The organism is Marivita sp. S0852, assembly GCF_046591575.1.
Taxonomy (GTDB): Bacteria; Pseudomonadota; Alphaproteobacteria; order Rhodobacterales; family Rhodobacteraceae; genus Marivita.
In genome coordinates, this window is record NZ_JBIQWA010000001.1 from 171,235 (window position 1) to 228,431 (window position 57,197).

The window sequence follows — 57,197 nt, forward strand, 5'->3', positions numbered from 1 at the left end:
TTAGACCGGAACGGTTTGAGCAGAAAATCACTGGCACCGGCACGGATCGCCTGAATGGCCGTGTCAAGGTCGGCATGCGCCGTGATCAGGATTGCATCGCTGTAAAGCCCGATCTTGCGTTGTTCAGCCAACCAGTCAAGGCCCGTCTGATCGGGCATTATGTTGTCCAGAACGATGACATCGTAAGCGTGAACATCCAGAAATCCCGACGCTTGCGAGGTGTGCTCGGCCACATGAACAAGCGCGCAATGTGCTTCAAGCACTTTGAACAAGAAATTGCGCATACCCGGTTCATCGTCGACCACAAGCACCCGCGCGTTCGCCAGCGCCCCGCCAAACTGCGCCGGCGCGTCCGGATCATGCGCGTCGGGCGCATCAAGGCTGGGCGAGTTGGTTTCAGTGTGGATCGACATGGTCACGACGAACAGTGGAAATAGCTGGCCGACCCCACAATCGCCTTGGTCCGGCACATGGCCGACCAAGCGCTGCCGCATTGTTCAAGTGCATAGGTTTTCCTGCGCATTCGACACATCCCATCGTGGCATTGCGATATGCTAGGGGAAGGATAATGGATCTGGCAATGCCAAACGCGGCTTTAGCAGATGGGCCTACATCTCTCAGGATTGCAAAACGACAGCATATTACTTACTTTATGTATTCAAAATATAAAGGTTAAGAACCATGGCAGAGAACGCTGAACCCAAACGACGCATCGTTTCGTCACGACATCTTGCCGAAGGTGACGGTTGGGAATCTTCCGAATTCGAATACGGCCTGATCATTGCCTATAATGCGTTTTCGCGCTGGATGACCCGTTGCATGTCGGCCGCCGGGAACACCGACTTGACCCCGCTTGAAATCCTTGTGCTGCACAACGCCAATCATCGCGGCCGCGACAAGCGCCTTACTGACATCTGTTTTTTGTTAAACATCGAAGACACGCACACTGTGAATTACGCCCTGCGCAAATTGATGAAGATGGAGCTTCTGAATTCGGAGAAGCGTGGCAAAGAGGTGTTTTACAGCACATCCGAAACAGGTGAGGCATTGTGCGAGGCGTACCGCATTGTCCGCGAAAGGTGCTTTCTTGATGGTCTGTCGCGCCTTGATATCAGCAGCGAGGAAATGCGGGAAATCGCGGCCAGCCTGCGGGCCTTTTCCGGGCAGTACGATCAGGCCAGCCGCGCTGCTGCATCTCTTTAGCCGCTCATATAGGCGGGAAGAAACGTCACGATTTGCGGGAACACACAGATCAATACAACGCCCAAGAGCAAAAGCAAAAAGAATGGAAACGCTGCTTTGGCAACCCTGAGGATGTCGATGCCTGTCAGCCCTTGAATGACAAACAGGTTAAATCCGACCGGCGGGGTGATCTGGCTCATTTCAACAACGATCACCAGATAGATCCCGAACCAAAGCGGATCGATCCCGACGGCGGTGATCATCGGCATAATGATCGACGTCGTCAGCACGATGACTGAAATCCCGTCCAGAAAGCAGCCCAGAACGATAAAGAAGATCGTCAGCGCAAATAGCAGTACCGGCACCGACAGGTTCATCTCGGAGATCCAGGCACCCAAATTTCGCGGAAGCCCGGTAAAACCCATGGACACTGAGAGAAATGCAGCCCCCAAAAGGATCAGCGCAATCATGCAGGACGTGCGCGTCGCAGACATCACTGCCTGCCTGAACAGTTTCCAGCTGAAGGACCCAGACACCCACGCAAGCAGGGTGGCCAGAACCACGCCAAGCGCCGCAGCGTCGGTCGGTGAAGCAAGACCGCCATAGATCGACCCGATTACGCCACCAATCAACAATGCAACCGGGATCAGCCGACGCGATGCGATAATCTTTTCTTTGAACGAGAATTTTTCATCAATGGCGGGGATCAGCGCCGGGTTCGCCCAGGCGCGTACCGCCACATAGCAGGCGAACAAGGTTAAGATCATCATGCCGGGAATGATCGCGGCAATGAACAGGCGGGCGATAGATTGCTCTGTCGCGACCCCATAAACGATCAAGATAATCGACGGCGGGATCAACAACCCCAACGTGGCGGACCCCGCCAATGTGCCCAGGATCAGGCTTTCGGGATATCCGCGTTTGGTCAATTCCGGAACAGACATACGCCCGATCGTGGCGGCGGTGGCCGCCGACGACCCTGACACGGCGGCAAAAATTGCACAGCCGAACACGTTGACATGCAACAGACGTCCCGGTGCACGGCTGAGCCATGGAACAAGCCCGGTGAACATGTCGTCACTGATACGGGAGCGCAGCAGGATTTCTCCCATCAGGATGAAAAGAGGCAACGCCGTCAGCGCCCAGCTGTGCGAATGGCCCCAAAAGGTTGTAGCCAGGATCAATCCTGACGGGGCGTTGGAAAACAACACAAGCCCTGCAAGCCCGACCAAAGACAGCGAAATCGCCACCCAGACACCTGACGCAAGCAACGCAATCAACAGGGTCAGCAAGGTGACCGCGATCATCGGATCCGACATGGCTAAACCTCGTCCGGTGTGGACAGGACGGGTTTGCCGGACTGTATAAGATCAACCAGTGTATGAACCAAAGCGACCAGCAACAGCCCGGTTCCAAACGCGGCAACGCTTTGCGGTATCCAAAGCGCGACCGGAACAATCCCTGTCGACACATCGCCGTAGTGGAGGCTTTCAAGAACCAAACCCACCATGAACCATGTCGCATATCCGACAAGCAAGATGGCGATGACAAGCACACCGGCTTCGACAAAAAACTGAAGCCGCTGCGGCAGACGCCCCGTGACCAGATTGACCCGGATATGCGCCCCGGCTCGCAAGCTGTGCGCCAAAGCCAGAAATGTGGCTCCTGCCAACATGAAGCCGGAAAAATCCGCATAGGAAGGAATAGTCGATGGCAACGTTCCAGGGCTAAGCCGCCCAAACCCGTTCAGGATAATTTGCGCTGAAATCAAGAGGCAGATCAACAAGATCAGACCACCGGCAATCGCCCCGCAAATGTCATATAGCTTTTGAAGTGTCCGGCCCATGGTGGCTGTACCCCTAAATTTTGCAATGAAGCGGGGCCGGCACCCGTAAGCAGATGCCGACCAGTTAGAATGGGTACTTTATTGCTGATAGGCCTCAAGAATGGCCATTGCGCTCTCAGAGGCATTGGCGCGCCAGTTTTCAAGCATGGTGGCACCAATGGCTTGCAGACCGTCGACCAGCTCTGCGCTGGGTTCATAAACAGTGATACCATTCTCGGCCAAAGCGGCGGTCATGCTGTCCGCCTCTGCGACCGACATCTCCCAGCCGCGCGCCTGCGCCGTTTCGGCAGCGGCCAGAACCGCGGCCTGCGTGCCCGCGTCAAGGCGATCGAACATGCGCTGGTTCACGACAACGATATTCTTTGGCACCCAAGCGTTGATCGGGCTGTAATGTGTTACGAAATCCCAGGCCGTCGAATTCACCCCGGTGGAAGGCGATGTGATCATTGCAGCGACCTGACCCGTGGCAAAGGCCTGCGGGATATCAGATGCCTCGACCTGAACCGGTGCAGCCCCGGCAAGAGACGCGAATTCTTCCAATGCGGCATTGTAGGCACGGAACCGAAGACCGTTCAGATCGGCCACTGTCGCAATTTCACCATTTGTATACAGCCCTTGGGGCGGCCAAGGCACAGAAAACAATGGCATCAGTCCCTGTTCTGCCAAAAGCTCGGTGATCACCGGGCGCTGTGCCTCCCACAGTTTCGCCGCGTCTTCATAGCTGGTGGCAACAAAGGGCTGGCTATCCAGGCCAAAAGCCAGGTCTTCGTTTGACAAAGTGGACAAGAAAAACTCGCCCATCGGCACCTGACGGTTGCGCACAGCGCCCTTGATTTCGGAATGGGGGAAAAGCGACCCTGCTGAATGGATCGTAATGTCCAATCCATCATTCGTCGCGGCGCGCACATCATCAGTGAACTGCATGATGTTCTGGGTGTGGAAGGTGGTATCGCCATAGGGCGTGGGCATATCCCAGCTTTCAGCCTGGGCAGCCGTGGCCAGAGTAAGCGCGGCAGCGCCGAACAAGACATGTTTCATGCGGGGTTCTCCAGTGTTGGGTGTTTGCGAATCTATTCGATTTCATTACGTTGACATTTTGTCAGCGTTATATCCATAAAGCAACAACAATTAGATTCGGAGCAGCGCAGATGAGCATGTCCAACGAGAGCAAATGGCAGTTCTGGGTCGATCGGGGCGGCACCTTCACCGATATCGTTGCACGCAGACCAGATGGCGCATTGCGCACCCACAAGCTTTTGTCGGAAAATCCCGAAGCCTATCCTGACGCCGCCGTTCACGGCATCCGCACTCTGCTTGGCATATCTGCCAAAGAGACCATTCCCGAAGGTCACATATCGGCGGTCAAGATGGGCACCACGGTTGCCACCAACGCTTTGCTTGAGCGCAAAGGCGAACCAACTGTCTTGATGATCACCAAGGGCATGAAGGATCTTTTGCGGATCGGCTATCAAAACCGCCCCAACCTGTTTGATTTGCACATTACGCTGCCCGAACTTCTGTATGATCACGTGATCGAGGTCGAAGAACGCATGGGGGCCGACGGGCAGGTCATTCTCCCGCTGAATACGGACCACGCCCGGGACGCGCTTTCGCGCGCCTACGACAAAGGGTTCCGGTCGGTCGCCATCGCGTTGATGCACGGCTATCGCTACACCGATCACGAAACCCACTTGGGCGAACTGGCGCGACACTTGGGCTTTGCTCAGATCTCGCTCAGCCATGAGGCAAGCCCACTGATCAAACTGGTGTCACGCGGCGATACGGCCGTTGTCGACGCTTACCTCTCGCCCATTTTGCGCCGTTACGTTGCGCAAGTGGCCGATGCTCTTGGTGCTTCGGACGGTGGCTGCGACAGCCTGATGTTCATGCAGTCCAACGGCGGATTAACCGATGCTCGGATGTTTCAGGGCAAAGACGCAATCCTGTCCGGGCCTGCGGGCGGCGTGGTCGGCATGGTGCGCACGGCGGCAGATCTTGGTTTCCAGAAACTCATAGGCTTTGATATGGGCGGCACATCGACGGATGTGTGCCACTATGCGGGCGAATATGAACGGTCCTTCGAAACCGAGGTTGCCGGCGTGCGGATGCGGGCACCGATGATGTCAATCCACACGGTAGCGGCGGGGGGTGGGTCGATCCTGACGTATCAGGACGGTCGTATGCAGGTTGGTCCTGAAAGTGCCGGAGCCAATCCCGGCCCCGCCTCTTATCGCCGTGATGGCCCATTGACGGTTACCGATTGCAACGTTCTGCTGGGCAAACTTCAACCCGACCAATTCCCTGCCGTGTTCGGGCCAAACGCCGATCAACCGCTTGATGCAGACATCGTCCGGGCGAAATTCGAAACCCTTGCAGCAGAGATCGGCGGTGACAAATCCGTCGAGGACATCGCCGAAGGCTTTCTGCGGATTGCGGTCGAAAACATGGCCAATGCAATCAAGAAGATCAGCGTCCAGCGCGGCTATGATGTCACGCGGTACACCATGAATTGCTTTGGTGGCGCTGGTGGCCAGCATGCTTGCTTGGTGGCGGATGCACTGGGAATGGAAAGCATTTTCATTCATCCCTTTGCCGGAGTTCTGTCGGCATTTGGTATGGGTCTGGCGGATGTGCGCGCGATCCGTGAAGCGCAATTTGCCCGGTCGGTCGACGATATCTCGGCAGCCCGCCAAACGGTCCAGACCCTTATCCAAGAGGCCAGAAATGATGTCCGCGATCAAGGCATCCCGGACCAGGCGATTCACGCGGTTGCCATGGCGCATATCCGCACCGATGGTGCCCACCAAACGCTTGAGGTGCCCTTCGGTGATCCTGTCGAGATGACCGAGAGTTTTGCTCAGGCGCATCGGCAGCGGTTTGGCTTTGTGCCGGAATACGCCGACCTTATCATAGATGTGCTGACCGCAGAGGCGATTGGGTCCACCGGTGAAGAGGTCACGATCCCCGACGCGGCGCAGGCCCGCGCACCAGCCAAAACCGCCCGGATGTTCAGCGACGGTGCCTGGCGCGATGTTCCGCTGGTCGACCGCACGATGCTTGGCCCCGGAGAGAGTGTGAAAGGCCCCGCCATACTGACCGAACCCACGGGCACGAACATTGTTGAGGCCGGCTGGGACGCGACCTGCGAGCAGGGTGGCAATCTGGTTTTGCGGCGGGTTGTCCCGTTGGACCGGCAAGAAGCGATTGGCACATCCGTCGATCCAGTCATGCTCGAAGTGTTCAACAACCTCTTCATGTCCATCGCGGAACAAATGGGCGCGACGCTTGCAAACACCGCCTATTCGGTGAACATCAAGGAACGATACGATTTTTCCTGCGCACTCTTTGATGCCGCAGGCGATCTGGTCGCCAACGCGCCACATGTCCCGGTCCACCTTGGATCAATGTCTGAAAGCGTGCGCACGATTCTGGCCCAGAACGCGGGCAAGATCCGTCCCGGTGACGTATTCATGATGAACAACCCGTATAACGGCGGCACACACCTACCCGATGTCACGGTCATCACACCGGTTTTTGACGATGCAGGCGCAAACATCATCTACACGGTCGCGTCGCGCGGGCATCATGCCGATATCGGCGGAACCACACCGGGATCTGCCCCCCCGGACAGCACACATATCGACCAAGAAGGTGTGTTGATCGACAATTTCCTGCTTGTCAAACAGGGGGTGCTCCAAGACAGCGCTGCGCGCGACCTTCTGGCCTCAGGCGCATATCCGTGCCGCAACATTGATCAGAACATGGCCGATCTTGCAGCCCAGATCGCGGCCAACGCAACAGGTGTGCAAGAATTGCAAAAGATCACCCATCAGTTCGGTCTGGACGTGGTTCACGCTTACATGCGCCACGTGCAGGACAACGCAGAAGAAAGCGTGCGCCGCGTTCTTGATGTGCTGCATGACAGCACGTTCACCTATCCATTGGACAGTGGCGCGCAGATCAAGGTGTCCATAGCCGTCGACAAATCTGCACGGTCCGCCACACTTGATTTCACCGGCACATCACCGCAGGACACATTCAACTACAACGCACCAAGCGCGATCTGCCATGCCGTGGTGCTTTATGTGTTCCGCACCTTGGTTGGCGCAAATATCCCGATGAACGAAGGCTGCCTGAAACCCTTGCGCCTCATCATCCCCGAAGGATCAATGATCAATCCCAAAGCCCCGGCTGCTGTGATCTCGGGCAATACCGAAGTCAGCCAAGCCATAGCAGACGCGCTTTACGGCGCGCTTGGTGTCATTGCAGGCAGTCAGGGGACAATGAACAATTTTGTCTATGGCAATGAGACATTTCAGAATTACGAAACCATCTGCGGCGGTACGGGTGCCGGCGATGGGTTTGATGGAACAAGCGCGGTCCACAGCCATATGACCAACACCCGCATGACCGACCCAGAAGTTCTGGAGACCCGTTTCCCGGTGCGCGTCGATGAATTCTCGATCCGCGCGGGGTCTGGCGGTGCAGGTCAGTTCACAGGCGGCAATGGCATCCAGCGCAAATTGCGGTTTCTTGAACCGATGACCGTCACAGTCCTCAGCTCTCACCGGATCACCCGGCCACACGGGGCAGCAGGCGGAGAGCCGGGAAAAACCGGTGAAAACTCAATCATGCGCGCCGATGGAACAGAGGAGCGGCTCAAAGGGAATGATGTCGCCCAGATGCAGGTTGGTGACGTCTTTATCCTGAAATCGCCGGGGGGCGGTGGGTACGGCAAAGCGCCGTAAGCAAAAGGCGACGTCCGGTTCGCGTCCAATCTATCTGTTATGTCTTCAACGCCGCAGAGATTATCGCGTCGGCATCGAACGGCATCCGCCGCAAGCGCAGACCGGTTGCGGCATGGATCGCGTTGGCGATGGCGGCGACGGTGGGTCCGGGGCTGGCTTCTCCGGCACCCACCGACGGGGTGTCGTCCGGTTCGAGCAGGCGAATATTGACCCGAGGCACATTGTCAAAACGCAGCACTGCGTAGCTGTCCCAATCAAGGCAGTCGCGCCCCTCCGGCCCCCATGTCACGGCCTCAAAAAGCGCCCAGCTTGCGCCTTGCAGCACCCCACCTTCCAACTGCGCACGCAGACCGTCGGGATCGACCACGCGACCAGCATCCGCGACCAGCGTAACCTGCGCTAAATGCGTTGCGCCCTGATCGTCGACGTTCAGATCGACGGCAATGCCGACACGGGTCATGGCGTTTTTGTATTGCGCATAAGCGATCCCGCGCGCCTGCGCTTGGGGCAACGGCGGCAGCACCTGTTCCAGATGATCAAGCACGGCCAGCGCGCGCGGATCGTCGAGATGCTGGCGGCGGAAGTCGAGCGGCGGGATGCCGGCGGCGATGGCAAGATCGTCCATCGTGGATTCGATGGCCAGCACATTGGCCACCGCGCCAAGGCAACGCAGCGCGGAAGGTCGCAGTGGCAGATCGGGCACCAGCGCCTTGACCAGCTTCCTGTCGGGCAGGCGGTAGATCGGATCGAGGTTGCGATGCAGGCCCGCGTGCCGGTTCATGTTCGGCTCGGGCACAAAGCGCGGCACGTCGGTGTCGCGCAGCGTGTTCGAAGCCAGCCGCGCGGCCCCTGCCCGGTTCGGTCCGGGGCGCGGTCGGCCCCGATGGGTGTCGCCGCGCGCCTCCATCCACCAGCCTGTGATCGCGCCGCCCTTGCCCGTATCGGCGGCAACGCGAACTTGCATGGCGGTGCCCACCGGTTCGCGCGCATGTTCATCGGCGCGACTGTATTTCAGCAGGATCGGCGTGTCAGGAATGGCGCGCGCAATGATGGCGGCATCAAAGGCGGCATCGTCGGCACCGTTATGCCCGTAACAACCCGAGCCGGGCACATGTTCCAGCACGACATCCTCCAGCACCATGCCGAAACTGTCGGCAATGCTGTCGCGCAGCGGATAGAGCCCTTGGGAATGGGTCAGAATTTCGAGAGTGCCGTTCCGAAATGTCGCCATTGCCGCCGACGGGGCCAGCGCCGCGTGCAGCGTATAGGGGCGCTCATAGGTCGCCTCATAGCCGGGCGCATCGGGATAGGGTGGCACCAGGGCGTCCGTGTCGGGCTTGCCGTCCCGGATCGCAAAGCGCTGTGCCGCGTGGTTGTGCATCATCCCGAACACGTCGCCGGCCTCGATGCCGTCGCCGATCTCCCACGCGCAGGCGCGGTGCAGCGCCTCGGCGGCGCGGATCACCTGCCATTCATCCGGCCCGGCCACGGCCAGAAACGATCCGTCCCGCACGAGGGTCAGCCCGGCGTCGGCCAGTCTGGCTGTCGCCTTTGGATCAAGCTCCGCAAGCCGCGCCCATTGCATCGGCGGGCGTATAATGCGGGCATGCCACATGCCGGGGCGGTCAAGGTCGTGCACATAGGTGAACTGTCCCTCAACCATCTCGCGCAGGCCGCGCGGGGGGTGATCGGGGATGGAGACTTGGCGGCTGGGCGCGTTCGGATCGACAGGAAGGTCGGCGGGCAAGTCGCGCAGCAGATCAAAAAGATCAAGCGTCCGGTTGCTGCCACGATGGCGGATTTCGCCGTCGACCAGGTCAAGATCATCAGCGGGCACATCCATCTGCCGCGCGGCCACAGCCCAGGCGGCGGCGCGGGCAGTGGCGCAGGCGCGGCGTTGGGCGTGGCCTGTCTGTTCGATCGAGTTACTGCCCGAGGTGATGCCCTCGTCGGGGCTGTCGCTGGTGCGCACCGGGGCCATGTCGATCCGGTCATAGGCAAGCGACAGTTCCTGTGCCGCAATACGGATCAGCGCGGTCGAGATGCGCTGGCCCAGATCGACCTTGCCGGTGCGCAGCCGCAGCTTCTCGTCTTGGACACGCAACCAGTCTCGAACCAGCGGATAAGCATCAAGGCTCATGCCCGGTCCTCCAACACCGCCTCCGCCGCCGCCAAAACACGCGGATGGGTGCCGCAGCGACACAGATGCGGGGCCAGCGCGGATTTCAGCCCATCTCGGTCGCGCGGCGCGTCGCTGTCCTTGGCCAGCGCCGTGACGGCGACCACCAGACCGGCGGTACAATAGCCGCATTGCGCCGCCCCGGCATCGACGAACGCATCCTGCACCCGGCGACCCAGCGGATCGGAAGACAGGCCTTCGACGGTGACGATCTCGCGCCCCTCGAAGGTGGCGGCGGGCGCCGCGCAACTTTGCGCCGCCTGCCCGTCCACCAGTACCGTGCAGGCACCGCATTGTTCCAGCCCGCAACCGATCTTGGTGCCCTTCAGACCCAGCAGATTGCGCAGCACATAGGCCAGCGGCATGTCGCCATCGGCCTCCACCTCATGCGCCTCGCCGTTGACGCGCAATGTCAGCACGGCGCGACCTTTTCCCAGACCACCTCAAGCGTCACATCGGCCGAGGTGAAGAGGTTCATCACCGGGCAGCGATATTCGACATTGCGGCGCAGACGATCCAGCCGTTCGTCGGATTCCTCGGTATGGATGCGGATGCGCATCTTGACCCAGTTGAAATAAGGCCGCACGCCCTGCACGCCGCGACTGCCGCGCTGATCGACCTCGCCATCGGCTTCGATATCGACGGCGGAATAGTCGAACTTCATCGCCTCGGCGCAGCGGTTGATGATCACCCCTTCGCAGCCGCAAAGCGACGACAGCGTCATCTCCAAAGGCGTTGGGCCAGTGTTGCTTTCCTTTTCGTCGGTGATGACGACGTGATCGCGCACCATCATAACGCTGCGGGTGGACCCTTCGTTGCGCATCGACACGCGGCGAATGCCAAGCGCCTTCTTGTTGGGGTCGACGCTGGGCGGCAGCAGGTCTTGGGATTGGTCGGTCATCAGGTCATCTCCAGAATATCGAGACCGTTCACACGGTCGAGCAGGTAGATGCGGCCGTGATCGTCCACATCAACATCGTTGGATTGGGGCGCGCCGCCGGGGCCGCGCTCGGGCATGAAATACGCCACCTCCTGCGGGGTGAGCGGATCGGCCAGATCCAGCACCCGAAGGCCACCGGCAAACCAGGTGCAATAGACCAGCGTCCCGTCCAGCTTTTCGCGGTATTGATGCGCGCCGAACCGTACGCCCTCTTCGCCGACATAGGGACAGGCGCGTTCGCTCAGATCCCAGGCCGCAACCGCTTCGATATTGTCCAGGTCGGTCACGTCCATCACCCAGAGAAAGCCGTGCAGGCGGCCGGGCTGATGCGCGTGTTCCTCGTCGATGGCGACGGCATAGCGACGACCGTCGATGCGCTGCTCCAGCGGCATGACCGTATGCGTCGGTTCGGGGATCGCCTCGGGCCAGACATAGCTGCCGATCTGGCGCGGATTGGTGATGTCTGACGCATCGAGCACGCGCATCCCGGCGTGCCATGTGGCGGCCCAAAGCTCGTCACCGCAGCGCATGGCGTGGTGCAGGCGGTGGCTGTAGCCCGGCCCGGTCGGCGTTTCGCCCTTTGCGACATGCTGTCCCGGCATGTGCCAGCGCGACACTTCGGTCGGGTTGGTTGGGTCGGCCAGATCATAGATAACGAGGATATTGCCGACATAGCCCTCCATCTCGGTCGAGATATAGGCGAAGTTTTCATCCATATCGAAGCGGTGCACGCCGAAACCGTGGGTCTTGACGTAGGACAAAAGGCGCGGCGCGGTCTTGTCCGAGATATCCCAGACGCGGAACCCGCCGCCGTCATAGCCACGCTCGCGGGCGGCATCGAGGGTCGGGATGTCGTCGGGTTTGACGCCCAGCTCTACCGCGATGGCCGCGTCCTCCAGCCCCTTGTTCCGCAGCTCGGGGATACGGTCGCCCTTGCGCAGAAAATGGCGCTGGTCCTGTTCGACATTGGTGATCATCAGATCGCCCGCCACCCGCACCTTATGGGTGTGCGACCACTCGGGCGGCTCCACATGGCTCACAACCTTTGGGTTGGTCGGGTCCGACACATCGAGGATCGACGTGCCATGCGGCGCTTTCATATGGCCGATATAGGCGTAATCGCCCTGCACCACCACTTGCCCGCCCCCGGCAATATCGAGCCGCGCCAGATGTTTGACGCCTTTCGACAGCGCAATGTCATACTCTACCTTCATTGGATCACCATTTCTTTTTTCTTGCGCCGACGGTCGAACACCAGCGGCAGCACGAGCGAGATCACCAGCGCCACCCAAAGGATGTTGCCGAGTGTCGAGGAGAACAGAACCGAAATGTCGCCTTCGGATTTCTTGAGCGCGCGCAGGAAATATGTCTCGAGCAGCGGGCCGAGGATCACCCCGATCAGGATCGCCGCCACGTGGTATCCCGTGCGGCGCGCGATATAGCCGATGACGCCGAAGGCAAGCGCCAGATAGATGTCGAACATGTATTCGCGCGGCACGAAGGCCCCCACCAGAGTGAAGGAGATGATCATCGGCGCAAGATAGATCGTCGGCACCGTCGTGACCCGGCTCATGTAGCGCGACAGCGGCAGAATCGTCAGGATCATCAATAGGTAGGACACCGCCATCGCCATGAACATGCCGTAGCCGACCTTGGGTTCCTGTTGAAATAGCGAGGGTCCGAAGCTGACGCCGTGAAACTGCATCACCACCAGCATGATCGCCGCCGTCGCACCGCCGGGAATGCCCAGCACCAGAAGCGGCACCAGCGTGCCCGAGGTGACGCCGTTATTGGCGCTTTCGGGCGCGATCAGCCCTTCGATATGACCAGTGCCGTATTTTTCAGGTGTCTTGGAAAAGGTGCGCGACTGCTGGTAGGCGACGAAGCTGGCAATGGACGCACCCGCGCCGGGAATAACACCGATGATAAGCCCGATCACCGAAGTCCAGGCAATATGCGCCCAGCGTTTGAACGCGTCCCGAACGCCCTCAAACGTCGCAGCCCAGGTGGGGTTCTCCATCGCGGTCTGGCCTTGTTTGGTCAGAATCACGCGCTTTTCGATGATGATGAACGCCTCTGACACGGCAAACAGCCCAACCAGAGCCGGGATCAGTGGCACGCCATCGTAAAGTTCGAGAAAGCCCATCGTGCCGCGCGGCGTGGCATAGACAACATCCGCGCCGATGGAGCCGAGCATCAGGCCGAAGAACCCCGCGATCAGGCCTTTAACCATGTCTTGCGCGGCAATCGACGCGATCAGCGAAATCCCGAACAGCATGATCACGATCATTTCGACCGAGTGCATATAGAACCCGACCCGCGCCAGAAGCGGCATCGCCGCCAGCGCGATCATTGTCGTCAGCAGACCGCCAAGCGAGGAGGCGACGAACGAGATCGCCAGCGCCTGCTGGCCGCGCCCCTGCTTGGTCATGGGATAGCCGTCAAGCGGTGTGGCCGCCGCCCCTGCGGTGCCCGGGATATTGACAAGGATCGCCGGGATCCCCGCCCCCATCCGCGCCGCGCAATAAAGCGAGACCATGAAGATCAGGCCGGTCTGCAACTCCATCGCCAGGGTCAGCGGCATCAGGATGATGATGGTATTGGCCGCCGAAAAGCCGGGAATGCCGCCGACGATCAAGCCCAGAAAGATCGTAGGGATGATGACCCACCAGAAACTTATGGTCTCGAAAAAGACCTCGATCAGGATTGCGGAGGTGTCACCCATTGGCCAGCACCATGCGCATCGTGTTCTCGAACCAGCCGCGCGGGAACCGGGTCTCGAACGCCCAGATGAACACGGCCCATCCGCCCAGCGACATCAGCGCCGAGGTGACCGTGATCAACCCGAGGCGTTTGAACTGTCCCAGCACGGCCATGCTAAGCCAGAGAAACAGGAACGTGGTGAGCGTAAAGCCCAGACGGTCGATCAGGGCGCAAAAGCCGATCGTGGTGATCAGCAGCCCGATCCGTCCGGTGCGGATATCGTCGTAGCTGAAAAGATTGCCGAAGGTCAGCCGTCCCTCGTCCCGCTGCAAGAGACCCACGACCTTGACGAAGAACAGCGCGCAGACGAATAGCAGCACCCCGCCGATGGCAAACGCGCTGACCTGCGCCGTCCAGGGCGAATTCCAGATCGTCGAGAAATAATAGAGCGTGAAGATCACCGCCATCACGGGGATGACAAGCTCTCCGCCCAGATGACGGGGCGGGTCATTTGGATCGTGGGACATGGGTGTTCCTATGGCGTCAAACGGTCGGGATGCCGCGACCGGCCCTTGCCGTGCAAAGGCCGGTGCGAAGGATCAGCGCATCATGCGCCGGTCAGCAAGGGTTTGTAGCGTTCGCCCAGTTCAAGCATGTCCTTGACGAATTGCGCACATTCCTCGACGCCGCCCTGATTGAGGTATTCCGGCGTGCCGCGCGCGGCGACATAGGCGTCAAGCAGCCTTGGGTCCTCGAAGGTTTCCTTGAACGTGCGTTGCAGCACCTCCATCCGCTCGGGGAATTCCTCGGCGGCGGCGCGATGGATGCCGAAGGCGCGGGCCGACAGCATCTCGGGCAGGTCCATGCCATAAACACTGTTGATGCTTTCGGCATTGTCGAGCGCGTCTCCGACGCGGTTCTCGCCAAAGACCAGTACCGTCTTGACGCTGTCCCCGGCCGAGATCACCGATCCGGAAGTCAGGACCGAAAAATCGACTTCGCCGGTCACGGCCCCCGCGACGGTGTTCTTGCCGCCGGACAAGGGAATAAGGTTGAAACTGGCTCCGGTTTCCTCTCCCAACGCCAGAATGCCGATAGAGGCCGGATGCGCCATGCGGCTGGTGCCGACGGTCAGGGTGCGTTTCTTGCCCTCTTCGACGATCTGCTCGATGCTTTGCAACGGGCTTTCGGCCCCAACAAAGGCACAGCACGGATCGGTATCGACACGGCCGAAATAGAAATAGTCATTGATGTCAAAGCTTGGCGGCTGCACCGCCCAGTTAAGCACTTCCGGCCCCATATTACCAAAAATCAGGTTGTAGGCATTGGGTTCGGACTTGCCCATGTAAATCTCGTACCCGACCCGGCCCGACGCACCAGGATAGAAACCGGGCTCGAAGTCAGTTCCCAGCTTTTCTTTCCAAATGCTCGAAAACGCCCGGAAATTCCGGTCTGCCCCGCCGCCTTCGCGGGTTGGAATGAAAACTTCGATATTACGTTCGGGAAAGCTTTGCGCACGCAGAATGCCGGGGCTGGCCAGGGTAAGCGCCGAGGCAGCCGCCCCGGTGCCCAAAAGGGTACGGCGGGTGATGGTGTTGGTCATCTTCATAATGTCTCCTCCCAAAAAAGATAAGATCGGTGCACCGGTTTTCGTCTTGTCTCCGCAATGGTCCCGATGCCGGGCCTTGCGGTTCGGGTCGCGTCAGGACGCGATGAAACTCGCGGCCCCTCCCCAGATCAGGCGCAGCGCCAGAAGCGTCAGAACGACGTTGAGCACGCGCAGGAAATAGCGTTCGTTGATGCGGGTCAGAGCATGGCGGCCCACCAGCGTGCCAAAAAAACCGGCGGCGATAAGAAGGGCGACAAAGCCCAGCCATTGCGAAAAGACGAACCCCAAAAGGCCAAACACCACGATCTTGAGCAGATGCTGAATCGTCATCAACGCCGCATGGGTGGCCACATGCGTCATGCGATCAAGGCCCTGGCCCTTGATATAGGTTGCCACAAACGGCCCGGTGCCGCCGAAGAACATTGTCAAAAAACTGGAGAACACGCCGGTGATTGCGGCGGAATCACGCAAGAAGGCGGGCGGGCGAAAGAACACCGACCAGAGAATGAAACTGCCCACCCCGATCTGGATCGCGCCTGCGGGCAGTTGCACCACCATGCTGCCGCCCAGGGTCACGCCAATCACGGCACCGATCAGGAAGGCGGGCACCACCGCGCGATGCACGTACCGCACCATGATCGCCAGCCGCCCGGCGTTCGATCCCAGTTGCACCAGCCCGTGCACCGGGATAATCGCGGTCGCCGGTAACAGAACAGCCATGACAGCCAGCATGACAGCGCCGCCGCCGATCCCGAATGCGACCGTAATGAAAGACGCCACAAAGCTTAGCGCGGCAAGACTGCCTGCAATGGGCCAACCCAACCCGGCATGAAAGATATCGGGCGTCATCGCACCTGCTCCGGAAACAGTTCCTCGGGCGATACGCGGCGCGCGGCAAGGTATTGCTCGGACGAATAGCGGCAGATCGTCTCCAGCTCCTTCAGGTTTGCCGCATAGCCATAGGGCCAGGGGTCCGGCCCCATCGCGGCACGGGTCACCTCCATCGTCTCGTTGAGCCATGGCAGCGACAGGCGGTTGGCCGACCCCAGCCAGATGTCATCCAACCGGGCCAGCGCCATGTCGCGCGCGGTGGTGAAGCCCTGCATCAACGCCTGCGGCAGCCAAGGGTTTTCGGCCACCAGCGACTTGCGCACGGCGATCAGATGCATGATCGGGAAATACCCGGTGCGCGCATGATACTCACGCTCGGCCGCGCCGAAATCGGGGATGATGCGGCGCAGGCGGGTGTCACCCTCCAGAAACGCTTGCGGTGGTTTGGGCGCCAGCAGCGCGTCGATCTCTCCGGCCAGCAGCAGATCCTGCAACGTCTCGCCATCGTCAATCGGCGCAACCACCATGCCGTCAGGCAGATCGAGGCTCAGCCTTTCGTGCCGCACGCCCGCGTCCAGCGCGCCGGTACGCCAGGTGATCGCGGCCGGGTCGATGCCATGCTCATCGGCGAGCAAGCCGCGCATCCAGAGCGCAGCCGTCATCTGGTATTCCGGCACACCGACGCGCTTGCCAGCCAGATCGGACAGTGTTTCGATCTCGGACCCGGTGCGCGCGAAAAACCCGCTATGCCGAAAGGCCCGACTGACAAAGGCGGGGATTGCCGTATAGGCGCACGCGCCGCGCGACACCTGCAGGACGTAGCTCGACACCGAAAGCTCGGTGATATCGAACCGCGCTTCCTGCACCGCGATGGGGAAAAGCTTGCCTGTTGGCAGGATGTGGCTTTCAAAGGTGACACCCTCCACCGAAACCCGGCCGTCATGCAGCGGCATGACCCGGTCGTGATCCCATGTGGCCAGCGTCAGTTTCATCCACGCGCCCCCGCGTAATATTCGATCCGGCCCTCCAGCCGCGCGATCACCTCAGCCAGCGTCAAAGCAAAGGCGAAAAGGATCAGGATGAGCGCCCAGAAATGCGCCATCAGGAAGTTCTGCGAATAGAGGCTGAACAGCGCGCCGACGCCGATGATTGACACCAGCAGCTGACCAATCACCACACCTTTGACGCCCCGGATCACCCCCAGACGGATGCCCGCGAGTATCTCGGGCATCGCTGACAGCAGGATAATGCGGAACCGCGCCCACCGCGATGCACCAAAGGAATGCGACATCTCGATCAGCGACGGCGAGACGTGCAGAACCCCGGCCCGCGTATCAAGCGCGATGATCCAGACCGCGAACATGAAGACGGTCACGATCACCGTCGGCATCCCCATACCGAAAAGGATCATGATGACCGGCACCAGCGCAGACAAAGGAGCGGACAGGAAGATGTTGACCCACATGTTCAGCAGGTTGTCGGCAGCCTTGACCAGCCCCATCAACATACCCAGCCCGATGCCCAAAACCACGGCCAGCGCCAGCCCGCCCAGATAGGCAGCGACTGTGATCTGCGCGGCCTCGAAAAAGCTGGGCGTTGTTACCACCTCGGGCAATGCCAGCAGCACGTCTGACAGCGGCGGAAACAGCAGCAAAAGCTCGAATTGGCCGACGATTTCCCAAAGTGCCGCCCAAAACAGCAGCGCAGCGATGCGCGGGATTTTGAAGCCGTAGACCTCCATGCGCCTACTCCACATAGGCCCGCAGGCCGCTCCAGATGTCGTCGATCAGGTCGAGGTATTCGGGATTGCGGCGGATCATGTCGGGATCGCCGGAACGGTCGATCTCGGGCGTGACGATCTTGTTCAGGCGTCCGGGGCGCGGTGACAAAAGCACGATACGGTCCGACAGATAAACCGCTTCCTCGATCGAGTGGGTGACGAGAATGAAGGTCTTCTTCTCGATCTCGCGCAGGCGGATCAGGTCTTCCTGAAACTTGCGCCGGGTCTGTTCATCGACCGCCGAAAACGGCTCGTCCATCAGCAGGACATCTGCATCCACCGCCAGCGCGCGGGCCAGACCGACGCGCTGGCGCATCCCGCCGGACAGCTCGTGCGGATACTTGTCCTCGAACCCGGCCAGCCCCACCTCGTTCACATAGTGACGCGCGCGCTCTTCACGTTCGGCCTTGCCGACGCCCTGCAATTCCAACCCAAAGGCCGCGTTGCGCAGCACCGTCGCCCAGGGCATCAGAGCGAAATCCTGAAAGACGAAGGCCCGTTCCGGCCCCGGTCCGGTCACGGGCACGCCGTTGACCGCCACATCGCCCTCGGTCGGCTTCAGCAACCCTGCGATGATCTTGAGCAACGTGGTCTTTCCACAGCCCGATGGGCCCAGAAGCGAGGTCATTTCGCCCCGATTGAAATCGAGGTGGATGTCCTTGAGCGCGGTGACGGTGCCGCCATAGATCTTGTGAACACCGCGCACTTCAATCACCGCCTCGGGGGTCGCGGCGACAGGGGTGCGTTCGGTTGAGTGGAGTGGAGTTGGCATGTTCATCACGCGCCTCGCTTTTCTGGGCGGAAGAGGGAAGTTTCCACACGGTGCAAGAGCGACACCGCGATCACCGCGAAGGCCACAATCGAAAAGATTGCCGCATACATATGCGCGAATTTGGCCACCGAGCGGTTGAAGGTGATCAGGTCGCCGATGCCGGTGGGGGTAATCAAAAGTTCGGCCAGCACGACGCCGGAAAAGCCTTCGGCAACGCCCAGCCGGATTCCGGCGAACATCATCGGGCTGGCGGCGGGCAGGATGATCTTGAACACCTGCTGGCGGCGGCTGCCCATGAAAGACTGGCTCATGTCCACCAGCGACGGCGGTACGTTGCGCACCGCCTTGTAGCTGTTGATGGCGATCACCGGCATCGCAAGCATACAGACAGCAAGCACCTTGGAGGTCAGGCCGATGCCATAGACGAAGGTGATGAGCGGAATGAGTGCCGCCATCGGAGCGGCCTGCATGGTGATAAAAACCGGCAGCGTGATCCATTCCACATCACGGCGCAGCCCCATCAGCACACCGGCGCTGACCCCGATACCAAGCGAGATCACCAGCCCGATCACCAGCGGTTCGAGCGTGCGGCCATAGGCAGAAATCATTGATCCGTCGGCCAGCATCTCCCACAGCGCAGCCATCGTCTCTAAGAAGGTGGGGAAGGCCCAGTTGAAATTGGTGCGCCCGGCGATTTCCCAGATTGCGAAAAACAACGCCAAGGACGCCAGCCGCCACATCAAAGGCGTGCCGCCGAGCATATCGAAGGCGCGGCTCGTCGGGCCGGGGATCACTCCGGGATCGGTTTGCGTGTTCGCCATTGGGGTCTGTCCTAGCGCTTGGGTCGAACATGGCCCGCGCCGATCACAGGCGCGGGCGGAACAGGCGCGTTACTGCGCCGCCTTGGCCGCGTCGAGCGCGGTGAAATCCCAGAAATCGGTCGGATCAATCGCTTCGGGGTCCATCTCTACCTGTCCGGCGGCCGACAGAAAGGCGATGTCGTCGCGCGCATCCTGTGGCTCTCCGCCATCAAGCGGGTAAATGCCGTTTTCGGTTGCTTCGGTGAAATAGGGCACCGCTTCGGCGGCCACGTCTTCGGGCAGATCGGGCAACAGGTTATATTGCGCCCGCAACTCGCCCACGATGGCGGGGTTATCCGCGATATCCTGCCAGGTGCGCAGCAGTTCCTCGACGAATATCTGGATGTCATCAGCCCGAGAGTCGAGCGTTTCGGCGCTGGCGTAAAGCGCCTCGTCGGTGGCGTTCACCCCATCAAGCGGCAGGCGCATGAACTTCTCGCCACCTCTTTCCTGCAACAGCCGGAAATTGGTCGCATCCACGATCGACGCATTGATCGTGCCCTGCAGCATCGCACCCGCGCGCACTTCGGAGCCGGGCACGTAGGACATGTTGGAATATTCGATGTCGTGCACCTGCTCCATAAGACGCATCAGCGCCTCTGTACCCGATCCACGCGAATGCACGGTGACTTCCTCTCCGTCCAGATCCTCCCATCCGGAATAGACCTCGGAATTTACGACCGGAAAGAACAGCAGTGTCGACATGCGGTAGAACATACGCAGCGGAGCCTGCGAATTGGCCATAAATGCGTAGGGCGCGCCGACGCCGATCTCGACTTCGCCGGACAGGGCGGCTTGCACGGCAACATCCTCGGAATTGAAGAAGGTCATCTCCATCGGGACGCCGCGTTCCTGTGTGCGCTCCATCGCAATCAGCAGGTTCAGGCTTTCGACGCTGGCAATATCGCCAAGACCCACGCGCAGCGGGTCCGATTGCGCCAACGCGCCGGTGACCATCATCGCCAGCGCGGCAGCACCGCCGGTGGCTTTCAGGATCAATCTTCTGGACAGTGACATGTCGCTCCTCCCTTATGCATGTCGAATAATGTGTCGCCGGGCCGGTGTTTGCGGCTCTTTTGGCGGGTGGTCTTTACTCCTCTTTGAACAAGCGGTCGGACACCGATTCCAGGTGACGTCGCATGGCAGCCTGAGCGCCGATGCGGTCGCGCGCTTCGATTGCGGCAACGATCGCTTCATGTTCTGCAAAGCTTGAATGATCGCTTGGCGGGCGCGGCGTGGAGCGCATGACCGCATCGAAAGCCACAGCACGTCGCACCTTGTTCAATTGGTCAAACAGACCGAGCAACAACAAATTGTCCGCAGCTTCGGCAATCGACCGATGAAAGCTATCATCCTGAAGCTCGTATTCCTCCCAGCTTTGCGCAGCTTGACTGCGCTCCTGCGCAAGCCGCATCCGGGTGATCGCCTCGACCGAAGAATTCAGCGCAGCCTCACTGGCAAGCGCCGGTTCGATACAGACCCGCGCCCGGACCATGCGTAATGGCGTCAGCTGCCGGGCCACATCGTTTGTCCAGTCAGAACTGCTGGAAAAACCACCTTGCCCGGTGCGGGACACAAAGGTGCCCTTGCCGACATGCCGCCAGATCGTTCCGTCCCGCTCCAGCGCATCCAAACCGCGCCGCAGTGCGCCCCGTGACATATCCAAATCGACAATCAACTTGCGTTCTGGCGGCAACCTATCGCCGGGGGCATAGGCACCCTCGTCAATATAGCTGCGCAGCCGTTCAACCGTGTCGCGCGCATCCGCAGGCCGTTCTGCCGGGACCGAATCCCAATATTGGTTATCCAATTTGCTCATTGGTCCAATGATTACGCCGAAAATTGGGTAAATCAATGAATTTTTTTGTATGCGTACAGATTGGTTTGAATTGATCTGTAATTGCTTTGCCGATAAAGACACGCCACAGACAAAAACCAAAGGGAGTGTTCCATGTCCGAATTCGTGATCCCCGTGCCACCCACCGTGACGGTTCCCGTCGCCAGCGGCGGCGTGTTTCCCGTGCGCCGGGTCTATTGCATCGGTCGCAATTACGCCGCCCACGCGGTTGAGATGGGGCACGACCCGGATCGGGAACCACCGTTCTTTTTTCAGAAGAACCCGGACGACCTGAACACCAGCGGCACATTCCCCTATCCGCACCAGAGCAAGGACGTACATCACGAGGCCGAAGTGGCTGTTTTTCTGAAATCGGGCGGCACGGACATCACCATCGAAGACGCGCTGGACCACGTCTATGGCTACGCACTTTCCCTTGATATGACCCGCCGCGATCTACAGGGCGTGGCGAAAAAAATGGGCCGCCCGTGGGAGATCGGCAAAGCTTTCCACGCCTCTGCCCCCGTCGGCCCGATCCATACTGTTGAGGAGGTCGGTCATCTGGATCACGGTCGCATCGCGCTCAATGTGAATGGAACGCTGAAACAAGAGGGCGATCTAAATCAGATGATCTGGAAAGTGCCGGAGATGATTGCGTATCTGTCAGAATATTATGAACTTGCTGCCGGTGACGTGATCCTGTCCGGAACCCCCTCCGGCGTAGGCCCCGTTCAGAAAGGCGATGAAATGGAAATCAGCGCCGAGGGCCTTGGCACGATGACAGTCAAGGTCACGTGAACGCTGCAATGGCCCCCGAAGTGCCCTAACCTAGACATTTCAGCGGTTTGTTCATCCGGTTCGGAGTGAGGCGGCATTCGCCTAACTTTCGCAAAAGGCCCGAAGGGATGAACAATCCGCCATATTGCCAGCCCCACGGATGCAGGGGCTGCAAAATACCGGCGTATGATCTACTCCGTTCGCCGCCAATGCTCCCAGCGGAAGCGAGACACGCGATACGCATCCATGAATGCAATGGCATGGATCATGAAGCCACCCGCATATCGGCCCACGAAACTATGATCCGGTGTGGTCAGATTATAGCTCACCCAAGCCAGCGTCAGACCCGCGAACGCCATCATCAAACCGCGCGACGCCTGCCCATTTAGCACCTGCCCCATGCCTGTCAGGACAGAGGCCACAACAAGCACCACATACGGGTGTACCGGTTTTCTTGCGTCACTCACGCCGCACCTTTCCTGATGTCATGTTCTATCGCGCATGCCAGATCCAACAAACGTTGAACATCCGACCGGACCAGTTGGTCCTGCTCGTATTGCGGCTGTCTGGTCAGCAGATAGTGGCCGCGCACACTTTCGGAGACGCGCCAGATCAAACGGATTCCCCGTGGCGTGACAAGAAGCTCTTTTCCGCGGTCATCCGAAACCAGATCCGCGACATGCGGTGCAAGCAGATCCAGAAATGGGTAAACACCGGTTGGGTCATCCGTACGGATGACAGCATGTTCGTGCCAGTCTGGCGGCGTTGCCACCGTTTCGCGAAAAGATCCGTGCGGCGAAAAGAACTCTGTATTCGCAGGTCGGATCATCATGTCAAAAACCGCAGGAATCGGCAGCTGACGCTCCAGGGTCACCGACAGCCAAAGGATGGGCAATTTGCGAAGCTGAACGGTGTCAGAAATGAGCTTCAGCTCGGCGGGACCACCGCCGAACTGCCCGACCAGATCCGGATAAGACCGCCCGGAATGTACCATTTCGGCCTGATCAAGAACGCCTTTGCAATTGTCGAAAACGGACAAGCGGCGCGCCTTTGCCTGCCGCTTGTCCCGGTTGTGCAGCCAAAACAGCGCACCGGCACCGCCGCCCGCGGCGAGAACCAGGGCTGCCTCGTTCATACCACTGTCACCGGTGGGTGCTTGCGGGCAAGCACTTCATCCACCACTGACCCGGTCAAAAGTCGTCCGAACGCCGTGTGTCCGGTCGACCCCATCACGATATGGTCATACCCATGCTCTTGGGCATAGCCGACGATGGCTTCGGCAATGTCGCGCCCACTGACGGTGACACAGGTCGCCGCCACATCGTGTTTGCGCGCCACTTCTCGGGCGTCATGTAGTTCCTTGGCGATCTGGCGCTCTCCGGCTTCGAATAACCGACTGTCCCAGAACGTCGTTTTCGATGCGGATTGCTGCGAGACGGTGGAAACCGTCATGAATTGCAGCTCTGCGCCGAACTTTGCGGCCATTCCGACCGCAAAATCTACCGCTCGGATCGCTGCCTTCGAGCCATCAATGGCACAGAGGATCTTGTCCATCATGGTGTCTTACTCCTCAATAACCGACCGGCTTGGGCCAGTTCATTGTAAACTGATCCGCACGGCGGACGAATTTGTAACGGTGCATCACGAACCACAGCGACACGCCGATGTAGAACGTCATCATTGCCAGCAGCTGAATACCAAAGCCCAGATACGTGGCAAAGAATGTGGTGATACACAACGCCATCAACACGATCGCCGGCAAGGGGTGGAACGGATGCACATACCCGCGCCGGATGGTGCCAAGCGGCCATTTCTTGCGGAACAGGATCATGTTGATCGGCATGAACGTGTAACCCAGCAAACCTGACAAGATCGAGAAGGTGATGACCTGATCCAAAAGCCCGGTGAATGCGAACGAGACCGCAATCGGGATCAGAAACAGGATCGACCGGTAAGGTGTACGATAGACCGGATGAACCGCACCAAACCATTGTGGCATATAGCGGTCGCGTCCCATCGAGAACCACGCCCGTGACGCATCATTGATACACCCGTTGGCCGAAGCAGTCGCGGCGAACAGTGTTCCCACAAAGAGGAATATCTGCAGCAACAGCGATCCAGTCATGCGGCTTGCATCATAAAGCGGCACTGTCGCCTGCCCGAGATATTGCCACGGCAACAATCCCGAAGAGATGTACCAGGTCAGGGTCGCGGCGATAAGCAGCGTCATAATGCCAGTCATCGTGCCCAGCGGCAAAGAGCGGCTTGGCGAACGGACTTCTTCGGCAGCCTGACAGGTGCCCTCAATGCCAAGATAGTACCAAATCCCAAACTGAAACGCCGCGATAACGCCAATCCAGCCGTAGGGCAGCTCTGTTAACAAACCCTGGTGCTGAAGGATCGCACCCGGCTTCCAGGGCTGTACGCCGATGAACAGGATCAGGATCGAGACAAAGGCCGCAGCAGTGATCACGAAGTTCAGGCTCAGGGTCATGAACACGCCGCGATAGTTCAGCAGCGCAAGAAGCGAGATTATCAAAAGCACGAACGGACGCGGATCAAGCCCTTCATAGCCGGTTTGTTCGGCCAGAATGACCAAAAGGTCTCCGACCACAATCGCGTTTGCGGCTTCCAGCATGGTGTAGGCCATCACAAGGTACAGCCCGACATTGAAGGCCATCAGCGGACCCATGATATGTTTGGCCTGCGCGTATTGGCCACCAGCAGCGGCCACTGTCGATGTCACTTCCGAGTCGATCATCGCCACACAGGTGTACAAAAGGCCGATCACCCAGCACGCAATCAGCGCACCAAAGGCACCCCCTTTACCCACGGAAAAGTTCCAGCCCATGAATTCGCCGACCAGAACGATACCGACCCCAAGAGCCCAGATATGGACCGGGCCAAGGACCCGAAGCAGGCCGACGCGTTCTTCGCCTGCGCTTGCGCTTGCGGCTGCGTTTGTTGCTTCAACGCTCATAGTTTGGTCCCTTCCTGTGCTTCAGGCACCTCGCCATGCTCAAGCAATTCATCAACACCCTCTTTCGAGGACAACAGAGTGTCTTCATCAAATTCGCGGTTCACCCGCGCTGCGTCCATCACCAGCCACAACAAGACACCGGCAGAGGCGGCCCAGGCCGCATATTCAATTAATACCCACATTTTCTATGTCTCCCGTCGCACTCAGCTGTCGAATTTTTCACGAATGACCTGGCGATATTCCTTCTCGGATACCTTCACCATGAAGATGAAATATCCGAAAATCACGATGCCGGTCACAATCAGCATGAAAGGATCAATGCTGTAATCGAACTTGGTCGAGATCAGTTCTGCGGCGGTTTCCGGCGTGTAGCCTAGCTTTTCCCACTGCGTCTGCATCACTTCATTCTGTTCGAGCGTTTCCCACGTCACCTCGTCTGGCACGTTGGTTGTCACGCCGGCACCGGTCAGGCCAAGGATCAGCGGAATGAAAAGGGCGACATAAACCAAAGCGAGAAGAAAGAGAGAATCAAAGATCTGCCCGGCACTGCTCTGGATTGGCGGTTCATATTTCTTGCTCATTGTCCGGTCACTTCCCTTTCATCTCGCGCATCTCATCAAGATGGCGAATGTCCAATCCGTAGATAAAATCTTTCTCGTTGGAGTATTGCCGGACCATCGCGACAATGGCGGCCGTGTTGAACAGCAACACAAGTCCGCCCGCAATAAGCAAAACAGTGCTAATTCCGTTGTCGCCCATATGCGGTCTGATGCTGCCGTACACGAAGATGATTATACACCAGAGTCCCACGACAAAGGCGCTGGCAAACACCACGTCACCTTTGAACATCCGGTCAATTCTGGCTCTCATACTGTCAGTCAATTTCTGTCCCTCCCAAGAATGAGCGGGCTTGAAAACGGCCCGCGTGAATTGAATTTTATGACGCGACGTTACATCGGTTTTCCTCAAGGTCAAAACTTTTTCCTCTTAGGGGCCTTGCAAGAAACACTGAAACGCCCGCGCTTTCGGGCGTTTCACCCGGCAAAATGCGACGTCGGACCTCTGTTTCGGATTTCGTGTCGCGCCCCCTTCGCACCGGTTTGACGCAACAGCGCAGTTGGGTTATTCATTCAGTTACCAGGGGCGCTGCAAAGCTGAGACGTACCCTTTGAACCTGAACCAGATAATGCTGGCGGAGGGAGGTCACAGTCACTGAATACCAGCGGACGCGTGCTTTTTTTCGCCTGACGAGAAAGAGACACCATGAGCCTGTCTGACCTACTGACCCCGTTGCGCGCCCAAAGCCCTTTGGTGCATTGCATCACAAATTATGTGGCGATGAACATATCGGCCAATGTCGTTCTGGCGGCGGGTGCATCACCTGCCATGCTTCACGCGGCCGAAGAGATTTCAGATTTCACACCCATCTGTAATGCGCTGATGATCAATCTTGGCACACTGTCTGCCCCTTGGGTCAGCAGCATGACCTCGGCAGCCGAAACAGCAAACGCACACAGCATCCCATGGGTGCTTGATCCGGTTGCGCATTTCGTCAGTGGCTATCGCAAAAGCGTTGCGCAGGATTTGCTGGCCTCGCGTCCAAGCATAATCCGGGGAAATGCCTCGGAAATTCTTGCACTTGCTGGTCAGGCCGGAGCCGGCAAGGGCGCGGACAGCGGCGACAGCGTCATGGCAGCCGAAGGTGCCGCGCATACCCTGGCCAAGACATTTGACAGCGTTGTTGCGGTTACCGGGCCGGTGGATTTGGTCACCGATGGCACACGGTCGGCGCATGTCACCGGCGGCTCTGACATCATGCCTTTGGTCACGGCGCTTGGATGTTCGCAATCCGCACTGATGGGAGCCTATGCAGCGGTTGGTTCGCCGTTCGATGCCGCGTTGGGCGCATTGGCGCATTTCAAGGTGGCAGGCAGCGCTGCAGCGGCCAAGGCGCAGGGCCCCGGCAGCTTTCAGATGCACTTCATCGACGCGTTAGCGGCAACACAGCCCGACGATTTGAACGCGGTGGTGAACGAATGACGTCCCTGCGCCGCAATCTCCGCCTCTATTTGGTAACCGATCCGCAGCTTTGCGGCTCTGTCGGCGTTGTTGAAACCGTCCGGCAGGCCGTTGCCGGTGGCGTGAGCATGGTGCAACTGCGCGACAAGACCGCCACGACAGCCGAGCGCGTGTCGCTGGCGCGTGCGCTTGGCGAGGTTCTATCCGGCAGTGGCGTGCCTTTGGTGATCAACGATGATGTCGAGGCTGCAATCCTTGCCGATATGGATGGTGCCCATATTGGCCAGGACGACATGACACCCGCACAGGCGCGGGCGCGGTTGGGGCCGGACAAGATATTGGGCCTGTCCTGCGAAACCGAACAGTCCGTCACGGCCGCGGACCCGTCCATTGTGGATTATCTTGGCCTTGGGCCGGTTTTTGGAACAGAAACCAAAACAGATCACAAAGCGCCAATCGGCTTTGACGGGCTGGCGCATCTGGTCGCTCTGTCATCAATGCCAAACGTCGCGATTGGCGGCTTGAAGGCACCTCATCAATCCAGGGTGCAACACAGCGGAGCAGATGGGCTGGCCGTTGTTTCGGCGATTTGCGGCCAACCCGACATCACCGCCGCCGCCCGCGCCTTTTCCACAAATGAGAGCTGATATGATACCGAATGTTCTAAGCATAGCCGGATCGGACCCGTCAGGCGGTGCCGGGATTCAGGCAGACCTGAAGGCGATCTCGGCCAATGGTGCGTTTGCCATGACTGCCCTGACTGCGTTGACCGCGCAAAACACTCAAGGCGTCAGCGACATCCATTTGGTGCCCCCATCCTTCGTTCAGTCACAGATCAAGGCGATCTTCGACGATATCCGCGTGGATGCGATAAAAATCGGCATGATCGCCAATGCCGAGATCGCCGCAGCAGTCGCGGATATCTTGCAGGACTGCTCGGCACCGATTGTGTTGGACCCTGTGATGATTGCCAAAGGTGGTGCGGCCTTGCTGCAGCCGGATGCCGTCTCCGTCGTTCGGGATCGGCTTTTGCCACTTGCCAAAGTGTTAACTCCCAACTTGCCGGAAGCGGCGCATCTGTTGGGAACACACACCGCGGTGTCGCGCAGCGAAATGACCGCACAGGGCCGTGCTTTGCTCGAATTCGGACCTGCCGCCGTTTTGATGAAAGGCGGACATCTGGACGGCGCGGATTGCCCCGATTGTTTGGTAACGCAAACCGATACGGCGTGGTTTGACACGCATAGAACCAACACCCCCAATACGCACGGAACCGGGTGCACCTTGTCGGCCGCAATGGCGGCACAGCTGGCACACGGGCTTGATCTGTTTGCAGCCACACAAGCCGCAAAAGCCTATGTTTCAGACGCTATTGCCCGGTCTGACGACCTGACAGTGGGATCAGGCCACGGTCCAACTCACCACTTTTTTGCATCTTACCCAGACGTCAAAGACCCGCACCCATGACGGGCCACCAGGTATCCCTCAGATCGCGCCTTGGCGTCGTAGCGAACGTCACCGCGCGGTCAAAGCCCTACACGCTCTCCATCCACCCACTGACGACCAAACACCCAACCAAAAGGACAATCCGATGAACACGCACAAGTACGGCAATAGTTTTCAGCTATGGCGCGACGGATGCTCGGAAGAATGGCACGCCTACACTCATCACTCCTTTGTTCAGGGGCTAAGTGATGGCACCCTGCCCCGCGCGGCCTTTCTTCATTACCTTGTGCAGGATTACGTCTTTCTGATCCACTTTGCCCGCGCCTGGTCGCTGGGTGTGGTCAAGGCCGAAACCATGGACGAAATGAAAGTCTGCTCGGCCACTGTTGACACCTTGGTCAATCACGAAATGGCGCTCCACATCAAAACCTGCGCGGCAGCGGGCATCGACGAAACCGCCTTGTTCAATGCGACCGAAGAGTTTGAAAACCTGGCCTACACCCGATACGTCATGGACGCTGGCGTCCAGGGGGACTTTCTTGATCTCATGGCAGCGCTTGCGCCCTGTTGCTTCGGCTATGGCGAGATCGGTCTAAGATTGGCCAAAGACGCCTCTGACCAGACGCCCTACCGCGACTGGATCAACACCTATGACGGGGCCGAATACCAGGATGCGATGACCCGGATCGGTCAGATGATTGATCGCGCCATTGCCCGGCGACTCGGCTCCGAGCCGCAGACGGCCGCCCGTTGGCCACACTTGCAAAAGCGGTTCACCACCGCCACCCGCCTGGAGGCCGCGTTTTGGGGCATGGGCCTAACCGGTGCATGACAGGCGGGTCCGCCGAAAGCCGACATGACCTAGTCGAATACGCCGGTCCATAAATCAAACGTGTCGGGTGCTTTGCCGCCCGACAGATAATCATTACCGGGGCCGCCCATCAACACGTCATTTCCTGCCCCCCCAAAAACCGTGTCTCGTCCAGCCATACCATCCAAATGATCGTGGCCGTCATTGCCGAAAAGGACGTCATGCCCTTCGCCGCCGATAATCGTGTCGTTTCCTCCCAAACCAAAAATGATATCGTCGCCGCCAAGCGCGTAAATGAGGTCGTCGCCGGACGTTCCGAAAATAAGATCATCCCCATCGCTTCCAGTGAGTGTTGCGCCATATTCGGAACCGATAAAGATGGCGTGGGTTTGAGGAATGCCCGTCGGCGGAAATACATCACCTGGCAGTTGGCCTTCGATGGGTGCGTAGTCCGGCCTTTGCGGGCTATGCGCGGCGGTTGGGGTGCCAAACGTTGCTGTGAGCGCGTCAAGAAGCGCAAGCCAAGTGCCGGACACGGCTTCGGGCAAGGTGTTGCCCCATTCGATCGACAAAAGTTGGGTATTCGTTCCGGACAGATTTCGGGCAACCTCGACAAGAAAATGCGGATTTCGCAGAAAATTGTTTTCCATCACGAGGAAATCAGTGTTGGCTAAAAAAGCTTCGACTTGGGGGCTGTCTTGCGCATAGCCGGCGTCCCAGCGTAAATATCCTCCGCCGTTCAGTGCGATCGACGTATCTTCATTGGCACCCGCTAGCGACTCGAGATGCGCTGCAACCGCGTTCACCAGGTTCATCATATCGGCGGCAGTGGCAGTCATGCCATCCGCCGCGTAATAGCGACCGACATCATCAAGAAAAAAATCGCGATATCCCGCATTAAAAATCGTTTCAACTTGGTCCAGGACGACATCCCACCAAGAACCTTCTGTGGCAATGACAGGTTCACCCAGATTGGGTAAAGGCCCGGACCCGTCGCTGAAATCCGCAATGCGGCCATATACCGTGTCTTCAATCGAATCCCCTTCCGGAGGACCGGTTGCAACACCAAGCGCGTTTTCGAGCCACGCCGGCACATCCGCGTTCGGATTCAACGGCATCACGTCTTGATTGAGTTCTGGCTCAAAGGACGTAAAGGCTGAACCGGTCTGGTCCAAAGTCCAGCTTTCCTGCCAATAGGTCCTGTAATGGTCGGTAATGCCAAGGTTGATATACCCGAAAACCTGGCGTGTTCCGTCGCCGTCTGTATCCTCGTTCCGGATGTCAAGCATCTGGTCAGGTGTTAAAAACGTCACGCCCTCTGTGCCAGCGGCGCGTGACGTCAAACCTGTTTCCAGGAATATAAGGTCCGTTTCAGAGGCGAGAAGTTGGTCGAAAACCGGACCGTACGCGCGTCCGCCATCTGTTTGATCGGCCCCGGTGAGTAAGAAAAGGAAGTCATCTGCAACCGGTGCCATATCTCTTTTCGTTTTCAAAAGGTAAACCCAAGGTTTTTCGGCGCGCTTAACCTCGCCTTTGCCTATACAACGTAGATTCTATGAAGATGAGGTGTACAACGAAAGATATTACACAAGATCCCGCGCCAATAATGCCGCCTGGGTTCGATTCCTGACATTCAGCTTGATCATGACCTGGCGGATATGGCTTTTCACTGTCGCCTCGGAAATACCCAAATTTGCCGCAATCGCTTTGTTTGATTTCCCATGCGCAAGGTCAAACAGCACGTCATTCTGACGACGGGTGAAAGCAGGTCTGCTAGTTAGGGCTTTGCTCACCTCTTTGGTGATCGCCTCATTCCGTTCGTGATCACACATTCGAGCCGCGTTGTCTTTTAGAAGCGACACGTCCTGCGTACCGTCGGTTTCCGTAGGAGCGTGCGGGATGTAACAACCGCCGGCAGCAATAAAATCGAGCGCTGCAAAAACCACTGACGTTTCCTCAGATGTCGTTAAAACACCTGCCAGCTGCATGTCGAGCGCGTAGGAAACGCATTCTGCAGTGTGGGTTTCAACCAGCGCAACCACGCGGCCTGTGCTGTTTTGCAATACAGCTTCGAGCTTGGCGCGGCCTTCGACACTGCTGATGAGAACGCTGCCGAAAACCACCAGAGTGAGGGCACCTCCGTCGGGGATGGACGTCCCTTCCGGTATTTCCACATCCTTCTTGCCCACAACAGCAGTTTTGGAACCATAAAGCTTGAAAAGTGCCGAATAGGCGGCGCGACGTAACGGGCAATCATTTATTACCATGATCCCATATTCATAATATGATTTGTGTCTTCCTTCCTCCGACATATAAAAAAATCCTGTTGTTTATATGCTCATCAACGGCACCAATTACCGGCCAGAATGATTTAGGGCACAAACCTGCTACGAATCGTCAGCGATTACTTCGTAAACGGGAGTCATGCGTATTATATTCGCAAAGTCGGATTATCTAAAGTGCTAAAAAGCTATCGCCTGGCGCCATAAGCCGAATATAATTCAGCTACACAACCTGAACGAGAATATTTCGATTGCAAAACTACCATTTAAGCCTATGTTTGCGCTTGGAAAATCTACAAGCGCCGTCCCACAACATCTTTGAGCCGGCACCGAATCTCACATTTCATTTCAGATGGAATCATTTCCAAAAAGGAATAAATGCCCAACAATCTTTTTGGTTGTTTCGAATGCGACCAAACATGCGATCATGCTGACCAATCCGGATGCAAGAGCGAATCCAAGCGCATTCACACCAATCACGGATGTCAAAATCGCGCTAAGAGAAAAATTTGCGACCAAAAACGCGGCTTGCACAACCAGAAACGCCATTTTGGCATTGCACAATACCAGGATGCCAGAGGCAGCAAGAAACAGTGCGTGCAGCAACGTGCCAACGATTCCCATTCGAAGAATCAAAAACTGATCAAGCCTCAGGCCCATGGCAGATGCAATTGCAGGGGCCAACAACAACAGAGCGGCAGAAACCGCGAACTGCGTCATCATGATTCGAAAGACACCGGTCCAGATCATTTCCGATACCGCCCGTCCTGACGATTTTGCTGCGCGCAACGTCACCCCATTGGACAGTTTTGCCCAAAACCGATCCATCGCACGGCGCACAGGCTCTTCGAAATAAATAGCCAGGCTTGCAAGCCCGGGCAGTGCAGATAGCTGAGCAAGAAACAATGCACTGTCATAGGTGGGCATATGCCGGAAACCGGCGACGGAACTTTGACCACCAGACCCAAACCAAACAACCCATTTGTCGGCCCAAATTCCCATTATCGCCAGCGAGGCACCCACCGCAAGTGGCCATGTTTTCCTGGCACAAATGCGCAGCTGAACACCGGCCTCGCGCAATTTGGCGAGCTGATGTCCGGTCTGTAAGAATGGTTCAAGACAAAGGGCAAGGCACAAGGCGATACCCGTTGTAAAACACCAGACCAATACACTCGCGTCGCCTGCATGATTTGCAACCGCAACGCTCAGCCCAAGGGCAATGATCAAACCCGTACTGAACGAAAGGATCAAACGTCGACGCGCTTTGCACGCCGCCAGAACTGCAAATGCCACCCACATCATTGCGGAGATCGATGTGAGTAATGCAAAAGCGAGCGTCAACGACGGGTTCGACAACCCAAGAACCAGCACGACGATCAGCACCAAGGCTTCGGCTGTAAGCCCGGCCACGCCACACGCCACCAGCAACAGCGCACCAATGGCCGACGGTTCGAGCGGCATTTCTGCATCCGCAACCGTTCGCGCTGCGATAATACCTACCGGTGCGGCGACAATGGGGGCGAGCATGAATGCATAGACCACAGCTAGGCGCATGTCCTCCAGAGCTTCGTCTGGGAACCGGTTTTCGGCGATCCACGAGATCAAGATCAAAGTCACGATCACAAGAAGCCAAGGACCTGCCGCCAGAACCAATGCGGCGATCAGGCTGCGAAGCGGACTCAGGATGGGGCCGTCCAGCCACCAGTCAACCTGCCTGAGCACCGCTTGCAGTTTCAGCCGGAGAGAGGGGTTTGAGCTCATGCAACAAGGTCCTCGTAAAGCGCGGCGTAGGCGGCCGAAGAGGATTTTGAGGTGAAGCTTTGTTCGACCCGAGTACGCAAGGCTTCACCACATTCAACGCGCAGCGCATCGTCCGACAAAAGGCGGATCACCGCGGCGGCGAGCGCATCCGGGTCCATTGGCGGCACAACGAATCCACCGCGTCCAAGCGCGGGTGTTTCATTTTCCGGCCCTTCTATGATGTCGCGGCACGACCCGACATCGGTTGCGACGCACGGAATTCGCGCAGCACCGGCTTCAAGAAGCACAAGCGGTTGCGCCTCGCTGATCGAGGTCAGCAGCAAAACGTCAAGCGACGTCAGAATTTCAAAAATATCCATGCGCCCCATGAAGCGGACAGTCGTGTCGAGGTTCAGCTCAGACACCCGTTTTCTGCAGGCATCATAATATTCCGGATCTTCATCTGTCGGTCCAATTACCAAAACTTCGACGTCCGGCACAGACTCGCGGATCAGTGCCGCCGCACGGATACAGGCTTCGATATCTTTGATCGGAACCACCCGTCCGATTAACCCGACAACTGGACGCGGTTTGTTGGACAGGGGTTTCAATTCATCGAACCTCTCCAACGCAATGCCGTTCGGAATGACAGAAAGACGATTTTCAGCGGCTCCCAATGCGCGCTGGAACCCTTGATTGGCGCTATAGAGCGTTGTGATACGATCAGCCTTCACATAGGCGATTTTGGCAAAACTCTCGAACATTGCGATCCACAGATCACGGGTATCCCGCCGTGGGTCCTTAAGAGTAAAGCCCTTTTGAACGTGATCTTTCAGCCAGTCGGCCATGATCATGTCGATTCGCCGTTCATTGGTATAGATGCCATGTTCGGTGATCGCCAACCGCCCGCCGGTTTCCCGCGCGGCTCTCGCAGCAAAAAGCCCCGCATATCCCGTTGAAATAGCGTGATACATACGTGCCGGCGGAACAGGTGATGTCAGTACAGAGATCATGCCGCCAACCAGCGTGCGCCAAGCCCAGAAAAAATCCGAAAAAGCGGCTTCTGGTGCCAATTGGGTCGCGCAGGTTTCAATGACCTCCCAAGCTGGTCTGGAAGAAATCAGGTCAGCATGGTCAGGACGAAAGGTGCGACCTGGTACAGACGGAAACCCACGACGCACCGGCGTCGTCGCAAGGTCGCACAGCGTATCAAAAGCATCCGCGTCACCATTTTCCCATAGTCGCACAAGCGCGTTTCCAAACATCGAAGCATCGATTTTCGGACCTCCCAGTCGGGGCGGTTTTTGTGTCGTGCTAAGGGGCAAGACCTGCAGGTCCAGAACATTTTCCGGCAGGTCGTATTTCAAGTCACGCACAGTGTCGTCCGCTGTAATAGCGAGCACCGAAAAACTCTTGGTTTTCTGCTCCCGGATAAGCCAATCCAACCAGGACGACACTCCACCAGCGACAAATGGATAACATCCTTCAACCACCAAACACACATCTGCGCTGCGTATATCTGTCATGTCGAAATCAATTCACTTGTGAGTTTCGGCTTTTCCGAAACTGGTCTTGATCCAGGTGCGAGTACCGGGCGAAGCACGATGTCCAGCTCTGCGGGGTCTATAAAACCGGAGGCCGACACAGCCAAAATTTCAGCTTCCAGCGCGTCTCCAGACAATGCGTGTTCACCTTTCGCGAGCCTTCGGGCACGCGCGGCGAATGTGTCCCGCAGATGTGCAAAGACAGTCGCTGCTTGAACACGCACTGCAGGGATTTCAGAGGCAAGCGCGCGCTCTAGAACAGGCCGAAGATCAGCTGAATAATGTCTGACGATCGCGGCCAAAGCCGTTTGCTGATCCGCCAGCGAGCCGGAGTTGAACACGTCCTCCAACGATGGCTCCAACGAATCTCGAATTCGGGGTCGGCGGCCTTCTGCAATTTCCTGAAGAATGAATTCGGCCCGCGTAACACTTGGACTGTTTCGATGCGTGTCGAATGGTTTTAGATTTGTTTTGCATGCGGAAGCAGTCGTGATCATAATGATCGGTCCGGCAAACGGGCCAAGCGTCAACGCGGAAATGGCAAAAAACACCGCACCATGCCGATCAAAAACACGTAGCACACCACATAATAAAACCGAAAATGCGCCGTAGAATATCACTGCCGCCCAAAATCCAATATAAATGGAAATAGTCACCGCCAAAACCGCACCCAGCGTTAAGAAAAACGCGGCAGCTCTGCGCAGCAATGATATGTCAGGCACGTTTCTGAGAGAGCGTTTGCGCTCTTTTGTCGAGGCCAAGATCTAGGCTAATCCTGTCAATCGCGATGCGGGCCATCTCGGCTATGAGGTCGAGACGCTCCGCTCCCGCGTCAGCTTCTGTGCGGGTGTTAGCGAAGAATATAACCGTTGCCGTCAATCCATGCTCTACATGCGCGCGTTTTTGAACGATCCGCGCAGCGCCATCGGCATCAAGACCGGCATCCTGCAAATTTACCGCGCCGGTGCCTCTGTTTCCGAGTAAGGCAACCAGGGCAGCGGACATGTCTTTGGGGTTACAGCCCAAGTCAGGGGCACTCCCGATAAATAACGGATCTTCTCCTGGTGCGGCTGCGATCAGTGCGACGGGCCCCTCGAAAAGAGCTGACGACGCCGCTTCAAAGCTCGCGGGAAGTTCCTCTCCGCGTGCGCCTGCAAGCGCAGCAAGGACAGGCAAGGCCTGCGTAAAAACGGTTTGGCTCGTCGGCACGTCGACTGTGGCCTGCTGTGCTGCGGTGCCGATCCGGGCAGCAGAACCACGCTCCATGTCCAGAACGAGACTGTCCATCCTCTCGATTTCCGCAGCAAGGCTATCGGAGACCCCTTCGAGCCTTTTGACGTCTTCCCGCAAACCTTCCGTTTCGAGGATTTTCCTTTGGCTATACAACCCGACAATAAGAGCCACGACGAGCCATTGAAGGGGAAGCACCGCGACCCGAGCGGCATAGACAGCAGCGTCTTCACCAACAAATCGGTCCGGCCACCCCATAAGGAACGTCGCCAAAGCCACAGTTGCGATGCCAACACCTGGGCCATGCTGTAAAGACGCAATCAGAATTACGATCCAAAAAGGATGTAGTTTCAAAGTTTCGTAAAATCCGGCCCCAAACAAAAGCGGTTCGGCACCGGCAATCAACACCAGCAGGACCGCTGCTTCAATAAGCCCACGCAACATATCATAGGTGCTGCTGCGTGAGGTTCGGCTTGGGGGTTCCTCCGCCAATTCCCTTTCGGTCAGCGTCCTCACCTGAGAACCCTCTCCGCTGAAACCAGTGGCGTATCACCGGCAGTGCCGACCGTTACGATGTCGCCCGGTAGTAAACGCGTGGTCTCATTGGGCTCAACCAAACGGATATCATCTCCGTTTTGACGATTCACGGTCACGACACGGTTTGCTAAAGCGCCCAGCGCCCTCAATTGTTGCTCCACAGATGCCAATTCAGCATCTATCGCGCTCTGCCTCACATGGGTCTCGACGATATCGAGAGCCAAGGCTTTGCTGCTTTCAGCGCGCTCCAGTTGAATGGTTCTGTCATGGCGATTTACCGCATGGCGGGCTTCAATCACGCGCGTCTCGGCATCCTGCAAGACAAGAGCGAAGTCCGCCACCTGATCATTCATGCTCTCGAGTCGCAACTCGGCGAAATGCCTGTTCGAGTTGCATCGACCGCGACATTCGCTTGAAACTTCACGTTCCAGCGCATCGCGTTTGAGTTTTAGATCTTCGTAGCGTGCCGCCACCATCGAACGTCGCGAATTCGCCAGTTCGAGCGTCGCTTCAAGCTCTGCGCGTCTTGCGCTGTCACGTGCCTCGCGTATTTCCCGCTCGCTTGCCGCAGCTTCCAGCACTGCCACTTCGCTTCTGATCCGATCATCTTCGATTTGGCGGATCGCCACGTCAACCGTACCGTCGAACAAAGGAAATGTCTCTTCAGGTGCACGTTGTGCAGAAAGGCGCTTCTGACGAAGTAAAAGCCCCGACCGCAATGTGCGCAATTCTTCACGACGCGCCTCCAAGCTGCGCCGGAGTGCGGCGTGTGAGCTGCTGCTGCCATCACCCGACTTTGCCAGGAGCCTATCCACCGTTAACCCGGGATCGTACTCATAACTACCGGGGGAAATCACCTCTCCTTTTACAAGCACCGGTGGGCGCTTGGCAAAAGAGGCTGTCACTGTCGTCGAGAGTTTCATCTGTGATGACAGAGCATCTCTGACGGCCGTCTCAAGGCACGTCAAAGGCTTGCCCTGTGCAGGCACACGCCCAATGCCGGGGATGGCGACTTCTCCGGTGGAGCCGACGGCAAACGTGCCCGAAAGGTCGCGCCGTTCAAATCGTCCAAAGTTGCTCTCGGAATGTTCAAAAACACGTAATGTCAGATGATCGCCAACAACTGCGCGATCCGCGACGTCACTCCCGCTGTCGCAACTGTTGCCAGACAATATTCGATCAAGCAGACCTCGGCTCTGCGGCTCAGTTTCTTTCAACATCACATACGACACCATGCTGTCGGGCATATCGGTTTCGTGCCGTGCACGATGCACCATAGAGTCCGTTGCGACCGTCATGGCTGTGGCCAGTGACGTGTCTCGGTTGTCTCCAACCAACGAAGGCAAGGTTTCAATACCGCCGAAAACCATCAGGGCAGCAAGGCCAATTCCAGCCTTCGAGAGCATCGTGCTTAACATTCCAGACCCTTCTTTGCCAACGCACTCAATGCCTTAACTTGATGTTAAGACTACCGTATTCTTGCCCAGAAATCTCCACAATTCTACATTAGGTCTGATTCTTATCCATATGGCCAGCCAAACTCATCCCAAAGGCGGAGCCTTCGCCAACTTTTGGCTGGGGCTTGCTCTTTGTCTGCAGTTTTGGGTGATGCCGACGATTCTTTCCGCGGCTTGTCTTGCCGCTAAAGCCATGCCGAAATACGTGATTGCGTTAATTGATGGGCGTCAGGAACCGGCTCCGGAAAAAGGCCGCATCGCTCGGCATTTGAACGCAACACTTTCCAAGCACGGATTATTGCCGATCTATATCGACGTGTCCCAACCTCTTCCTGACGCGCTTTCCATGGTCGATGTTGCAGGAGTGTTGAGTTGGTTCGATGGCAGAGTGCCGAACCCGTCCGGTCTGAGTATTTGGCTGGACGCTCAATCCGACACATGCGGCAGCAGTCTGCCCGAGGTAATGATCGGAGATCCGGGTGGCCAAGCACTTTGGACCAGGCTTGGCACCAATGAAACTGACATCGCAATCCTGCATGATGGAACCTCAGCACGGTTGGAAACCGCCCCGGAATGGTTCGCAAAACAAGAGCTTATCACGATACCGCCGAGTCGGCTCATCGCGCCAACGCTTCCGGATAGCGCCGAGCCTCTCGCAACATTGAAAGCAACAGATGGCACGCGCCGTGCTCTGGGCTTCCAGCTCAAGACCCGCACCTGGCTGTCTGACAAGTCGGTTGTCGCACAAGACCCGCGCGGGCCAACCATCTGGTCGGCAAACCCGGACCGCATTGTTGAAGCCTCTACCGGCCATGGACCACGACCCGTACCCGACCTGGCCGTATTCCAAGGCCGACGTATCGCATTGGCCATTTTGCTTGCGGATGGGTGGGGCCAGCGCTCTGCAGCCACCGTGCAGTCATCTCTGGGAACAGCGGCGCACGAATTCGCCAACGACATACTCGGTTCGGACGGACCCGTCGTCACGTTCGGCTGGCCAGATCCAAAAATTCAGCCCGGCCTTGAAGATAGGGCCGCATTCGACGCAGGTGTCGCGTTTGCAGACAGGTCGCATGTCGTTCCGGTCCCCATCACTGCCAGTGCAAATGGCATCGAGTTTCAGACATCTTTTTCGCTACGCCTGTCACGTTCCAAAGCCGGCGCTTTGCACGCGACACCCCAGATAATTCCGCCAACCCTGTCATTCCAGCACGGAGAGCCCGCTTTTGGCGATGCGTCAGGGCTGCACAAACGCAATACAGCCGCTGCACAAGGCGATATCCCTTGGCCGTCTGGACCCGATACGTTGGTCATGCGCGCCGATGACCTGCTCAACTTTTCCGCCCGCGAAGCGATCAAAAACGCACGACAGGTGCACTCATCATCGATGCGCAATGCCATGGATATCTCACGTTACGCGGCATGGCTTGCCGGCGCAGCGTCGACGCGGCTTGTTCGTAAAACATCGAACACATGGTACATCCGTGATCGGGGCGATCTGCAGACAGTACGTGTCGACCGGGCCGAGGAATGGGCCTTGGATGCAGAAAAAAGCAAAGGTGTCCTTGGTGCCAGACGCTTTGGCCCATCGCTGTTCGTGACTGTCGATCCCGCGCACGACGCGCCAATTATGGCGCTGACCCCGCGCAGTGACACCGATATCGTATTGACCGGGCAAATGATCGGCATCGTCGAAGCAGGACCGACCCTTGCCAACATGAGCGTTGCTGGCTGTCAGACGCAGATCTCTGCTGTCGGTCATGGCCACATCATATTCCGCGCTATGCACCGGCCTGAGGTGACAGCCGATAGCACGTTGCTTGCCGTGACATCGGTCGGAAACGGCAAATGGCGCGTTGTTTTGCCAAGCGCCAAATCGCCGAAAACCCTTACATTCGCCGTGGGGTGCAACTGATGCACGAGCGCGACGCATTTCTGAAACTGATAATATTGGCCGGGTTGAGTGCAGTTGCAGCGCTTATCCTGTTACCTAAAGGAGAGTTGGGCCAAGAAGCAGAACTTGCCTCCCTGCCGCCTTCCGGGTCGCTTGCAAGATTGGACGCTATGGGCGACCAGCTTACGCCACAACTGGCGTTTCGTCATGCCGAACTTACCGCAGCATCAGGCAATGCAAAGGCGGCGGATGCCTTGCTGGCCTCTCTTGCCAAGCGCTTTGGCGAGACCAATGCAATCGCCACTGCGCGCGCCAACCTTGCGTTACGATCGGGCGACCTTGAATTGGCAGGTGAGCATTTTGAAAGAGCATCTTCGCTGGCAAACGATCCTGTTCAAAGACAACGATTGGGACATCTCTATCGTCAGTTGGGCGACGGCGAAAAGGAACGGGCATTGCTGAAGGCTGTCGATTTTGCCGACCTCACCGGATTCGAACGATTGCGACTGGTTGATATCGTGGCAGCCCAAGGTGCCATGTCGGAGGCCCGTGCACTGGCTGAAACCGCCGTTCAGATGGGCGGCACCGACGCAAAAAAGCAAGCCGAACGGTACGCAGCACTTGCTTTATCTGCGGACGATCCTGACGATTTTGTAAAGACGATGGCGGGCTGGCTTGACGGGCCAAATGCCGAAGCTCTTGCTTTGCCCATCGCGACAATCATAGCCACAATACCACAGCAGTCCCGCGCAATTGCGTCGCAAATGGTTGCCAGCGCTCCCGAAACCCGGCCTCTTCTGGTCTCGACGCTCTCTCGGGTCGAATTGTTTGGTGCCGCACGGATGTTGGCGCAGCCGTGGTCAATCTCCGGGCCGCCCGATCGCGAAAGTTGGGATGCGCTTGTTTTTTATGCCGATCGGAGCGCCGATGTTGGTCTGCTAGAAGCAACCCTAAGGCATTCAGACGTTCCGGACGACCTGAAGCTCCAATATCTTTTACCGTTGGTCCGTTACGGGGGCGGGCAGGCACTTTTGCCATATCGCCATTGGCTTTCAGATGATCGTCTTGAATCGGTGCCACTCGTCGATGCGGCATGGGCGATCTGGAAGCAGTTTCCGGATGCTGCCTTTGACGCGTTGCGGCAGGCGGCGACACCAGAAACCGACCCGGTACTCTGGCGTGCGATTGCAAGCGAGCTCGGAGGCACCGGGTATCTGGAGCGGCTGCACGCTCTGTCTCAGAGCGATACAGATATCGCCGCCATGTTTCGTCGGTGACAAGTTGTTTGCCACAGGTGCGGCAGCCCGTTAGCAGGGATCGGAATCACCGATAATGGGACGCGGGCGGTGCAAGATATGAAAAGCTGCCATCTGGGACGATATACGGCGCATATCCCCTGTCGCGGGCCTTTTGCGCGATAATCTTGGCCTGGTCATTGGAAGCAAAATCCAAAGATAAAACGGATATACCACGGTTCAGATAATCTTGTGTCAAAGCGGCATGCAGGTCAGGATGGTCCGCCGCGCCAAACCCGTCTTCAATCATGATGCCGTCAATCGCGTCGCGGTAAGCGTCAAAGTCATCACGCGCCGACGCTGGTGCATCGCGACCAATAAATACGCCGTTATTGACAACGATCAGTGCATCGCAACGGATCTCTCGCGCCTTCGACGCGATCTCTTTGACAAGGTTTAACATGACAGCAGCCGACATCTCGATGCTGCGGGGGGTGTCCGGCAATCCTGAAACCAATGATCCCGCGACGAAATAGTTCAACACATCATCAAGAAATAGACCATCCGCTCCGGTGGCCAACAAGCGTTCCACACGTTCGTGCAGTATGCCGCGCCATTCGGGCTGCCAGAATGCAGCAAGTTTGTCACCGTGCGCGGTGACTGGTCCAACCCAGCTTGGGATTGACCTGTCGGAAGGCCAATAATCGCGCCAAGGCTCGACCTCGGTCAAATTCAGATAGACCAGAACCGGCCGTGAGCCGTCTTGTCCAATAGTCTGAATTTCGGCGGGCGTGAAGAAACGCTCTTTTCCGTCGGATGTATCAAGCGCTCCGACTTTCGCCGCTTCCATGATGAGCAAACCGTGTGAGGTGTCGTTCAGCGTGTCAGCGTTGAAATCCGGCCCCCAATATTGCACCCCGTATCCGTTTTGGAGCGCGTCCTGCATTTTTCCAGCGCGGTCGTCCTGCGACACCTCACATGCCATGCCGATCACTGGTGACGCTAAAAGACACATGGGTAGCAACGCGTGGCCGAACATTGTCATGCCAGAGCGCTTTTGCCGTCGGCTATGCTCAAGCTTTCAAAATCTTCCAGGACGCGATTTGCCCAGCGAGCGTCTGCTCCGATCCGATTACGCCGTTTAATCCGCGGCTCCATCATCGCAACTTGGAAACGCCAGTGATCCCGACACATTTCCTCAAGACCAAGTTCTGCACTCCAATTGAAAAGGGCCGACGCAAGCGACGGATCGGCAAGGGACAGACCGACATCTCCGGGCCTGCGTGGACCGATCTGATAAGGTATCTGAAACCCGCACACTTTTGAAAAAGCATTCAGCACCTCAAGCACGGTATGCCCCTTCCCGGTGCCCAGGTTCACCTTTCGATGTGGCAAGATATTGGTCATCTGTGAAAAAAGATGCTCTACCGCCGCGACATGACCCCGGGCGAGATCAACCACGTGAATGTAATCGCGGCTGCCCGTGCCATCATGCGTTTCGTAGTCGTTTCCAAATATTTGCACTTTGTTGCGCATGCCCGCTGCCGCCTGAACAATAAAGGGAAAAAGGTTGTTAGGCGGTCCGTTGGGATTTTCCCCGATAAAGCCGGACGGATGTGCCCCAACCGGATTGAAATAGCGCAGTGACAAAGCATGAAAATCATCCGTGGACACAACAAAATCGTCGATGATGTCTTCAATCATCAGCTTGCTGCGTCCATACGGGTTCTGGCCACATGTCAGCGCGGTTTCTGGGATCGGCAGCACCTTGGCGTCGCCATACACAGTGGCCGATGAGGAAAAGACCAATCTTTTGCATCCCGTCCCACGCATCGCCGACAAGACCGACAACGCACCGTTGATATTGTCGTGGTAGTAGAGCAGAGGATCAGCGACAGACTCGCCAACCGCCTTTTTGCCGGCGAAATGAATCACCGCATCGACTGAATGACGCTGAATGACATCAGCAACAAGACGTGCGTTTCGAACATCCCCCTCAACAAGCCAAATCTTACCGCCGCCGGTGATTTTCGGCACGCCTGCCAAAGCATCACGGGCAGAATTTTCGAAGTTGTCGATTATAACAACAGAGTAGCCTGCATTTAACAATTCGACGGTCGTGTGAGAGCCGATATATCCCGCACCTCCGGTTGCCAGTATGCATTTTGTCATTGCCGTCTCCGTGCGCTCGTCGTGTCTTTCGAGACCGATTATTTTCTATCACGCGAAAGTAATGTCACAGGCGTCCAGCTCGCTCCTTTGAAGCCCGACAAGGGTCAGGAACACAGTGTCTCCATCCATCAAACGAACATCGCCGTCGTGATCCACAAAATCGTTCAATGCATCTGCTTCATCTGACCAGTGGAACAGTTCAGAAACGGTTTCCGGGGCGAAAACCAAGTTGTCCTCGCTTGGCTGGTAATCCAGCACCACCGATCCGGCCGAAGCGGAATTGATAATGAAACCGTCTTTTCCATTACCCCCAAGCAGCCAGTCCGCGCCACCGCCACCGTCAATAATGTCGTCGGCAGAACCACCGATGATGATTTCGGTCGCCGCGGTGCCACCCGTACCTTGATCGACATGGTCTACGACCAACGTGTTCATGCCACCGTCCAGCACAACATCTAGCGTGCTACCGGTCCAGTTGGATGCCCCCTCGGCCCCCCGTATGATGACAGCACCCGTGTCCCAAACCGGAGCGAGACTAAGTGACGCCACGCCATCTCCATAGATCACCGCATGCAACTCGCGGCCATCCCCTGTAACCGACACCAGTTCCGCGCGGTCTGGCAAAGCAGTCAGGCGCGTAACATCATCCGTCGGGACGCCCAAGGTGATATCGAACTGGCCACCGTTCTGTGGCAGAAAGACCTGTGTGTCGTCCCAGGCATACCAGCCCGCCACCGACGCGATTTGTTCGCCGACGTCCAGCGCAAAACGTCCCGCCGCATCGCCGGAAACAATGTTCGCCATAAGAACGTCATCGGCGCGGCTCAAGGTCAATTCGCTGTCCTCAAAGGTCGCGATGCGTTCTGCCAAATCCTGCCCGGTTACAAATTCCGTCCCGGCCTCGTGTGCACCCGCAAGAAAATTGTCGAACATTTCGAATGTGTAGAGCGACGGTTCTCCGCCGAACCCCCACTCGGTCGGACCATAGTCGTGCCAGGGGAAGGCAATGATCGGCGTGGCTCCATTGTTGGTGATATCAGCAAATTCCTCGCTCCAGATCGCCGCTGCTTCTTCTGGCGTCTTGTTCTGAAATTGAATGAGCGAAAAATCGAAAGACATGTTCGGAGCAAGGTAAACGGCATCCTGAAGATCTGGGGTAAGGTATCCGAAAGCGCCGGGATAGCCCGCCCCCTCGCCGGAATATCCGCCGGACATATAATCGAAAAAACGAATTATTTCCCGCGACGTATCGAGCGTTTCAGGGGCACCGGGCACCGCCGCTCCTGTCACGTTGATGCCAAGCTGCTGTTCGATCTCGAAAGCAGAGGTTTCAAATTGAAACCGATACGAGTTCAAAAGGATGTCTTGCTCAGCCGCTGTCAGCTCCCAAGGATCAACTGAATCTGAATTGCGAGGATCGACAAGGTCCAACAGCGTCAAAAGTTCAGGTGTATCACCGTTCAGCAGATTGGTGTCGTTCGGGTGCGTATAGCTGTGGGTTCCGATCTCGTTCCCCATCGCAAGAAGTTCTTGATAGAGCGGTGCCGAGATCTCCCAATCAGTCTGCCGATCCGGCGGGTTAGCACCCACGTTGATATAGTAAGAGCCCACGAAATTGTATTTATCCAGCCAATCTGCCAAAATCGCATTCAGGCTGTCATAGACGCCGGGTTCCTGTATCACGACATCAAAGACCTGTTGGCTTAGGTCCATATCGTTGCGCGAATAAAAAATGGATGGATTGCGCGACATTTGCAGCGCAACATCCGCTGTGCCGATATCATCCTTGGCGATCCAGTCGATCGCTTCATGCAAGATGTTCGAATTGCCGATCACCGCGTCAGTAGCGAAATGCACATTCCGGTTTCCGGCAATTTCAGTTGCAACAACAGCCGCCCGGGGTGTTTCAACACCATCCAGCATGGTGATCTGATCAAAGAGCACCGAACCTGCTCCGGTCACGTCGCGGAAGTTCAGGTAGGACGTGAGCGTTTCATAGGAATCGACCAACGTACCCGCATCATACTCATCCAGAATGGGGTTGCTGCCATCCCGGGCAAACACCTCAATGCCATCCGTTAGGCCAAACCCGTCCAACGTCACACCCAGCAACGATTGCATCTGCGCGTAGGAATTGCCCGGCAACGCCGCACCTGTTTCGTCATTGGTCATGAAATTGCCAGCGGCAATGATCCCGGTGCCAGACTGAACCGCAATATCCAGCGCCGCTTTGATCTCGGACAGCTGGTTTGTCTGAACATTGGCAAACCCGGGGAAAACCAGAACATCATATTCGGCCAGCCGAGCCGCATCTGTCAGGTCTGCTTCGCCAAGTAGATCAAACGGAATGCCTGCCTGCATCGCTTGGGCCTGCGCCGACATCACCAACTGGCCATAATTTGTCAGATTAAAATAGTTTTCGGCTGAGGTTTCAGAATAAACAATGCCAACCTTCAGATCTGGTGAGCCGGGTGGCAACTCAGGAGTCCCCGCTATCAGGTCAACATTGGAATAATCACCCGGCAGAAAGACTTGATTGTTGATGTCGGCAAAAACCCGAACCCCATCGCTGATCCCGGCGACCGCCAAAGGCACTGCGATTTCCGCAACCGTCGCGTCGTCGCTGTAGCGAATATTAACATCGGTGACGAACACCTCTCCGGCTCCGCCCGTGTAAAGCGCAGCAGTGCCATCGGCGGCGATTTCGATATTGTATTCTACACCCCCAGCAAACCCCCAGATCTGGTATCCGGTGGATCGATCCAGTTCTGTATCCAGCCAGAGTGTCGTATTCTCGCCGATCGGGATTGGCGCAGTCAGCGCAAACACCGCGTTGTCCCCGGTGATCTGACCGCGAATGGTCGATTCATCCTCAGCGGTAAAGAGCAGCGTCGCACCCTCCCAATCCGCCAGATCGCCATCAAGCGTAACGGCCCCGACAGGCACCGGGTCAGGAAGCGTCTGGCCATCATTTCCGACAATCAGGTCAACATTGGAATAATCACCCGGCAGAAAGACCTGGTTGTTGATGTCGGCAAATACCCGAACCCCATCGCTGATCCCGGCGACCGCCAAAGGCACTGCGATTTCCGCAACCGTCGCGTCGTCGCTGTAGCGAATATCAACATCGGTGACGAACACCTCTCCGGCCCCGCCCGTGTAAAGCGCAGCAGTGCCATCCCCGGCGATTTCGATATTGTATTCTACACCCCCAGCAAACCCCCAGATCTGGTATCCGGTGGTTCGATCCAGATCCGTATCCAGCCAGAGTGTCGTATTCTGGCCAATTGCTACTTCCCCACTGATGGCAAAAAACAGGCTGTCCGAACTCATCGCGCCATAAAGCGCGTATTGCGTTGGTCCTCTGTCCACATACAACAGCTCGTCGTCTGTCCAGTCAGCAAGCGTTCCGTCGATGACTTTTGGTAAAATCTGGCTGGGCAAGGCAGCACTCCGTTGGAAAGGCGACAAAGAAGGGCAGTTGCGGCGGGGTGCAACAAACCGTTACTTTATCGGCGACAATGAGGACGCAGCGCAATTAAACAGACGGCGCAGTCCTGGCAAAAAACTTCCACCTAAAGGTGCAGCCGCCTCCGATGAACCCTGCCCGTACTGGTCGCCAACACCTTTGCGATGTGAAATTCCGCTCGACCGGGCGAGTGACTGGGCTTGTTGATCATTAAGATCAAAAACGTGACCTAAATGGTCATGCACCGCGATTGCCACAACTAAAGAGTGTCAGTGGTGAGCCGTGCAGGGATCGAACCTGCGACCCACTGATTAAAAGTCAGTTGCTCTACCAACTGAGCTAACGGCCCACTGGCGCGGTGTTTAGAAACAGGGCGGGTATGGGTCAACCCCAAAAAACACAATCCGCTCGGGATTTTACAATGTCACAAGTCTGCCATGGCGCTGCACTGGAAACAGGTGGGCTGGCGGCGTATATGCGCTGTCATGACGCGACACGACTCAAACACATTGGCATTCATGAAAATGCATGGCCTCGGCAATGATTTTGTCGTGCTGGACGCACGCAAGCAGCCGGTCTGTGTTACGGCGGATTTGGTCCGCGCGATAGGCGACCGGCATATGGGTGTGGGATTTGATCAGCTTGCCATCATAGAGGATGGTGCAGATAGCGCGGATGCGCGTCTTGTGTTTTACAACGCCGATGGATCGACGGCTGGGGCCTGTGGCAATGCGACCCGCTGCATTGCACGGTATTTGATGGAGGAAACCGGGGCGTCAGACGTGGTTTTGGTGACCGAGCGCGGTACGCTGCATGCGTCGGATGCCGGCGGCGGCTTGACATCTGTCAATATGGGGCACCCGCACCTTGACTGGCAGGATGTGCCTTTGGCTCGTGCGGTTGACACATTGCAGTTGCCAATTGAGGGCAGCCCTACAGCAACCGGCATGGGCAACCCGCATTGTACGTTCTTTGTCGACGACGCAGAAGCGGTTGATCTTGAACATAAGGGCGCACAGATCGAACACCATCCCCTGTATCCTAAACGAACCAATGTGCAATTTGCCAGCGTCATTGGAAACAACCATGTGCGCATGCGTGTCTGGGAACGCGGTGTCGGTGTGACCCTGGCATCCGGTTCATCCTCTTGTGCGACCGCAGTTGCCGCCGCGCGTCGTGGATTGACCGGTCGGTCCGTAACCCTTGAACTGGATGGCGGTCAGATCAACATTGACTGGCGCGACGACGGCGTTTGGATGACCGGCCCGACCGCCCATGTGTTTTCCGGCACATTCAATGCCGCTTGGCTGGAGTCCGTATCATGACCGCGCCGAAATTCACCACGCTTGGGTGCCGCCTGAACGCTTATGAAACCGAAGCGATGAAAGACCTCGCCGCTCAGGCCGGCCTGGAAAACGCTGTGGTTGTGAACACCTGCGCCGTCACCGCCGAAGCGGTGCGCAAGGCCCGCCAAGAGATTCGCAAATTGCGGCGCGATAACCCGGATGCCAAGGTTATTGTAACCGGCTGCGCGGCCCAGACCGAACCAGATACCTTTGCGCGGATGGACGAAGTGGATGCCGTGATCGGCAACACCGAAAAGATGACACCAGATACCTGGAAAGGTCTTGCCGCCAACTTTATCGGTCAGACCGAATCTGTTCAGGTCAATGACATCATGTCCGTAACCGAGACCGCGCAACACCTGATTGACGGCTTTGGCACCCGGTCACGCGCTTATGTTCAGGTTCAAAATGGCTGTGACCATCGCTGCACCTTTTGCATCATTCCCTACGGGCGCGGCAATTCCCGATCCGTACCAGCCGGTGTGATCGTGGATCAGATCAAACGGCTTGTGGACAAGGGGTTTAACGAGGTGGTTCTGACAGGCGTTGACCTGACCTCTTGGGGCGCTGATTTGCCCGCGACACCGCAGCTTGGCGATCTGGTGATGCGCATCCTCAAGCTTGTGCCGGATTTGCCACGTCTCCGGATCAGCTCGATCGATTCCATCGAAGTAGATGACAACCTGATGATGGCAATCGCGACAGAGCCGCGTCTGATGCCGCATCTGCATCTGTCGTTGCAACATGGCGATGATCTTATTCTCAAACGTATGAAGCGCCGCCACTTGCGGGATGATGCGATCCGGTTTGCCGAAGACGCCCGCAAAATGCGCCCGGACATGACATTCGGAGCCGACATCATCGCAGGTTTTCCAACCGAGACCGAGGCACAGTTTGAAAACTCGCTGAAATTGGTCGATGACTGCCATTTAACCTGGTTGCATGTGTTCCCCTACTCTCCGCGTCAGGGCACGCCTGCGGCGCGCATGCCGCAGGTCGATGGACGGGCCATCAAAGACCGCGCGGCGCGGTTGCGGGCGCTGGGCCAAATCGCCGTCACCCGACACCTGAGTGCCCAGCATGGGCGCGCGCATAATGTTCTGATGGAAGCCCCGGACATGGGCCGGACGGAACAATTTACCGAAGTAAAGTTCACCGATTCCCAACCGGTGGGCCAAATCGTACCGGTCAAAATTCGGGGCGATGATGGTCAACGACTGATGGTATGAAGCGCGGCGGGCGTGCAAAGCGCGCAACGTTTTTGGTCATAAGCCAACATGGCATGATCAACAGCCTATCCCGGCCCAAATTCAACATCCCAAGCATTTGCAACGGACCAAAAATTCCGTCACATAAAACGTATGACTGATCAATCCCGCGCCTTATGCGTGCATCTTCTGACCGCAACCGGCGCGGTATTCGCCATGTTGGCCCTTCTGGCTGCCGCCCAGGGGGAATGGTCGATCATGTTCTTGTGGCTTGTCGTGGCTTTTGCGGTCGATGGTGTCGATGGCCCCCTGGCCCGGAAATACAATGTCAAAACCCATGCGCCGCGATTTGATGGTGTGCTGTTGGATTTGATCATCGACTATCTCACCTATGTCTTCATACCGGCCTTTGCGCTGTTTCAGTCCGGTTTGTTGCCAGGCTGGATGGGATGGTTTGCAATTATCATCATCACCTTTGCCAGCGCTTTGTATTTTGCAGACAATCGCATGAAAACATCCGACAATTCCTTTCACGGATTTCCCGGGTGCTGGAACATGCTGATTTTGGTGCTGTTTGCAATTGAACCGAACTTCTGGGTCTCGTTAACCTTGGTGGCGGTTCTGGCCGTGGCGATGTTCCTGCCGTTGAAATTCATTCACCCGGTGCGCACAGAGCGCTGGCGCGCGGTATCGCTTCCGGTTGCATTGGCCTGGACATTTTTTGCCGGCTGGGCTGCCTGGGTCGATTTCCATCCCGAAAGCTGGGCGCATTGGGGGCTTGTGGCAACATCCGTTTATCTGATTGCGGTTGGGATCGTGCAGCAGGTCTTTCCCGTCAAAAACCAGTGATTGCACTTCCCGGCTAAGAGGCGCAGGACAGCAGGATGTTTATTCCAAGCGCCCAGAACCCGATCCTTGCTGCGGGTTTGACATTGCTTGCCTCGGCTTTTGTCGCGGGTACGACGTTGCTGGCCAAAATGTTGGGAACACATGAATTGGGCCCGCCGCTCAATCCTCTGCAAATCAGTCAGGGCCGGTTCATCTTTGCGCTACTGGCGTTTGGGTGTACCGCCTGGATTCTGAGGCTTCGCTTTACCGATATTGCCTGGCCGACCCACACGTTGCGCGTGGTGTGCGGCTGGGGCGGTGTCACACTGATGTTTGCCGCCGCAACATTCATCCCCTTGTCAGACGCCACCGCGATCAGTTTTCTCAACCCGGTGATCGCGATGCTGTTGGCTGTTCCGCTTTTGAATGAACGCGTCGGACCAATACGTCTGACCGCGGCCCTTATCGCCTTTACCGGAGCAATGATCCTGTTGCGTCCAACCCCCGAAGCCTTTCAGCCAGCCGCGCTGTTCGCGCTTGGCGCAGCACTGGCTTTGGGGTTCGAGGTCATCGTGATCAAACGTCTTGCCGGACGCGAGGGGCCAATGCAGATCCTTCTGGTCAACAATGTGATCGGTGTCGTGATCTCTTCTGTTGCGGCAATTGCATTCTGGATTGCACCGACACCAGAACAATGGCTGGCGCTGGCTGGAATTGGTTTTCTGATGGCAGCAGCCCAAGCCTGTTTCATCAATGCAATTGCCCGTGCCGATGCCAGCTTTGTTGGCCCGTTCTTCTATGCCACATTGGTCTTTGCCGCGCTGTATGATTTCATTTGGTTCGACATACGTCCCGACACGGTGTCGGTCATTGGCGCGACAATTATCATGTGTGGCGCGGGTTTACTGGCCTGGCGCGAAGCGCGGCTCAGGCCTTCAGGCGATACCCGCGCTTGAAGAACCACCAAGCCAGCACATTCACGGCAATCGTTGCCCCGACGGTCACAGACGCCCCCAGCCAAGGGCTGCTGTCAGACACACCCAACATGCCCCAACGCACACCGTCAATCAGATAGAAGATCGGATTCATATGGGTGATGTCATTCAAAACCGGCGGCAAAGACTGAACCGAATAGAACGTGCCAGATAAAAACGCCAAGGGCGTCACAATGAAATTGGTGATTGCGGCCATCTGATCAAATTTTTCTGCAAACACGCCGGCAACCATGCCAATACCTGACATTAGCGCACCGCCGATCACGACAAAAAACAAGGCTGTCACTGGATGTTGCGGCAGAATGCCCAGAAAAAGCCAAAGCGCAATCGCGATGGCCACGGCCACGAAAAGCCCGCGCGCGATGCCACCGGCCAGATAGCCCAGAACCAGTTCTAGTGCCGATAAAGGTGGCATCAGGGTATCAACGATATTGCCCTGAACCTTTGAAATGACAATCGACGATGATGTGTTGGCAAAGGCATTCTGAATCACCGTCATCATCAGGATACCCGGTGCCAGAAACGTGGTGAAATCAACACCCATCACATCCCCCCGGCGCGGGCCGATTGCGATGGTAAAGATCACCAGAAACAGACCCGCCGTGACCAGGGGTGCCAACAGGGTTTGTGTCCAGACATTGACAAATCGCAGGATCTCGCGCTGTGCCAATGTGAACAGGCCAAGCCAATTCACCCGCCCGAACCGGCGTTCTTGTGCAATCATCTGGCCTTTTGGCTGCATTGCCTGCATCTCCTCTGTCTGCGCGGGTTGTAACTCGGCTGCGCATGATTAGAATAAGGGACGACTTAGAGATATCGGGCGGCCAACGCAAACGGCCGCTCTTTTTGATGGAGGGCATGATGTCCTGGACCGATGAACGTGTTGAGCTGCTCAAGAAGATGTGGGGCGAAGGCCAGTCTGCAAGTCAGATCGCCAAGGAACTGGGCGGCGTCACCCGCAATGCGGTAATTGGTAAGGTCCACCGTCTTGGGCTGTCAAACCGCGCCGGTGCAGCAGGGGCCGCAAAGACGGACCCAAAGCCAGCGGCAAAGGCGGATGCAAAGCCCAAACCCGCACCCAAGCCCGTTCCCACACCCCCGAAACCGGTCAAGCCCGAAGTGGTGATGGAGACCAAATCAGCCACACCTCCGCCCAGTCCGCGCCGGCAAATTATTCCGGCAGGCCAACCCCTGCCGCCGCAACCCTCTGCCAACGAGATCAGCCCGGAAGCATTGGCCAAGGTGAACGCGGTCGAAAAGAAGGCGAAAAAGCTATCGCTGATGGAGCTGACCGAACGCACCTGCAAATGGCCCGTCGGTGACCCGGCAACCGAGAACTTCTGGTTCTGCGGCCTGCCCGTGCAACAAGGCAAACCCTATTGCGAAGCGCATGTCGGCGTGGCGTTCCAACCCATGTCCTCGCGCCGGGATCGTCGCCGGTAGGAAAGGCAGACCTTATCCCGCCGCGATGCGTTGAGCCGGAGCATTGATCACCCCGCGTTATTCCAGCGCATCAGCAACAAGCTCGATCCAGTCGCGACCGCCGGATCGCCCACCCAGATGCTGCGCAAGAAAATCCTCAACCCGGCGCGCATGGCGGATCTCGTTCTGCCAGCGCGCAATACCATGGCCTTCATCCTCAAAGATCAACTCATCCACCGCTTTACCCGACTCGCGGGCCGCATTCAAAAACGCTTCTGACTGTTCAAACCCGACAACGCTGTCCCGTTTTCCGGCCACCACCAACATCGGATCTTCCAGCGAATTCACCCGCGTGACCGGGGAATATGCCGTCATGATTTCGGCATCCTCGGTCATGTCCGGATCGCCGAAATAGCGTGTTGTGTATTCCGGCGTCAGGCCCCAGGCGAATGGGTTATTCCGCATCTGGTACAACACATCAAGCACGGCATGTTCCGCAATTCCCGCCGCAAACACGTCTGCGTCCCGCACCATGGCCATCGCCGCAGCGTATCCACCATAGCTGCCACCCTGGATTGCCACCGCATTGGGATCGGCGATGCCCTGCGCGATCGCCCATTTGGCCGCATCGACCAGGTCATCTTGCATCGCGCGACCGAACTGACCAAAGCCTTTGGACTGAAACTCAAGTCCAAACCCGGTTGATCCACGAAAGTTGACGGCCAAAACGGCGTAGCCGCGATTGGCAAGGAACTGTCGAAAATGGTGGTATTCCCATTGCAGATGCAGCGCCGGGCCACCATGCACTTCAACAACAAGCGGCACAGGCCCTTCAACCCCTTGCGGACGCACCAGAACCGCATGAAGATCCGTCCCGTCGCGGGCTTTGATCGTCACCTCTTCAGACGGCACAAGGTGATCCAGATAACGCTCGCGGAAGGAAAATGTGCCCAACGCCTGCTCTTGCCCGGTATCCAGATCAAACAAATGGTAGGTATAGTTCAGCGCATCCGGTGATAATGTAGCCGTGACGAAGCGACCCGAGCCAGCCCAACTTAGCGTGTTCACCTCAACGCGGTCAGCCTTGGCAGCGATCAAGTCCCGCAGGGTTTCACCGCGATCCGTCAGTGCGTGCACATCCGACGCTCCAATATGGGTCAGCACGGCATCAATCTGCCCATCATGCGGATCAAGGTTCACCAGTTCATAGATATCCTCATCCGCTTCGGCAAAGATCACTGTTTCGGCACCCGTGGTCAGATCAACCCGCACCAGCGCAGCCTTGTCCCGATCACGACCGGACACCGCTAGGGCGAAACTTTGGTCCGGTGTCACCTCGTGGATTTGGAAAACCGTGTTGACCGACAGCGTTGTCAAAACCCGCCAATCGTCTGCATCACGCACCAGATAGGACAGGGTACCCTCCTCTGCCCGGTCAATCCTGATTACCGGCTCAAGGTCTGCCGACATGATCCAACCGACGGTCTGGCCTTCATTTTCGATCAGAAGCTGTTTGTTTCCGCCGTCCTGATTGGTAGTGTAGAGGTCTGCAAAGGCCGGGTTGCGGTCCCGCGACGCCACAAGCCACGCATCCGAAGCGTCGCTCACACGGTTTGAAATGAACCAGTTGTTGAACCCCCGAGGCGTGACATCGCGCCAGTTGTCCTGATCTGGCTGTGTGGGGTCGATGCGCCAAAGACGGCCTTCAATTATGGCCAGCAGCGCGGGTTGTGTATCGTCCCAATAGAAGAAATCGACATCTGTGAGCGTTGTCACGATAGCCTGATCCGCTGCGGTTCCTACACGCACCACAGTGTCGGCCAACTCAACCGCGCTCCATGCCAGCCATTGGCCATCCGCACTTGGCTTGTAATTCCATTCACCACGTCGATCCGCCCAAAAATCGCGAACCGGGATAATTGGCGGCAGGTCAGCCGCTGCAAGGGTGGGATGCGTCGGCGCAGTGTCACGGGACCAAAGTGCCAAAGCACCTGCCGCAAAAAGAGTAATGACAACCAGACTTCCCAATATCCACTTCAAGAAACGCATATCAATAACCTGTCGCTATTGCATTGACCCAGATGCACATGCTCACCCTTTCGTGAGCGCGCAGGACAGAATTAGGCGAGAGTTTCGAACCTCACAATCAACGGCGACCATGGCAGGCAGTATTCTGCGCATGAAGCCGATGTCATAGCCCCTTTTCCTCATGCGCGCTTACCGCTATGAGCCGCTCATGTCGCAAAACCCGCCATCCCTTCGCCCCGATCTCGCGCCTGCCGCGCGCATCTCCGACACACCGCGCATCGGTCAACCGACCATCGGCATGGTGTCGCTGGGTTGTCCCAAGGCGCTGGTGGACAGTGAGCGTATCCTGACCCGGCTGCGCGCCGAAGGGTATGGGATCAGCCCGGATTATTCCGGCGCGGATGCGGTGATTGTGAACACCTGCGGGTTTCTGGACAGCGCCAAGGCCGAGAGCCTTGATGCCATTGGCGAGGCTTTGGCCGAGAACGGGCGCGTGATTGTCACCGGCTGTCTGGGGGCGGAGCCCGACTATATCACCGGCGCGCATCCCAAGGTGCTGGCCGTCACCGGACCGCATCAATACGAGCAAGTGCTGGATGCCGTGCACACCGCCGTGCCGCCCGCGCCTGATCCGTTTGTTGATCTGCTTCCTGCAAGCGGCGTCAAGCTGACCCCACGCCATTACAGCTATCTGAAGATCTCGGAAGGCTGCAATCACAAGTGCAAGTTCTGCATCATCCCCGACATGCGCGGGCTGCTGACCTCGCGCCCTGCCAAGGCGGTGCTGCGCGAGGCGGAAAAGCTGGTCGAAAGCGGCGTGCGGGAGTTGCTGGTGATCTCTCAGGACACCTCGGCCTATGGCACGGACTGGAAGGACCGGGACGAGAAGTTCCCGATCCTGAGCCTCGCCCGTGATCTGGGCGCGTTGGGGGCGTGGGTGCGGATGCATTACGTCTACCCCTACCCCCATGTGCGCGAATTGATCCCTTTGATGGCCGAAGGGCTGGTGCTGCCCTACCTCGACATTCCATTCCAGCACGCGCATCCCGACACGCTCAAACGCATGGCCCGGCCTGCGGCGGCGTCGCGCACGCTGGACGAGATTGCCGCCTGGCGCGATGTGTGCCCGGACATCACCCTGCGCTCGACCTTTATCGTCGGCTATCCGGGGGAAACCGAGGCCGAGTTCCAGACGCTGCTGGATTGGCTGGACGAGGCGCAACTGGATCGGGTGGGATGTTTTCAGTACGAAAACGTAGACGGCGCGCGGTCGAACGCGCTGCCGGATCATGTGCCGGCCGAGATAAAGCAAGACCGCTGGGACCGCTTCATGGCCAAGGCGCAGGCCATTTCCGAGGCCAAGCTGGCCGCGAAAGTCGGCACCCGCATGGATGTGATCATTGATGACGTCGACGCAGACGGCATCGCCACCTGCCGCACCAAGGCAGACGCGCCCGAGATCGACGGCAATCTCTTTATCGACGCGGGCACCGAGGGCCTGAGCGTGGGCGAGATCGTCTCGGTCGAGGTGGACGAGGCTGGCGCATACGACCTTTGGGGGCGTCTTTAGCCCTTAGCTGCACAGCGGCGTGCGCTGAACCGGGTTCACCAGCAAATCCGCGTCATCCGATGCCTCGGCCAGCAATGCCTCGAAAAAGGCCAAGCGGTTCGGCATCACCTGCCTGACCAGCGTTTCGATCTCTTCGGGCAAGCGCCCAGGGTGCATCAACAGGGCCCAGGCAAACAAGGCAGATTCGGCAAAGTCCTCTTTGTCGGGATATTGCGCTGCGTAGTCGGTGATAAATGTCCCATCCGCCTCTTGCGCCGCGCGCCAGTCCGGCGAACTGGCATGGGGGATGTCCAATGTCGCATGGACGCTTTCGTGAAACACGGTTTCCTCAAGATCATTATTGGCAATCCGTGTGGCGATATTGTCGGAATAAAGCACGAAGAACTGGCCTGCATCCTCGGCAAAGGCGGTTTCATCGCCGGAATGGATCACGACATGGTTCAACGCCTCGCGCATCGGGATCGGCAACCGGCCCACGGCGGTCGCAACCTCTTCGGCAATCGCCCGCGCGTCCTCGGCGGTGCCAATGTCGGGATGCAGCCAAAGCGGCACCACATCGAGATCGTTGAACGCGGCTTCAAAGATATGAACGCCATCCGCAAACAGCGCATCCGTGCGCTTGTCCGGCATCTCGCGCCGGTCGGTTCCGATGTAATCGACGCAGACAAATGCCGTGGGATCAGCGGCCGTGATGAAATCAAGATCGTTCGACGCGACCGAGTTGGGAAAAAGCGGCTGCGCCAGCGCCGGGCTCGCCATCGCCACGGCTGTGAATATGAGAATCCGCATCAAATCAATCCTTGTGTTGCAGGCGTCAGGATAGGCGCAGCTGCGGCTTTGATAAACACTGCGGTTCCGGGGGCGACGGGTTCGGCAAATCCACGCTAGGGCTGCGACAGGCTGTGTCTTGTCGCGGGCAT

At 57.6% G+C, this 57,197-nt stretch carries 53 protein-coding genes, 1 tRNA gene and 1 riboswitch (1 of these 55 running past the window's edge); of the genes, 15 read left to right on the forward strand and 39 right to left on the reverse strand.

What is annotated here, in order from left to right; genetic code table 11:
- Window positions 1-494, reverse strand: partial view of a sigma-54-dependent transcriptional regulator gene (locus ACG74X_RS00835; RefSeq protein ID WP_411232025.1) — the 5' portion only. Its footprint begins 997 nt before the window's first position; 494 of the gene's 1,491 nt are visible here — the first part of the coding sequence; it begins with the start codon at window positions 492-494; the stop codon falls past the left edge of the window.
- Window positions 495-681: 187 nt separating this feature from the next.
- On the opposite strand from ACG74X_RS00835, the gene ACG74X_RS00840 reads away from it, so the two are divergent.
- Window positions 682-1,203: a winged helix DNA-binding protein gene (locus ACG74X_RS00840; protein ID WP_411232026.1), complete on the forward strand. Its 522-nt coding sequence runs from the start codon at window positions 682-684 to the stop codon at window positions 1,201-1,203.
- Here the strand turns inward: ACG74X_RS00840 and ACG74X_RS00845 are convergent.
- From ACG74X_RS00845 to ACG74X_RS00855, 3 genes are all read right to left on the reverse strand, one after another.
- Window positions 1,200-2,501, reverse strand: coding sequence for a TRAP transporter large permease (locus ACG74X_RS00845; RefSeq protein ID WP_411232028.1), 1,302 nt, complete (start codon window positions 2,499-2,501; stop codon window positions 1,200-1,202). The two genes, ACG74X_RS00840 and ACG74X_RS00845, sit on opposite strands and share 4 nt — an antisense overlap.
- Window positions 2,502-2,503: 2 nt before the next feature.
- Window positions 2,504-3,028, reverse strand: coding sequence for a TRAP transporter small permease (locus ACG74X_RS00850; RefSeq protein WP_411232029.1), 525 nt, complete (start codon window positions 3,026-3,028; stop codon window positions 2,504-2,506).
- A gap of 78 nt (window positions 3,029-3,106) precedes the next feature.
- Window positions 3,107-4,066: a TRAP transporter substrate-binding protein gene (locus ACG74X_RS00855; RefSeq protein ID WP_411232030.1), complete on the reverse strand. Its 960-nt coding sequence runs from the start codon at window positions 4,064-4,066 to the stop codon at window positions 3,107-3,109.
- A gap of 110 nt (window positions 4,067-4,176) precedes the next feature.
- Between ACG74X_RS00855 and ACG74X_RS00860 the strand changes: the two genes are divergently transcribed.
- Window positions 4,177-7,776: a hydantoinase B/oxoprolinase family protein gene (locus tag ACG74X_RS00860; protein ID WP_411232031.1), complete on the forward strand. Its 3,600-nt coding sequence runs from the start codon at window positions 4,177-4,179 to the stop codon at window positions 7,774-7,776.
- 37 nt (window positions 7,777-7,813) lie between these two features.
- Here the strand turns inward: ACG74X_RS00860 and ACG74X_RS00865 are convergent, their stop codons facing one another.
- The 14 genes from ACG74X_RS00865 to ACG74X_RS00930 all read right to left on the reverse strand — a co-directional run bounded on the left by ACG74X_RS00865 (window position 7,814) and on the right by ACG74X_RS00930 (window position 21,269).
- Window positions 7,814-9,916, reverse strand: a complete 2,103-nt coding sequence (locus ACG74X_RS00865) for a molybdopterin cofactor-binding domain-containing protein (protein ID WP_411232033.1) — start codon at window positions 9,914-9,916, stop codon at window positions 7,814-7,816.
- Complete coding sequence (locus ACG74X_RS00870; RefSeq protein ID WP_411232034.1) at window positions 9,913-10,374, reverse strand: (2Fe-2S)-binding protein; 462 nt, start codon at window positions 10,372-10,374, stop codon at window positions 9,913-9,915. The genes ACG74X_RS00865 and ACG74X_RS00870 overlap by 4 nt, the downstream gene beginning before the upstream one ends.
- Entirely contained in the window at window positions 10,368-10,856 is a 489-nt protein-coding gene (locus ACG74X_RS00875; RefSeq protein WP_411232036.1) for an OsmC family protein, read from the reverse strand. The genes ACG74X_RS00870 and ACG74X_RS00875 overlap by 7 nt, the downstream gene beginning before the upstream one ends.
- On the reverse strand, window positions 10,856-12,109 hold the full coding sequence (locus ACG74X_RS00880) for an LVIVD repeat-containing protein (protein WP_411232037.1): 1,254 nt from the start codon (window positions 12,107-12,109) through the stop codon (window positions 10,856-10,858). Before ACG74X_RS00880 ends, ACG74X_RS00875 begins: the two co-directional genes overlap by 1 nt.
- Window positions 12,106-13,620 carry a tripartite tricarboxylate transporter permease gene (locus tag ACG74X_RS00885; protein ID WP_411232038.1) on the reverse strand — a complete coding sequence of 505 codons (1,515 nt, stop codon included), beginning with the start codon at window positions 13,618-13,620 and terminating at the stop codon, window positions 12,106-12,108. Before ACG74X_RS00885 ends, ACG74X_RS00880 begins: the two co-directional genes overlap by 4 nt.
- Window positions 13,613-14,125 (reverse strand): tripartite tricarboxylate transporter TctB family protein, encoded by a 513-nt coding sequence (locus tag ACG74X_RS00890; RefSeq protein ID WP_411232040.1) that lies wholly within the window; start codon window positions 14,123-14,125, stop codon window positions 13,613-13,615. The genes ACG74X_RS00885 and ACG74X_RS00890 overlap by 8 nt, the downstream gene beginning before the upstream one ends.
- Before the next feature lie 80 nt (window positions 14,126-14,205).
- Complete coding sequence (locus tag ACG74X_RS00895; protein ID WP_411232041.1) at window positions 14,206-15,207, reverse strand: hypothetical protein; 1,002 nt, start codon at window positions 15,205-15,207, stop codon at window positions 14,206-14,208.
- 93 nt (window positions 15,208-15,300) lie between these two features.
- Complete coding sequence (locus tag ACG74X_RS00900) at window positions 15,301-16,056, reverse strand: sulfite exporter TauE/SafE family protein (protein WP_411232043.1); 756 nt, start codon at window positions 16,054-16,056, stop codon at window positions 15,301-15,303.
- Window positions 16,053-17,030: a 4,5-dihydroxyphthalate decarboxylase gene (locus ACG74X_RS00905; RefSeq protein WP_411232044.1), complete on the reverse strand. Its 978-nt coding sequence runs from the start codon at window positions 17,028-17,030 to the stop codon at window positions 16,053-16,055. Before ACG74X_RS00905 ends, ACG74X_RS00900 begins: the two co-directional genes overlap by 4 nt.
- Window positions 17,027-17,779 (reverse strand): ABC transporter permease, encoded by a 753-nt coding sequence (locus ACG74X_RS00910; protein WP_411232045.1) that lies wholly within the window; start codon window positions 17,777-17,779, stop codon window positions 17,027-17,029. The genes ACG74X_RS00905 and ACG74X_RS00910 overlap by 4 nt, the downstream gene beginning before the upstream one ends.
- Window positions 17,780-17,783: 4 nt before the next feature.
- Window positions 17,784-18,590: an ABC transporter ATP-binding protein gene (locus ACG74X_RS00915; RefSeq protein ID WP_411232046.1), complete on the reverse strand. Its 807-nt coding sequence runs from the start codon at window positions 18,588-18,590 to the stop codon at window positions 17,784-17,786.
- Window positions 18,591-18,595: 5 nt separating this feature from the next.
- Window positions 18,596-19,384 (reverse strand): ABC transporter permease, encoded by a 789-nt coding sequence (locus ACG74X_RS00920; RefSeq protein WP_411232047.1) that lies wholly within the window; start codon window positions 19,382-19,384, stop codon window positions 18,596-18,598.
- 96 nt (window positions 19,385-19,480) lie between these two features.
- Window positions 19,481-20,467, reverse strand: coding sequence for an ABC transporter substrate-binding protein (locus ACG74X_RS00925; RefSeq protein ID WP_411232048.1), 987 nt, complete (start codon window positions 20,465-20,467; stop codon window positions 19,481-19,483).
- 73 nt (window positions 20,468-20,540) lie between these two features.
- Window positions 20,541-21,269: a FadR/GntR family transcriptional regulator gene (locus ACG74X_RS00930; RefSeq protein WP_411232050.1), complete on the reverse strand. Its 729-nt coding sequence runs from the start codon at window positions 21,267-21,269 to the stop codon at window positions 20,541-20,543.
- Window positions 21,270-21,401: 132 nt separating this feature from the next.
- Here ACG74X_RS00930 and ACG74X_RS00935 point away from each other — a divergent pair, with 132 nt between their 5' ends.
- A complete protein-coding gene (locus tag ACG74X_RS00935) occupies window positions 21,402-22,085 on the forward strand; it encodes a fumarylacetoacetate hydrolase family protein (RefSeq protein ID WP_411232051.1) in 684 nt (227 codons plus the stop codon).
- A gap of 170 nt (window positions 22,086-22,255) precedes the next feature.
- Here ACG74X_RS00935 and ACG74X_RS00940 read toward each other — a convergent pair whose 3' ends face one another.
- From ACG74X_RS00940 to ACG74X_RS00970, 7 genes are read right to left on the reverse strand one after another with little or no spacing between them, the layout of a single operon-like run.
- Window positions 22,256-22,531: a hypothetical protein gene (locus ACG74X_RS00940; RefSeq protein ID WP_411232052.1), complete on the reverse strand. Its 276-nt coding sequence runs from the start codon at window positions 22,529-22,531 to the stop codon at window positions 22,256-22,258.
- Window positions 22,528-23,199 carry a hypothetical protein gene (locus tag ACG74X_RS00945; RefSeq protein WP_411232054.1) on the reverse strand — a complete coding sequence of 224 codons (672 nt, stop codon included), beginning with the start codon at window positions 23,197-23,199 and terminating at the stop codon, window positions 22,528-22,530. Before ACG74X_RS00945 ends, ACG74X_RS00940 begins: the two co-directional genes overlap by 4 nt.
- Window positions 23,196-23,621 carry a universal stress protein gene (locus tag ACG74X_RS00950; RefSeq protein ID WP_411232055.1) on the reverse strand — a complete coding sequence of 142 codons (426 nt, stop codon included), beginning with the start codon at window positions 23,619-23,621 and terminating at the stop codon, window positions 23,196-23,198. The genes ACG74X_RS00945 and ACG74X_RS00950 overlap by 4 nt, the downstream gene beginning before the upstream one ends.
- A 13-nt stretch (window positions 23,622-23,634) precedes the next feature.
- Entirely contained in the window at window positions 23,635-25,044 is a 1,410-nt protein-coding gene (locus ACG74X_RS00955; RefSeq protein WP_411232056.1) for an APC family permease, read from the reverse strand.
- Window positions 25,041-25,226 (reverse strand): hypothetical protein, encoded by a 186-nt coding sequence (locus ACG74X_RS00960; RefSeq protein WP_411232057.1) that lies wholly within the window; start codon window positions 25,224-25,226, stop codon window positions 25,041-25,043. Before ACG74X_RS00960 ends, ACG74X_RS00955 begins: the two co-directional genes overlap by 4 nt.
- A 21-nt stretch (window positions 25,227-25,247) precedes the next feature.
- Window positions 25,248-25,625: a hypothetical protein gene (locus tag ACG74X_RS00965; protein ID WP_411232059.1), complete on the reverse strand. Its 378-nt coding sequence runs from the start codon at window positions 25,623-25,625 to the stop codon at window positions 25,248-25,250.
- Between the two features lie 7 nt (window positions 25,626-25,632).
- Window positions 25,633-25,926: a hypothetical protein gene (locus ACG74X_RS00970; RefSeq protein WP_411232061.1), complete on the reverse strand. Its 294-nt coding sequence runs from the start codon at window positions 25,924-25,926 to the stop codon at window positions 25,633-25,635.
- A gap of 247 nt (window positions 25,927-26,173) precedes the next feature.
- A riboswitch (TPP riboswitch) is annotated at window positions 26,174-26,262 on the forward strand.
- A gap of 45 nt (window positions 26,263-26,307) precedes the next feature.
- Here ACG74X_RS00970 and thiM point away from each other — a divergent pair.
- From thiM to tenA, 4 genes are all read left to right on the forward strand, one after another.
- The gene (gene thiM, locus ACG74X_RS00975) at window positions 26,308-27,084 is read left to right on the forward strand and encodes a hydroxyethylthiazole kinase (protein WP_411232063.1); all 777 of its coding nucleotides are present in this window, start codon (window positions 26,308-26,310) and stop codon (window positions 27,082-27,084) included.
- Window positions 27,081-27,710, forward strand: a complete 630-nt coding sequence (gene thiE, locus ACG74X_RS00980; protein WP_411232065.1) for a thiamine phosphate synthase — start codon at window positions 27,081-27,083, stop codon at window positions 27,708-27,710. Before thiM ends, thiE begins: the two co-directional genes overlap by 4 nt.
- A 1-nt stretch (window position 27,711) precedes the next feature.
- A complete protein-coding gene (thiD, locus tag ACG74X_RS00985) occupies window positions 27,712-28,530 on the forward strand; it encodes a bifunctional hydroxymethylpyrimidine kinase/phosphomethylpyrimidine kinase (RefSeq protein ID WP_411232067.1) in 819 nt (272 codons plus the stop codon).
- A 124-nt stretch (window positions 28,531-28,654) separates the two neighbouring features.
- The gene (gene tenA / locus ACG74X_RS00990) at window positions 28,655-29,341 is read left to right on the forward strand and encodes a thiaminase II (RefSeq protein WP_411232069.1); all 687 of its coding nucleotides are present in this window, start codon (window positions 28,655-28,657) and stop codon (window positions 29,339-29,341) included.
- Window positions 29,342-29,370: 29 nt separating this feature from the next.
- Here the strand turns inward: tenA and ACG74X_RS00995 are convergent, their stop codons facing one another.
- The 7 genes from ACG74X_RS00995 to ACG74X_RS01025 all read right to left on the reverse strand — a co-directional run bounded on the left by ACG74X_RS00995 (window position 29,371) and on the right by ACG74X_RS01025 (window position 38,071).
- Window positions 29,371-30,495: a hypothetical protein gene (locus tag ACG74X_RS00995; protein ID WP_411232071.1), complete on the reverse strand. Its 1,125-nt coding sequence runs from the start codon at window positions 30,493-30,495 to the stop codon at window positions 29,371-29,373.
- Between the two features lie 408 nt (window positions 30,496-30,903).
- Entirely contained in the window at window positions 30,904-31,632 is a 729-nt protein-coding gene (locus ACG74X_RS01000) for a helix-turn-helix transcriptional regulator (protein ID WP_411232073.1), read from the reverse strand.
- 318 nt (window positions 31,633-31,950) lie between these two features.
- Entirely contained in the window at window positions 31,951-33,363 is a 1,413-nt protein-coding gene (gene pelG, locus ACG74X_RS01005) for an exopolysaccharide Pel transporter PelG (RefSeq protein ID WP_411232074.1), read from the reverse strand.
- A complete protein-coding gene (gene pelF / locus ACG74X_RS01010; RefSeq protein ID WP_411232075.1) occupies window positions 33,360-34,868 on the reverse strand; it encodes a GT4 family glycosyltransferase PelF in 1,509 nt (502 codons plus the stop codon). The genes pelG and pelF overlap by 4 nt, the downstream gene beginning before the upstream one ends.
- On the reverse strand, window positions 34,865-35,608 hold the full coding sequence (locus ACG74X_RS01015) for a hypothetical protein (protein WP_411232076.1): 744 nt from the start codon (window positions 35,606-35,608) through the stop codon (window positions 34,865-34,867). Before ACG74X_RS01015 ends, pelF begins: the two co-directional genes overlap by 4 nt.
- The gene (locus tag ACG74X_RS01020) at window positions 35,601-36,374 is read right to left on the reverse strand and encodes a hypothetical protein (RefSeq protein ID WP_411232078.1); all 774 of its coding nucleotides are present in this window, start codon (window positions 36,372-36,374) and stop codon (window positions 35,601-35,603) included. The genes ACG74X_RS01015 and ACG74X_RS01020 overlap by 8 nt, the downstream gene beginning before the upstream one ends.
- Window positions 36,375-36,628: 254 nt before the next feature.
- A complete protein-coding gene (locus ACG74X_RS01025; protein WP_411232079.1) occupies window positions 36,629-38,071 on the reverse strand; it encodes a polysaccharide biosynthesis/export family protein in 1,443 nt (480 codons plus the stop codon).
- Window positions 38,072-38,303: 232 nt separating this feature from the next.
- Here ACG74X_RS01025 and ACG74X_RS01030 point away from each other — a divergent pair, with 232 nt between their 5' ends.
- Together ACG74X_RS01030 and ACG74X_RS01035 are read left to right on the forward strand one after the other, a co-directional pair.
- A complete protein-coding gene (locus ACG74X_RS01030; protein WP_411232081.1) occupies window positions 38,304-40,025 on the forward strand; it encodes a hypothetical protein in 1,722 nt (573 codons plus the stop codon).
- Window positions 40,026-40,174: 149 nt separating this feature from the next.
- The gene (locus ACG74X_RS01035) at window positions 40,175-41,281 is read left to right on the forward strand and encodes a tetratricopeptide repeat protein (protein ID WP_411232082.1); all 1,107 of its coding nucleotides are present in this window, start codon (window positions 40,175-40,177) and stop codon (window positions 41,279-41,281) included.
- A 46-nt stretch (window positions 41,282-41,327) separates the two neighbouring features.
- Here the strand turns inward: ACG74X_RS01035 and ACG74X_RS01040 are convergent, their stop codons facing one another.
- From ACG74X_RS01040 to ACG74X_RS01055, 4 genes are all read right to left on the reverse strand, one after another.
- Entirely contained in the window at window positions 41,328-42,185 is an 858-nt protein-coding gene (locus ACG74X_RS01040; protein WP_411232084.1) for an endo alpha-1,4 polygalactosaminidase, read from the reverse strand.
- Between the two features lie 95 nt (window positions 42,186-42,280).
- On the reverse strand, window positions 42,281-43,411 hold the full coding sequence (gene galE, locus ACG74X_RS01045) for a UDP-glucose 4-epimerase GalE (RefSeq protein ID WP_411232086.1): 1,131 nt from the start codon (window positions 43,409-43,411) through the stop codon (window positions 42,281-42,283).
- A 48-nt stretch (window positions 43,412-43,459) separates the two neighbouring features.
- Window positions 43,460-46,855, reverse strand: a complete 3,396-nt coding sequence (locus tag ACG74X_RS01050; protein WP_411232088.1) for a hypothetical protein — start codon at window positions 46,853-46,855, stop codon at window positions 43,460-43,462.
- Window positions 46,856-47,153: 298 nt separating this feature from the next.
- Window positions 47,154-47,229: transfer RNA gene (locus ACG74X_RS01055), tRNA-Lys, on the reverse strand.
- Between the two features lie 136 nt (window positions 47,230-47,365).
- Between ACG74X_RS01055 and dapF the strand changes: the two genes are divergently transcribed.
- The 4 genes from dapF to ACG74X_RS01075 all read left to right on the forward strand — a co-directional run bounded on the left by dapF (window position 47,366) and on the right by ACG74X_RS01075 (window position 51,218).
- A complete protein-coding gene (gene dapF, locus ACG74X_RS01060) occupies window positions 47,366-48,205 on the forward strand; it encodes a diaminopimelate epimerase (protein ID WP_411232089.1) in 840 nt (279 codons plus the stop codon).
- On the forward strand, window positions 48,202-49,455 hold the full coding sequence (mtaB, locus tag ACG74X_RS01065) for a tRNA (N(6)-L-threonylcarbamoyladenosine(37)-C(2))-methylthiotransferase MtaB (RefSeq protein WP_411232090.1): 1,254 nt from the start codon (window positions 48,202-48,204) through the stop codon (window positions 49,453-49,455). Before dapF ends, mtaB begins: the two co-directional genes overlap by 4 nt.
- 132 nt (window positions 49,456-49,587) lie before the next feature.
- Window positions 49,588-50,283 carry a CDP-alcohol phosphatidyltransferase family protein gene (locus tag ACG74X_RS01070; RefSeq protein WP_411232092.1) on the forward strand — a complete coding sequence of 232 codons (696 nt, stop codon included), beginning with the start codon at window positions 49,588-49,590 and terminating at the stop codon, window positions 50,281-50,283.
- Between the two features lie 35 nt (window positions 50,284-50,318).
- On the forward strand, window positions 50,319-51,218 hold the full coding sequence (locus tag ACG74X_RS01075) for a DMT family transporter (RefSeq protein ID WP_411232093.1): 900 nt from the start codon (window positions 50,319-50,321) through the stop codon (window positions 51,216-51,218).
- Here the strand turns inward: ACG74X_RS01075 and ACG74X_RS01080 are convergent.
- Window positions 51,190-51,999: an ABC transporter permease gene (locus ACG74X_RS01080; protein WP_411232095.1), complete on the reverse strand. Its 810-nt coding sequence runs from the start codon at window positions 51,997-51,999 to the stop codon at window positions 51,190-51,192. The two genes, ACG74X_RS01075 and ACG74X_RS01080, sit on opposite strands and share 29 nt — an antisense overlap.
- 119 nt (window positions 52,000-52,118) lie before the next feature.
- Between ACG74X_RS01080 and ACG74X_RS01085 the strand changes: the two genes are divergently transcribed.
- Window positions 52,119-52,700, forward strand: a complete 582-nt coding sequence (locus ACG74X_RS01085; RefSeq protein ID WP_411232097.1) for a GcrA family cell cycle regulator — start codon at window positions 52,119-52,121, stop codon at window positions 52,698-52,700.
- 57 nt (window positions 52,701-52,757) lie between these two features.
- On the opposite strand, the gene ACG74X_RS01090 is transcribed toward ACG74X_RS01085, so the two are convergent.
- Complete coding sequence (locus ACG74X_RS01090; RefSeq protein ID WP_411232098.1) at window positions 52,758-54,728, reverse strand: alpha/beta hydrolase family protein; 1,971 nt, start codon at window positions 54,726-54,728, stop codon at window positions 52,758-52,760.
- 187 nt (window positions 54,729-54,915) lie between these two features.
- Here ACG74X_RS01090 and rimO point away from each other — a divergent pair, with 187 nt between their 5' ends.
- Window positions 54,916-56,277 carry a 30S ribosomal protein S12 methylthiotransferase RimO gene (gene rimO / locus ACG74X_RS01095; protein ID WP_411232870.1) on the forward strand — a complete coding sequence of 454 codons (1,362 nt, stop codon included), beginning with the start codon at window positions 54,916-54,918 and terminating at the stop codon, window positions 56,275-56,277.
- A gap of 3 nt (window positions 56,278-56,280) precedes the next feature.
- Here rimO and ACG74X_RS01100 read toward each other — a convergent pair whose 3' ends face one another.
- Entirely contained in the window at window positions 56,281-57,066 is a 786-nt protein-coding gene (locus ACG74X_RS01100) for a hypothetical protein (protein ID WP_411232100.1), read from the reverse strand.
- Between the last annotated feature and the right edge of the window lie 131 nt (window positions 57,067-57,197).

Excerpts from the sequence above, each read along its gene's own strand:
- ACG74X_RS00840 (WP_411232026.1), top strand. The coding sequence starts at position 682 with ATGGCAGAGAACGCTGAACCCAAACGACGCATCGTTTCGTCACGACAT.
- ACG74X_RS00845 (WP_411232028.1), bottom strand. The coding sequence starts at position 2,501 with ATGTCGGATCCGATGATCGCGGTCACCTTGCTGACCCTGTTGATTGCG.
- ACG74X_RS00850 (WP_411232029.1), bottom strand. The coding sequence starts at position 3,028 with ATGGGCCGGACACTTCAAAAGCTATATGACATTTGCGGGGCGATTGCC.
- ACG74X_RS00855 (WP_411232030.1), bottom strand. The coding sequence starts at position 4,066 with ATGAAACATGTCTTGTTCGGCGCTGCCGCGCTTACTCTGGCCACGGCT.
- ACG74X_RS00860 (WP_411232031.1), top strand. The coding sequence starts at position 4,177 with ATGAGCATGTCCAACGAGAGCAAATGGCAGTTCTGGGTCGATCGGGGC.
- ACG74X_RS00865 (WP_411232033.1), bottom strand. The coding sequence starts at position 9,916 with ATGAGCCTTGATGCTTATCCGCTGGTTCGAGACTGGTTGCGTGTCCAA.
- ACG74X_RS00875 (WP_411232036.1), bottom strand. The coding sequence starts at position 10,856 with ATGACCGACCAATCCCAAGACCTGCTGCCGCCCAGCGTCGACCCCAAC.
- ACG74X_RS00880 (WP_411232037.1), bottom strand. The coding sequence starts at position 12,109 with ATGAAGGTAGAGTATGACATTGCGCTGTCGAAAGGCGTCAAACATCTG.
- ACG74X_RS00885 (WP_411232038.1), bottom strand. The coding sequence starts at position 13,620 with ATGGGTGACACCTCCGCAATCCTGATCGAGGTCTTTTTCGAGACCATA.
- ACG74X_RS00890 (WP_411232040.1), bottom strand. The coding sequence starts at position 14,125 with ATGTCCCACGATCCAAATGACCCGCCCCGTCATCTGGGCGGAGAGCTT.
- ACG74X_RS00895 (WP_411232041.1), bottom strand. The coding sequence starts at position 15,207 with ATGAAGATGACCAACACCATCACCCGCCGTACCCTTTTGGGCACCGGG.
- ACG74X_RS00900 (WP_411232043.1), bottom strand. The coding sequence starts at position 16,056 with ATGACGCCCGATATCTTTCATGCCGGGTTGGGTTGGCCCATTGCAGGC.
- ACG74X_RS00905 (WP_411232044.1), bottom strand. The coding sequence starts at position 17,030 with ATGAAACTGACGCTGGCCACATGGGATCACGACCGGGTCATGCCGCTG.
- ACG74X_RS00910 (WP_411232045.1), bottom strand. The coding sequence starts at position 17,779 with ATGGAGGTCTACGGCTTCAAAATCCCGCGCATCGCTGCGCTGCTGTTT.
- ACG74X_RS00915 (WP_411232046.1), bottom strand. The coding sequence starts at position 18,590 with ATGCCAACTCCACTCCACTCAACCGAACGCACCCCTGTCGCCGCGACC.
- ACG74X_RS00925 (WP_411232048.1), bottom strand. The coding sequence starts at position 20,467 with ATGTCACTGTCCAGAAGATTGATCCTGAAAGCCACCGGCGGTGCTGCC.
- ACG74X_RS00930 (WP_411232050.1), bottom strand. The coding sequence starts at position 21,269 with ATGAGCAAATTGGATAACCAATATTGGGATTCGGTCCCGGCAGAACGG.
- ACG74X_RS00935 (WP_411232051.1), top strand. The coding sequence starts at position 21,402 with ATGTCCGAATTCGTGATCCCCGTGCCACCCACCGTGACGGTTCCCGTC.
- ACG74X_RS00945 (WP_411232054.1), bottom strand. The coding sequence starts at position 23,199 with ATGAACGAGGCAGCCCTGGTTCTCGCCGCGGGCGGCGGTGCCGGTGCG.
- ACG74X_RS00950 (WP_411232055.1), bottom strand. The coding sequence starts at position 23,621 with ATGATGGACAAGATCCTCTGTGCCATTGATGGCTCGAAGGCAGCGATC.
- ACG74X_RS00955 (WP_411232056.1), bottom strand. The coding sequence starts at position 25,044 with ATGAGCGTTGAAGCAACAAACGCAGCCGCAAGCGCAAGCGCAGGCGAA.
- ACG74X_RS00960 (WP_411232057.1), bottom strand. The coding sequence starts at position 25,226 with ATGTGGGTATTAATTGAATATGCGGCCTGGGCCGCCTCTGCCGGTGTC.
- ACG74X_RS00965 (WP_411232059.1), bottom strand. The coding sequence starts at position 25,625 with ATGAGCAAGAAATATGAACCGCCAATCCAGAGCAGTGCCGGGCAGATC.
- thiM (WP_411232063.1), top strand. The coding sequence starts at position 26,308 with ATGAGCCTGTCTGACCTACTGACCCCGTTGCGCGCCCAAAGCCCTTTG.
- thiE (WP_411232065.1), top strand. The coding sequence starts at position 27,081 with ATGACGTCCCTGCGCCGCAATCTCCGCCTCTATTTGGTAACCGATCCG.
- thiD (WP_411232067.1), top strand. The coding sequence starts at position 27,712 with ATGATACCGAATGTTCTAAGCATAGCCGGATCGGACCCGTCAGGCGGT.
- tenA (WP_411232069.1), top strand. The coding sequence starts at position 28,655 with ATGAACACGCACAAGTACGGCAATAGTTTTCAGCTATGGCGCGACGGA.
- ACG74X_RS01000 (WP_411232073.1), bottom strand. The coding sequence starts at position 31,632 with ATGTCGGAGGAAGGAAGACACAAATCATATTATGAATATGGGATCATG.
- pelG (WP_411232074.1), bottom strand. The coding sequence starts at position 33,363 with ATGAGCTCAAACCCCTCTCTCCGGCTGAAACTGCAAGCGGTGCTCAGG.
- pelF (WP_411232075.1), bottom strand. The coding sequence starts at position 34,868 with ATGACAGATATACGCAGCGCAGATGTGTGTTTGGTGGTTGAAGGATGT.
- ACG74X_RS01020 (WP_411232078.1), bottom strand. The coding sequence starts at position 36,374 with ATGGGGTGGCCGGACCGATTTGTTGGTGAAGACGCTGCTGTCTATGCC.
- ACG74X_RS01025 (WP_411232079.1), bottom strand. The coding sequence starts at position 38,071 with ATGTTAAGCACGATGCTCTCGAAGGCTGGAATTGGCCTTGCTGCCCTG.
- ACG74X_RS01030 (WP_411232081.1), top strand. The coding sequence starts at position 38,304 with ATGCCGAAATACGTGATTGCGTTAATTGATGGGCGTCAGGAACCGGCT.
- ACG74X_RS01035 (WP_411232082.1), top strand. The coding sequence starts at position 40,175 with ATGGGCGACCAGCTTACGCCACAACTGGCGTTTCGTCATGCCGAACTT.
- ACG74X_RS01040 (WP_411232084.1), bottom strand. The coding sequence starts at position 42,185 with ATGCAGGACGCGCTCCAAAACGGATACGGGGTGCAATATTGGGGGCCG.
- galE (WP_411232086.1), bottom strand. The coding sequence starts at position 43,411 with ATGACAAAATGCATACTGGCAACCGGAGGTGCGGGATATATCGGCTCT.
- dapF (WP_411232089.1), top strand. The coding sequence starts at position 47,366 with ATGACGCGACACGACTCAAACACATTGGCATTCATGAAAATGCATGGC.
- mtaB (WP_411232090.1), top strand. The coding sequence starts at position 48,202 with ATGACCGCGCCGAAATTCACCACGCTTGGGTGCCGCCTGAACGCTTAT.
- ACG74X_RS01070 (WP_411232092.1), top strand. The coding sequence starts at position 49,588 with ATGACTGATCAATCCCGCGCCTTATGCGTGCATCTTCTGACCGCAACC.
- ACG74X_RS01075 (WP_411232093.1), top strand. The coding sequence starts at position 50,319 with ATGTTTATTCCAAGCGCCCAGAACCCGATCCTTGCTGCGGGTTTGACA.
- ACG74X_RS01080 (WP_411232095.1), bottom strand. The coding sequence starts at position 51,999 with ATGCAGCCAAAAGGCCAGATGATTGCACAAGAACGCCGGTTCGGGCGG.
- ACG74X_RS01085 (WP_411232097.1), top strand. The coding sequence starts at position 52,119 with ATGTCCTGGACCGATGAACGTGTTGAGCTGCTCAAGAAGATGTGGGGC.
- ACG74X_RS01090 (WP_411232098.1), bottom strand. The coding sequence starts at position 54,728 with ATGCGTTTCTTGAAGTGGATATTGGGAAGTCTGGTTGTCATTACTCTT.
- rimO (WP_411232870.1), top strand. The coding sequence starts at position 54,916 with ATGTCGCAAAACCCGCCATCCCTTCGCCCCGATCTCGCGCCTGCCGCG.
- ACG74X_RS01100 (WP_411232100.1), bottom strand. The coding sequence starts at position 57,066 with ATGCGGATTCTCATATTCACAGCCGTGGCGATGGCGAGCCCGGCGCTG.